This window comes from Alistipes sp., assembly GCF_048465635.1.
Taxonomy (GTDB): domain Bacteria; phylum Bacteroidota; class Bacteroidia; order Bacteroidales; family Rikenellaceae; genus Alistipes.
Genome location: NZ_DBFWLF010000011.1, coordinates 57672 through 106970 on the forward strand (window position 1 = coordinate 57672; position 49299 = coordinate 106970).

41 protein-coding genes, 3 tRNA genes and 1 rRNA gene (1 of these 45 cut by a window edge) are annotated in these 49299 nt (G+C 56.7%); 26 read left to right on the forward strand and 19 right to left on the reverse strand.

Going from position 1 to position 49299, the window contains the following annotated elements:
- On the forward strand, positions 1-569 hold the end of the coding sequence (locus ACMO9O_RS04695; protein WP_418982507.1) for an alpha/beta hydrolase. It extends 820 nt beyond the left edge of the window; the window shows 569 of its 1389 coding nt (coding positions 821-1389); the start codon falls outside the window, past its left edge; it ends in the stop codon at positions 567-569.
- Between the two features lie 59 nt (positions 570-628).
- Here the strand turns inward: ACMO9O_RS04695 and frr are convergent, their stop codons facing one another.
- The 4 genes from frr to ACMO9O_RS04715 all read right to left on the reverse strand — a co-directional run bounded on the left by frr (position 629) and on the right by ACMO9O_RS04715 (position 3793).
- Entirely contained in the window at positions 629-1186 is a 558-nt protein-coding gene (gene frr, locus ACMO9O_RS04700) for a ribosome recycling factor (protein WP_418982508.1), read from the reverse strand.
- 189 nt (positions 1187-1375) lie between these two features.
- The gene (locus tag ACMO9O_RS04705) at positions 1376-1939 is read right to left on the reverse strand and encodes a peroxiredoxin family protein (RefSeq protein WP_418982509.1); all 564 of its coding nucleotides are present in this window, start codon (positions 1937-1939) and stop codon (positions 1376-1378) included.
- A 179-nt stretch (positions 1940-2118) separates the two neighbouring features.
- The gene (pyrH, locus tag ACMO9O_RS04710; RefSeq protein WP_418982511.1) at positions 2119-2826 is read right to left on the reverse strand and encodes a UMP kinase; all 708 of its coding nucleotides are present in this window, start codon (positions 2824-2826) and stop codon (positions 2119-2121) included.
- Between the two features lie 49 nt (positions 2827-2875).
- Positions 2876-3793 carry an endonuclease/exonuclease/phosphatase family protein gene (locus ACMO9O_RS04715; RefSeq protein ID WP_418982513.1) on the reverse strand — a complete coding sequence of 306 codons (918 nt, stop codon included), beginning with the start codon at positions 3791-3793 and terminating at the stop codon, positions 2876-2878.
- 153 nt (positions 3794-3946) lie between these two features.
- On the opposite strand from ACMO9O_RS04715, the gene dxs reads away from it, so the two are divergent.
- A complete protein-coding gene (gene dxs, locus ACMO9O_RS04720; RefSeq protein ID WP_418982515.1) occupies positions 3947-5833 on the forward strand; it encodes a 1-deoxy-D-xylulose-5-phosphate synthase in 1887 nt (628 codons plus the stop codon).
- An 88-nt stretch (positions 5834-5921) separates the two neighbouring features.
- The gene (locus ACMO9O_RS04725; protein ID WP_418982516.1) at positions 5922-6437 is read left to right on the forward strand and encodes a lipocalin family protein; all 516 of its coding nucleotides are present in this window, start codon (positions 5922-5924) and stop codon (positions 6435-6437) included.
- An 86-nt stretch (positions 6438-6523) separates the two neighbouring features.
- On the opposite strand, the gene ACMO9O_RS04730 is transcribed toward ACMO9O_RS04725, so the two are convergent.
- A complete protein-coding gene (locus tag ACMO9O_RS04730) occupies positions 6524-7297 on the reverse strand; it encodes a radical SAM protein (protein WP_418982518.1) in 774 nt (257 codons plus the stop codon).
- A 136-nt stretch (positions 7298-7433) separates the two neighbouring features.
- Here ACMO9O_RS04730 and ACMO9O_RS04735 point away from each other — a divergent pair, with 136 nt between their 5' ends.
- The 16 genes from ACMO9O_RS04735 to ACMO9O_RS04810 all read left to right on the forward strand — a co-directional run bounded on the left by ACMO9O_RS04735 (position 7434) and on the right by ACMO9O_RS04810 (position 22576).
- Positions 7434-8615: a dicarboxylate/amino acid:cation symporter gene (locus ACMO9O_RS04735; RefSeq protein ID WP_418982520.1), complete on the forward strand. Its 1182-nt coding sequence runs from the start codon at positions 7434-7436 to the stop codon at positions 8613-8615.
- Positions 8616-8837: 222 nt separating this feature from the next.
- Positions 8838-10109, forward strand: a complete 1272-nt coding sequence (locus ACMO9O_RS04740) for an aminotransferase class I/II-fold pyridoxal phosphate-dependent enzyme (RefSeq protein WP_418982521.1) — start codon at positions 8838-8840, stop codon at positions 10107-10109.
- 229 nt (positions 10110-10338) lie between these two features.
- A tRNA-Gly gene (locus tag ACMO9O_RS04745) sits at positions 10339-10414 on the forward strand.
- Positions 10415-10590: 176 nt separating this feature from the next.
- The gene (locus ACMO9O_RS04750; RefSeq protein ID WP_418982522.1) at positions 10591-11793 is read left to right on the forward strand and encodes a phage integrase SAM-like domain-containing protein; all 1203 of its coding nucleotides are present in this window, start codon (positions 10591-10593) and stop codon (positions 11791-11793) included.
- A 70-nt stretch (positions 11794-11863) separates the two neighbouring features.
- Entirely contained in the window at positions 11864-12769 is a 906-nt protein-coding gene (locus tag ACMO9O_RS04755) for a type II restriction endonuclease (protein WP_418982524.1), read from the forward strand.
- Positions 12747-13613, forward strand: a complete 867-nt coding sequence (locus ACMO9O_RS04760) for a DNA adenine methylase (RefSeq protein WP_418982525.1) — start codon at positions 12747-12749, stop codon at positions 13611-13613. The genes ACMO9O_RS04755 and ACMO9O_RS04760 overlap by 23 nt, the downstream gene beginning before the upstream one ends.
- A gap of 584 nt (positions 13614-14197) precedes the next feature.
- Positions 14198-14386 (forward strand): hypothetical protein, encoded by a 189-nt coding sequence (locus ACMO9O_RS04765; protein WP_418982526.1) that lies wholly within the window; start codon positions 14198-14200, stop codon positions 14384-14386.
- Between the two features lie 6 nt (positions 14387-14392).
- Positions 14393-14641 (forward strand): hypothetical protein, encoded by a 249-nt coding sequence (locus ACMO9O_RS04770; RefSeq protein ID WP_418982527.1) that lies wholly within the window; start codon positions 14393-14395, stop codon positions 14639-14641.
- Positions 14642-14758: 117 nt separating this feature from the next.
- Positions 14759-15187, forward strand: coding sequence for a hypothetical protein (locus ACMO9O_RS04775; protein ID WP_418982528.1), 429 nt, complete (start codon positions 14759-14761; stop codon positions 15185-15187).
- An 835-nt stretch (positions 15188-16022) separates the two neighbouring features.
- Positions 16023-16409: a DUF6908 domain-containing protein gene (locus tag ACMO9O_RS04780; RefSeq protein ID WP_418982529.1), complete on the forward strand. Its 387-nt coding sequence runs from the start codon at positions 16023-16025 to the stop codon at positions 16407-16409.
- On the forward strand, positions 16406-16681 hold the full coding sequence (locus ACMO9O_RS04785; protein ID WP_418982530.1) for a hypothetical protein: 276 nt from the start codon (positions 16406-16408) through the stop codon (positions 16679-16681). Before ACMO9O_RS04780 ends, ACMO9O_RS04785 begins: the two co-directional genes overlap by 4 nt.
- A gap of 596 nt (positions 16682-17277) precedes the next feature.
- Positions 17278-17598: a hypothetical protein gene (locus ACMO9O_RS04790; protein ID WP_418982531.1), complete on the forward strand. Its 321-nt coding sequence runs from the start codon at positions 17278-17280 to the stop codon at positions 17596-17598.
- Between the two features lie 31 nt (positions 17599-17629).
- A complete protein-coding gene (locus ACMO9O_RS04795) occupies positions 17630-19678 on the forward strand; it encodes a PL29 family lyase N-terminal domain-containing protein (RefSeq protein WP_418982533.1) in 2049 nt (682 codons plus the stop codon).
- Between the two features lie 495 nt (positions 19679-20173).
- Entirely contained in the window at positions 20174-20464 is a 291-nt protein-coding gene (locus ACMO9O_RS04800; RefSeq protein WP_418982534.1) for a hypothetical protein, read from the forward strand.
- 334 nt (positions 20465-20798) lie between these two features.
- Positions 20799-20874, forward strand: a tRNA-Gly gene (locus ACMO9O_RS04805).
- A 1048-nt stretch (positions 20875-21922) separates the two neighbouring features.
- On the forward strand, positions 21923-22576 hold the full coding sequence (locus tag ACMO9O_RS04810) for a hypothetical protein (protein WP_418982535.1): 654 nt from the start codon (positions 21923-21925) through the stop codon (positions 22574-22576).
- Positions 22577-23145: 569 nt separating this feature from the next.
- On the opposite strand, the gene ACMO9O_RS04815 is transcribed toward ACMO9O_RS04810, so the two are convergent.
- Both ACMO9O_RS04815 and ACMO9O_RS04820 read right to left on the reverse strand, forming a co-directional pair.
- Positions 23146-25266, reverse strand: coding sequence for a glycoside hydrolase family 97 protein (locus ACMO9O_RS04815; RefSeq protein ID WP_418982536.1), 2121 nt, complete (start codon positions 25264-25266; stop codon positions 23146-23148).
- Positions 25263-30368: a GH92 family glycosyl hydrolase gene (locus tag ACMO9O_RS04820; RefSeq protein ID WP_418982537.1), complete on the reverse strand. Its 5106-nt coding sequence runs from the start codon at positions 30366-30368 to the stop codon at positions 25263-25265. Before ACMO9O_RS04820 ends, ACMO9O_RS04815 begins: the two co-directional genes overlap by 4 nt.
- Positions 30369-30422: 54 nt before the next feature.
- Here ACMO9O_RS04820 and ACMO9O_RS04825 point away from each other — a divergent pair, with 54 nt between their 5' ends.
- Positions 30423-30935 (forward strand): RNA polymerase sigma factor, encoded by a 513-nt coding sequence (locus ACMO9O_RS04825; RefSeq protein ID WP_418982538.1) that lies wholly within the window; start codon positions 30423-30425, stop codon positions 30933-30935.
- On the opposite strand, the gene ACMO9O_RS04830 is transcribed toward ACMO9O_RS04825, so the two are convergent.
- The 7 genes from ACMO9O_RS04830 to ACMO9O_RS04860 form a co-directional block, all read right to left on the reverse strand.
- A complete protein-coding gene (locus ACMO9O_RS04830; protein ID WP_418982539.1) occupies positions 30932-32194 on the reverse strand; it encodes a hypothetical protein in 1263 nt (420 codons plus the stop codon). The genes ACMO9O_RS04825 and ACMO9O_RS04830 overlap by 4 nt on opposite strands.
- Positions 32195-32202: 8 nt before the next feature.
- Positions 32203-33300: a DUF4998 domain-containing protein gene (locus ACMO9O_RS04835; RefSeq protein WP_418982541.1), complete on the reverse strand. Its 1098-nt coding sequence runs from the start codon at positions 33298-33300 to the stop codon at positions 32203-32205.
- Positions 33301-33319: 19 nt separating this feature from the next.
- Positions 33320-34783 carry a RagB/SusD family nutrient uptake outer membrane protein gene (locus ACMO9O_RS04840; protein ID WP_418982542.1) on the reverse strand — a complete coding sequence of 488 codons (1464 nt, stop codon included), beginning with the start codon at positions 34781-34783 and terminating at the stop codon, positions 33320-33322.
- A 21-nt stretch (positions 34784-34804) separates the two neighbouring features.
- The gene (locus ACMO9O_RS04845) at positions 34805-37975 is read right to left on the reverse strand and encodes a SusC/RagA family TonB-linked outer membrane protein (RefSeq protein WP_418982544.1); all 3171 of its coding nucleotides are present in this window, start codon (positions 37973-37975) and stop codon (positions 34805-34807) included.
- A 296-nt stretch (positions 37976-38271) separates the two neighbouring features.
- Positions 38272-39168, reverse strand: a complete 897-nt coding sequence (locus tag ACMO9O_RS04850; RefSeq protein ID WP_418982545.1) for a FecR family protein — start codon at positions 39166-39168, stop codon at positions 38272-38274.
- Between the two features lie 154 nt (positions 39169-39322).
- Positions 39323-39493: a DUF3008 family protein gene (locus ACMO9O_RS04855; protein ID WP_418982546.1), complete on the reverse strand. Its 171-nt coding sequence runs from the start codon at positions 39491-39493 to the stop codon at positions 39323-39325.
- Between the two features lie 113 nt (positions 39494-39606).
- Complete coding sequence (locus tag ACMO9O_RS04860) at positions 39607-40476, reverse strand: helix-turn-helix domain-containing protein (RefSeq protein ID WP_418982547.1); 870 nt, start codon at positions 40474-40476, stop codon at positions 39607-39609.
- 153 nt (positions 40477-40629) lie between these two features.
- Between ACMO9O_RS04860 and ACMO9O_RS04865 the strand changes: the two genes are divergently transcribed.
- A complete protein-coding gene (locus ACMO9O_RS04865; RefSeq protein WP_418982549.1) occupies positions 40630-42162 on the forward strand; it encodes an ATP-binding protein in 1533 nt (510 codons plus the stop codon).
- A gap of 18 nt (positions 42163-42180) precedes the next feature.
- Here the strand turns inward: ACMO9O_RS04865 and ACMO9O_RS04870 are convergent, their stop codons facing one another.
- A complete protein-coding gene (locus ACMO9O_RS04870) occupies positions 42181-42552 on the reverse strand; it encodes a winged helix-turn-helix transcriptional regulator (protein WP_418982551.1) in 372 nt (123 codons plus the stop codon).
- A gap of 225 nt (positions 42553-42777) precedes the next feature.
- Here ACMO9O_RS04870 and ACMO9O_RS04875 point away from each other — a divergent pair, with 225 nt between their 5' ends.
- On the forward strand, positions 42778-43227 hold the full coding sequence (locus tag ACMO9O_RS04875) for a cupin domain-containing protein (protein ID WP_418982552.1): 450 nt from the start codon (positions 42778-42780) through the stop codon (positions 43225-43227).
- A 324-nt stretch (positions 43228-43551) separates the two neighbouring features.
- Here the strand turns inward: ACMO9O_RS04875 and ACMO9O_RS04880 are convergent, their stop codons facing one another.
- Both ACMO9O_RS04880 and ACMO9O_RS04885 read right to left on the reverse strand, forming a co-directional pair.
- Complete coding sequence (locus ACMO9O_RS04880) at positions 43552-43848, reverse strand: HPF/RaiA family ribosome-associated protein (protein WP_418982553.1); 297 nt, start codon at positions 43846-43848, stop codon at positions 43552-43554.
- Positions 43849-43868: 20 nt separating this feature from the next.
- Positions 43869-44771, reverse strand: a complete 903-nt coding sequence (locus tag ACMO9O_RS04885) for a tyrosine-type recombinase/integrase (RefSeq protein ID WP_418982554.1) — start codon at positions 44769-44771, stop codon at positions 43869-43871.
- A 275-nt stretch (positions 44772-45046) separates the two neighbouring features.
- Between ACMO9O_RS04885 and ACMO9O_RS04890 the strand changes: the two genes are divergently transcribed.
- On the forward strand, positions 45047-45649 hold the full coding sequence (locus ACMO9O_RS04890; RefSeq protein ID WP_418982556.1) for a flavin reductase family protein: 603 nt from the start codon (positions 45047-45049) through the stop codon (positions 45647-45649).
- Between the two features lie 107 nt (positions 45650-45756).
- Here ACMO9O_RS04890 and ACMO9O_RS04895 read toward each other — a convergent pair.
- Both ACMO9O_RS04895 and ACMO9O_RS04900 read right to left on the reverse strand, forming a co-directional pair.
- A tRNA-Leu gene (locus ACMO9O_RS04895) sits at positions 45757-45838 on the reverse strand.
- Positions 45839-45906: 68 nt separating this feature from the next.
- On the reverse strand, positions 45907-46518 hold the full coding sequence (locus tag ACMO9O_RS04900; RefSeq protein ID WP_418982557.1) for a signal peptidase II: 612 nt from the start codon (positions 46516-46518) through the stop codon (positions 45907-45909).
- A gap of 133 nt (positions 46519-46651) precedes the next feature.
- Between ACMO9O_RS04900 and ACMO9O_RS04905 the strand changes: the two genes are divergently transcribed.
- From ACMO9O_RS04905 to ACMO9O_RS04915, 3 genes are all read left to right on the forward strand, one after another.
- Positions 46652-48682 (forward strand): S8 family serine peptidase, encoded by a 2031-nt coding sequence (locus tag ACMO9O_RS04905; protein ID WP_418982558.1) that lies wholly within the window; start codon positions 46652-46654, stop codon positions 48680-48682.
- A gap of 119 nt (positions 48683-48801) precedes the next feature.
- The gene (locus ACMO9O_RS04910; RefSeq protein WP_418982559.1) at positions 48802-49086 is read left to right on the forward strand and encodes a hypothetical protein; all 285 of its coding nucleotides are present in this window, start codon (positions 48802-48804) and stop codon (positions 49084-49086) included.
- Between the two features lie 101 nt (positions 49087-49187).
- Positions 49188-49299, forward strand: a 16S ribosomal RNA gene (locus ACMO9O_RS04915); the annotation flags it as partial.

The following is a 49299-nucleotide window of genomic DNA, read 5'->3' on the forward strand; positions in this document are numbered from 1 at the left end:
CGGGGGCGATGGTTCCGGGCTGGCGGGCGAGCCTGGCGCAGAATATGCGGGCGATGGAGTTGCAGGGAATGCCGGAGGAGCAGCGGATGCAGTGCCGTGAACTGCTCGAAGCGTGTTACCGGGTCGTGGCGGACCATACGCCCGAGGCGCTTGCCGCCGAACGCAAGACGCTCCGAAAGGCCCTTGCGGCCACGGAGGCGGGGGCGGCGCTGCCCGAACCCCTGCGCGACAAGCTGCTTGGCGTGGTGGATGCGGCGGCGGATTCGCCCTGGATCTATCGCTTTCTGACCCACGATCCAGCTTCGGAGATCGTCCGTGCGGGCGACCGGCCCGTGCTGGCGCTGAACGGAAGCCTCGACAGGCAGGTCGATGCCGCGGAGAACCTCGGGGCGGTGCGCCGGCTGTTGGGCGGTTCGGAGCGGCTGACGGTGAAGCGCTACGAGGGGTTGAACCACCTGTTCCAGCCCTGCACGACGGGGGATGTGGGCGAGTACGAACGGATCGAGGTGACCGTCGCGCCGGAGGTGCTGGACGACCTGGCGGCGTGGATCGAAAGCGTCGCGCAGTAATAACGACAGTCCCGGCCCGGAATCATCCGGGGCGGGACTGTTCGTAAAGCGTCCATCTGTCAGACGGTCATGATCTCCTTCTCCTTTTTGGCGAGCGCTTCGTCGAGCGACTTGGAGAATTTGTCCAGCAGTTTTTGCGTCCGGGTCTCGCCGTCCTTCGCCTCGTCCTCGGGCATGCCCTCCTTTTGCGCCTTCTTGAACGCTTCGACCGCGTCGCGGCGGGCGTTGCGCAGGCTGATGCGCCCCGTCTCGGCCTCCGAGCGCACCTGCTTGACCAGCTCCTTGCGGCGCTCCTCCGTCAGGGGCGGGATCGTCAGGCGGATGTGCTCGCCGTTGTTCGAGGGGGTAAGTCCGATGTTCGAGTCGATGATCGCTTTCTCGATCGGGCGCAGCATGTTCTTGTCCCAGGGTTGGATCAGAATGGTCTTGGCGTCGGGAACGGTGACGCTGGCGGCGCCCGATACGGGAACCTGCGAGCCGAAATAGTCGACCATCACACCGTTGAGCGCATTGGGCGACGCCTTGCCTGCGCGTACGTTGAGCAGCTCCTCCTCCAGATGGTCGAGGGCTTTCTGCATGCGGCGCGTGGCTTCGTTGAGAATCGTCGTGGTATCCATATTATTCAGAATGAGTGTTTATATGCGATTTTTACCGTTTAGTAACTCCGTCTGCCGTATTCGCCGCCTCGGGCGGCGTTTGCAAGTCTGCCCCCTCCCAAACCCCCGCTCCGGGGGACTTAGTGCCGCAGAGCGGCAAAATCGACGCTTACGACCGAAACGTGTTGTAACCCTAAGAGACCGGTGTGGCTATTCAGCGAGTTGTTTTTCGATAGCGCGGAGCAACGTGTCGAACTCCTCCTCGTCGTAGCCCACCGACGCGAGCACGACCTTGCCGTCGCGGTCGATCAGAAAGTTGCGCGGGATGAAATTCGAGGCGTAGCGGTCGTAGATGGTCTGTCCCGGGTCCAACCCCATTGGGAAAGTGTAGCCCGTCTTTTCGCGGAAAGCGGCCACGGTGGCGCGTTTCTCGCCGCGCGAGATGGGCAGGAAAACGAAGTCACGGCCCGCGAAGCGGTCGATGATCTCCTTCTGCACGCGCTTCAGCTCCTCGCGGCAGGGCGGACACCACGTCGCCCAGAAGTTGAGCAGCACGACCTTGCCGCGCAGCGACGAAAGGGTGATATGCTGCCCGTCGAACAGTTCGACCGTGAAATCGGGGGCCTCTTCACCGGCCTCGACCAGCGTCGTCTCCTCCTCCGTGGCGGAGGTGCTGCGCGATCCGCATGCGGGGAGCAGCAGAATCACGGCTCCGATCGCCACGATCAGCGCCAGCATCACCCAGAGTTGTTTGTTGCTCTTCTTTTTTGCCATCGTTCAATCTCTTATTTGTGCCGAACCCCCTTCGGAGCGGTTCGCTCCGGCCGCGTTCGGCGTTCCTGCGTCCGGCGTTCCTGCGTCCGGCGTTCCTGCATCCGACGTTCCTGTTTTCGGCGTTCCTGCGTCCGCTTTCCGGGGACGCTGCCGCGACGCGGCGCAACCGGGGCTGCGCCTTACTTTTTTACGAGCGTTCCGATCCGTTCCCCTGCAAGAACCTTACCCAGATTGCCGGGTGTGTCCATGTCGAAAACGATGATTTGCAAGCCGTTTTCGCGGCAGAGCGTGAAGGCCGTCAGGTCCATCACCTTCAGCCGGCGGTCGAGCACCTCCTCGAAGGAGATCTCGTCGAAGCGCACAGCCGCGGGGTCCTTCTCCGGATCGGCCGTATAGATGCCGTCCACCCGCGTCCCTTTGAGCAGCACGTCGGCCTCGATTTCGATGCCGCGCAGCGCCGAGGCCGAGTCGGTGGTGAAGTAGGGGTTGGACGTACCGCCGCCGATGATCACTACGTAACCCGCCTCGAGGTATTCGATGGCGCGCGCCTTGGAGTAGTACTCCCCGATAGGCTCCATGCGGATCGAGGTCAGCACTTTGGCCCGGACGCCGTTGTCCTCCAGCGCCGATTGCAGGGCCAGCGAGTTGATGATCGTGGCCAGCATTCCCATCTGGTCGCCCTTTACGCGGTCGAAGCCCTTTTTGGCGCCCGAAAGGCCGCGGAAGATGTTGCCGCCGCCGATGACGATGCCGATCTGCACGCCGCGCGCCGCCGCGTCGCGGATCTGGCAGGCATAGGACTGGAGCACCTCGGGCGAAAGGCCGTACTGCTGCGCTCCCTGGAGCGATTCTCCGCTCAGTTTGAGCAGTATTCTCTCGTATTTCATTCCGTTTATCCTGTTTTGCTAACGCGAAGATAAGGATTTTTTCGGAACATTACCGCCTTTGCAGCGAATCTTTCGCAGCGGCGGGTGCGTCGGAAACGGTTCCCGGCAGGCGGAAGGTGAACGCGACGGGGTAGTGGTCGGAGATGAAGGGTGCGCCGTAGTCGCCGCGCAGGGTTTCGAGCGCGGGCGCTGCCACCCCGCGGCAGAAGATATGGTCGATGACGATGGTCCCCGGGGCGGCTCCGAAGGCGTTGAACGTCCCCGAGCGGTCGGTCGGGTCGGCCACTTCGCGGCCCACTTCGAGCACCTCCTTCATGGGGTCGAAGATCGGATCGTCGATGCCCGAATTGAGGTCGCCGCCCACCACGACGGCCGCATCGGCGGGGATGCTGTCGCGGACGAAGCCGGCGATCTGCAGGGCCGAACGGCGGCGGGCCTCCTCACCCTGGTGGTCGAAGTGGGTGTTGAGGTAGTAGAACTCTCCGCCGGTGGCCTTCTCACGCAGCCGCGCCCAGGTGACTGTGCGGTTGCAGGCGGCGTCCCAGCCGCGGGAGACCTCGCCGGGCGTGTCGCTCAGCCAGAAGGTTCCCCACTCGACGGCCTCGAAGCGGTCGCTGCGGTAGAAGATCGCCATGATCTCGCCGCCCTCGCGCCCGTCGTCGCGGCCCACGCCGAGGCGGGTGTACTGCGGACAGTTCCGCTCGATGTAGCGGACCTGGTCGATCAGCCCCTCCTGGATGCCCACCACGCTGGGGGTCTCGCGCTCGAAGAGGTTCAGCGTCGCCTCGCGCCGCTTTTCCCAGCGGTCGGGACCGTCCTTTTCGGCCAGTCCGCTCTGGCGGATGTTGAACGATAGGAGGCGGACCTCGCCGTCGGGCAGGTCGTAGGCGATGTCGCGGGGCTGCGGCGCGCAGGCGGTCAGCGTCAGAAGTAGGCCGGCGGCCAGCGTCGATAGGGTGTTTTTCATGCTTGAAGCGGTTGGTTCGAACAAATATAGCGAATTTTTCCGAAATATCGGGCCTGCCGCCGCTGTTCCGAACGGATCGCTGCGCCGCGCATCCCGTCGAAACCCGCCGCAAAGGGTTCCGCGACGGCAAAAATTTATTATCTTTGTGCTGCCATGACTGGTACGGAGTACAAATACCTGCCGACGATCGACTCGCCGCGCGACCTCAAACGCCTCTCCGAGGCGCAGTTGCGCGATTACTGCGACGAGCTGCGCCGCTACATCGTTGACGAGTGCTCGGTCAACCCCGGCCACCTGGCTTCGAGCCTCGGGGCGGTGGAGCTGGCCGCGGCGCTGCACTACGTCTTCGACACCCCGGAGGACCGGATCGTCTGGGACGTAGGCCATCAGACCTACGCCCACAAGATCATCACGGGCCGGCGCGAAGCGTTCCGCACCAAGCGGCAGCTGGGCGGCATCAGCGGCTTCCCGCGCATGGCCGAGAGCGTCTACGACGCTTTCGGGGGCGGGCACGCCTCGGTGTCGATCTCCGCGGCGTTCGGCATGGCCAAGGCCGCCGAGCTGCGGGGTGAAAAACGGCAGGTGGTGGCCGTCATCGGCGACGGCTCGATGACCGGCGGACTGGCGTTCGAGGGGCTGAACAACGCCGGAGCGTCGAAGCGCACCAACCTGCTGGTTATCCTGAACGACAACAACATGGCCATCGACCAGGCCACGGGGGCGCTGAAAAACTACCTGCTGAAAATTTCCACCTCGGTCCATTACAACCGTTTCAAAAGGCGGCTGTGGCGGCTGCTTTCGCATACGCCGCTCGTGCTGCGCCTCTGCCAGAAGGCGGGCAACGCCGTTAAGCAGGGGTTGCTGAACAATTCGAACCTCTTCGAGAGCCTCAATTTCCGCTACTTCGGTCCCGTCGACGGCCACAACCTCAAGGACCTGGTGCGTACGCTGCGCGCCCTGCGCGACATCGAGGGGCCCAAGCTGCTGCACGTGATGACCGTCAAGGGCAAGGGCTACCTGCCCGCCGAGCACGACCAGTCGGTCTGGCACGCGCCGGGCCGCTTCAACCCCGATACGGGCGAGCGGATCGCTTCGGCGGCCCCTGCGGCGCGCTATCAGGACGTGTTCGGGCAGACGCTGCTCGATCTGGCGCGTCTGGATTCGCGCGTGGTCGGGGTCACTCCGGCCATGACGTCGGGCTGCTCGATGAATATCCTGATGCGGGAGATGCCCGACCGCTGCTTCGACGTGGGGATCGCCGAGGGACACGCCGTGACCTTCTCGGCCGGGCTGGCCGCCGCGGGCATGATCCCCTTCTGCAACATCTACTCCTCGTTCATGCAGCGCGCCTACGACAACGTGATCCATGACGTGGCCATCCAGGACCTCCCCGTGGTGCTATGTCTCGACCGCGGCGGCGTGGTGGGCGAGGACGGCACGACGCACCACGGCGTCTTCGACCTGGCGGCTTTCGCGGCCGTGCCGGGGCTGGTGATCGCCGCGCCGATGGACGAGCGCGAACTGCGCGACATGCTCTACACCGCCCTGCAATACGGCCACCCCTTTATGATCCGGTATCCGCGCGGCAGCGGCGAGGGGGCCGCCTGGCGCGGCGAGCCGTTCGAGGCGCTGCCCGTAGGACGCGGCCGCCGGCTGCGCGAGGGGCGCGACGTGGCGATCCTCTCGGTCGGTACGACGGGCAATGCCGCCGCAAGGGCCGCTGCGCAGGCCGCCGCCGCGGGGGTGAGCGTCGCCCACTACGACCTGCGCTTCGCCAAGCCGCTCGACGAAGAGCTGCTCGACAAGGTGGGCCGCACGTTCCGCCGCGTGGTGACCGTCGAGGACGGCTGTTTGCGCGGAGGGGTCGGCGAGGCGGTTGCGGCCTGGTTCAACCGCAGCGGTTACTGCGTCGCGGTCCGGACGCTGGGCATCGGCGATCGGTGGGTTCCGCACGGAACGCCCGCCCAGCTCAAGGCCCTGTGCGGCTACGACGAAGAGAGTATTCTGCAAGCCCTGACCGGGGTCCCGGCGGGGGAATAACTCCGTTTCTGTTCCGAAAAGATCGCGCCGCAGGCTGCTGCGGCACAAAATCTGCGTCATTGCCCGGAAAAAACAGGCAGTGAAGTTCATGTTGATATTGCTGGCGGTTCTGCTGCTGGCGCTGGGTGCGCTCTACGCCGCGGCGTCGGAGAAGATCGACCGTACGCCCGTGGGGTCGTTCGATCTGGGACGATATATGGGAACGTGGTATGAGATCGCCCGCTACGAGCATCGTTTCGAGCGGGGGCTGGAGGCCGTGGAGGCGTTCTATGCGCTGCGGCCCGACGGGAGGATCGACGTGGTGAACAGCGGCGAGGATTTCCACTCCGGCAAACGCCGCGTATCGCGCGGTAAGGCCGTTCCGGGAAGGATTCCGGGCCGGCTGCGGGTCTCGTTTTTCTGGTTTTTCTATACGGAGTACAACGTGCTGGAGTTGGGCGAGGAGTACGACTGGGCGCTGGTCGGGGGCCACACCTCCAAATACCTCTGGATTCTCTCGCGCACGCCGACACTGCCGGCCGTGACGCTCAACCGCATCCTCCACCGTGCCGTGCAGCGGGGATATACCACCGGGCGGCTCCATTACGTGGACCACGGGCGCTGAGGCGCTTCGGGACGCGGTGCGCTGCCGGACGGAGGGGATTCGGGCGGCCGGACACCGGGAACCGGGGTCGGGCCGCCGTCCAGTTTTCAGGCGACCGAACAGGGAATCCCGAGCGCTTCGACGCGGGCGGCGATGGCGAGCAGCTCGCCGCGCGGAACCTTTTCGAGCGTGGGGCACGGCGTATCACGGTCGAGCGAGTAGACCATCACCTGCCGGGGACGGATTTCGGCGACCAGTCCGAGCCACGCCGCGACCTCCTCTTCGGTGGTGTTGTCGATCGGCGCTCCGTTGCAGACGCCGCGCAGGAACATCGTCTGGAGGATCATCCGCCCGTTGAATGTCTTCATTTGCTCCACCACGCCGCGCACCGTGTAGGTCGGATTCTGCGGGTTGTTCATGCGGCGAACCGTCTCATCGAATGCCGAATCGAGCTTGAGAATGTTGTTGTCCGCGCGCAGCAGCGCCCGGCGCACCTCCTCGCGGTGGAGCTGCGTGGCGTTCGACAGGACGGAGATGCGGGCCGCGGGGCAGAGTGCGTCGCGCAGGGCGATCGTGTCGCCGATAATCGCTTCGAACTGTGGGTGGAGCGTCGGTTCGCCGTTGCCCGCAAAGGTGATGACATCGGGCGGCGTACCCGCGTCGACCATCCGCCGCAGGGTTTCGCCCAGGAGCCGCTGCACGTCTTCGCGCCGGTTGAAGCGGCGCGCGCCGGGGTGCTCGGCGTTCCAGCCGCACTCGCAGTAGATGCAGTCGAACGAGCAGAGTTTCGATTCGGTGGGCAGCAGGTTGACCCCGAGCGAGAGGCCCAGCCGCCGCGAGCGGACCGGACCGAAGATGATGTCGTGGTAGAGTGAAGTCATATTGCAAAATTAAGAATTAAGAATTAAGAATTAAGAATTGAGGACAGAAATTTCGGGTTTCGGTCTTTCCCGCGTGCTGGAGGCATGCGTATTCCCAAAATTATTTTTATCTTTAACCCTCGCAAATACTTCGCCCATGAAATTCCGATTCGGACTGCTGCCGCGCGTGTTGCTGGCCATCGCCCTGGGTGTCGCCTGCGGGTTCTTCCTGCCCGGATGGGCGACGCGCATCGCTCTGACATTCAATGCACTATTCGGACAGTTTCTGGAGTTTGTCATTCCGCTGCTGATTCTGGGGCTGGTGGCTCCGGGCATTGCCGATCTGGGGCGCAGCGCGGGCCGGCTGCTGGCGCTGACGGCGGCGCTGGCCTATGCCTTTACGCTCTTCTCCGGATTCGGGACCTACTTCGCCGGCCGGGCGCTCTTTCCGGCGCTGCTGAGCGGTTCCGAGGCGGCGCTGCCCGCGGGCGGTGAGACGCTCGGGGCCTACTTCACCGTGCAGATGCCGCCCGTGATGGGGGTGATGTCGGCGCTTGTGCTCGCTTTCGTGCTGGGACTGGGCATGGCCTACACGCAGAGCGTGCGGCTGAAGGAGGTGATGGACGAGTTCAAGCGGATTATCGAGCTGGTTATCGCGCGCGTCATCATTCCGCTGCTGCCTTTCTATATCTTCGGCATCTTCCTATCGATGACTCGCTCCGGGCAGGTAGCCGGGGTGCTGGGCGTCTTCGTAAAGCTGATATTGGTCATTTTCTGCATGACCGTCATACTGCTGCTCCTCCAATTTACGATTGCGGGTGTCGCGGCGCGGAAGAACCCGCTGCGCATGCTCCGCACGATGCTCACGGCCTACGTCACGGCGCTGGGGACGCAATCCTCGGCAGCGACGATTCCCGTGACGCTGGCTCAGACGGTCAAGTTGGGTGTCCGGCCCGAGCTGGCCTCGTTCGTGGTTCCGCTGTGCGCCACGATCCACCTCTCCGGTTCGATGATGAAGATCGTCGCCTGCGCGCTGGCCGTTTCGATGATCGCCGGGCTGGACCTCCCGACGGCGACTTTCGCGGGTTTCATCCTGCTGCTGGCCGTGACGATGGTCGCCGCGCCGGGCGTGCCGGGCGGAGCCATCATGGCCGCGCTGGGGCTGCTCGAATCGATGCTCGGCTTCGACGAGACGCTCGCGGGGCTGATGATCGCCACCTACATCGCCATGGATAGTTTCGGCACGGCGACCAATGTCACGGGCGACGGGGCCGTGGCGGTGATCGTCGATGCCGTCGACCGGCGCCGGAAGCGCCGCCAGCCTGCGGAACGGTCCTGATTCCCTTCCTATTCCAATCGCCTGCGTCAGCCGTACGACCGTCTGAAGCCGTTTTCCTGCGCGGCAGGGCGAACTATGTCGCGGCCTCTCCCAAAATAGGTATAAATGCTTATCTGCGTGGAATAAAAAACGGCTAATTTTGACCGTTAATTCGGTTTTATCGTTACTTTTGTGCGTCCGAAACGGAAAAACGGGAAACTAAACTTAAATCACACAGAGAATATGGTTGATATTTTTGCACGCCTCGAGAAAAACGCGGGCGGTCCCATCGGTCAGTACATGGCCTACGCCCACGGCTATTTCGCTTTCCCCAAGCTGGAAGGCGACCTCGGCCCTCACATGTATTTCCGGGGCAGGAAGATGCTCAACTGGAGTCTGAACAACTACCTCGGACTGGCCAACCACCCCGAGGTGCGCAAGGCCGATGCCGAGGGCGCAGCCAAATACGGCATGGCGGCCCCGATGGGCGCGCGCATGATGAGCGGTCAGACCATCTACCACGAACAGCTCGAGCGCGAACTGGCCGAGTTCGTCGGTAAGCAGGACGCATTCCTGCTCAACTTCGGCTATCAGGGCATGATCTCGATCATCGACTGCCTGCTGACCCCGCGCGACGTGGTGGTCTACGACGCCGAGGCACACGCCTGCATCATCGACGGCCTGCGCCTGCACAAGGGCAAGCGTTTCGTATTCGGCCACAACGACATGGAGTCGCTGCGCCTGCAGCTCCAGCACGCGACCGACCTGGCCGAGGAGCAGAACGGCGGCGTGCTGGTGATTACCGAGGGTGTGTTTGGCATGAAGGGCGACCTGGGCAAGCTGGATGAGATCGTGGCCCTGAAGAAGGATTTCCAGTTCCGCCTGTTGGTCGACGATGCTCACGGCTTCGGCACGATGGGCGAGGGCGGCCGCGGTACGGCGTCGCACTTCGGTGTGACGGACGGTGTGGACGTGCTGTTCAACACTTTCGCCAAGTCGATGGCCGGCATCGGGGCTTTCGTCTGCGGTCCCCGCTGGCTGATCAACCTCTTCCGATACAACATGCGCTCGCAGCTCTACGCCAAGTCGCTGCCCATGCCGATGGTCATGGGTGCGCTCAAGCGGCTGGAGCTGATCCGCAACCACCCCGAATTCCAACAGAAACTCTGGGAGAACGTGCGCGCACTCCAGAGCAGCCTGAAAGAGAACGGCTTCGAGATCGGTGTGACCAACTCGCCCGTGACGCCCGTCTTCCTCAAGGGCGGCATTCCCGAGGCGACGAACCTGGTGGTGGACCTGCGCGAGAACCACGGCATCTTCTGCTCGATGGTGGTTTATCCCGTCATTCCCAAGGGCGAGATCATCCTGCGCATCATCCCCACGGCGGCCCATACGTTGGAGGACGTGAAGGTGACCATCGAGGCGTTCAAGGCCGTGCGCGACAAGCTCGAAAGCGGCGTTTACGCGCAGATGCCTATCCCGGTGCGTGCCGACGAGGGCTTCCAGGTCCGCTAAACGACTGATATCATTCGAAAGCATTCCCGGAGCCGGTGGACGGTTCCGGGATTTTTTTCGGATTTTTCGGGGCGATTTCGTCCCGAAAAATTTTGCGGAATAAAAATTTCGGGCTATATTTGCACTCCCGAAACCAGGACGGCAGTCGCTTCGGAAGTGTCCGATGAGGCTTAGGGCAGAGTTCGGAGAGGTTGCTGAACTTGCCGCCGGATCGGTCGGGATGAATATTGCGGAAATAGCTCAGTTGGTAGAGCGCAACCTTGCCAAGGTTGAGGTCGCGGGTCCGAGTCCCGTTTTCCGCTCCAAGCAAAAGGCTGATAATCAAACGATTATCCGCTTTTTCATTTCTGCTGTCTGATGTTACAGAAGCCCTTTCTGTAACACAAAATGCCCTAAAATCGCCGTTTGTGATACAGAGTGTGATACAGAAAACCGTGTAACACACCTATCCCATTTGCGGCTTGCATAATCATTAAAGATTATGACAATCAACGTCGTATGTCGTAAAGACGCCATCAACAAAGAAAATCTTGCCCCTCTTGCCCTCGTATTCACCCACGACCGCCGTCGTAAATTCATTGGGCTGGGCATATCGGTCGCATTGAAGCATTGGAATTTCGAGAAACAATGCCCAACCGACAACTGTCCCGACGGAGCAGAGATACAGTTTCAGATAACTTCCAAAATACGTGAGTATGAAAAGAAAATCAAAAAGTTGGAGGTGCTGGAAATCCCTGTTACGTTCGATACGCTGTTTGAACAGAACGGCAAACGAATCAACTGCGCCGTTGGCGATTATTTCAAGCAAATCATCGAACGACTTGAAAAGGTCGAAAAGTACGGTTCGGCCAGCAAACACAAGGTAACGCTTGCTCTTATGTCGCAATTCCGCTCGGTCAATATGCGCTTTGACGAGTTGGATTTGACGTATTTAAGGGAGTTTGAAATCTTCCTGCGTCAAAGGGGTAATGTCAATAATAGCCTTGCGACCAAGTTCAGCGTACTGAAAGCGGTCTATAACAAGGCGGTTTCAGAGGGTGTATTCGTTCCTAAATCAAATCCTTTTCAACAGTTCAAAGTCGGTAGCCTATGGACGAACACCCGCAAACGGGCCATTACGAAAGATGACATCCACAGGCTGATCGAGTTGGATTTATCGGACAGGGACTTTTACACCCAGCTTGCCAAAGATATTTTCCTATTCTCGTATTTCATGGCAGGAATCAATTTCAAAGACATTGCACTGCTGACATACGGGGACATCGACAACGGCAGAATCTACTATGCAAGACGTAAAACAGGCAAGATGATGAATTGCTGTTTGACGAAACAGGCACAGGAGATTATCGACAAGTACCGCACCGACCAAGTGGAGGAAGATTATATTTTCCCAATCCTTAACCGTACTATCCACACGACCGAGAAGCAAATCTTGGAACGGGTGAAGAAGACGTTGAAACACATCAATAAACGCCTGCATGAATTGAGTGAGGAAATCGGTTTGCATACGCCCTTAACGACCTATGTAGCCCGCCATACTTACGCCACAGTCTTAAAACGGTCAGGTGTAAGCGTGGCATTGATTTCCGAATCTCTCGGTCATTCCGATTTATCCACCACACAGATTTACTTGGACAGTTTCGAGAACTCGCAAATAGATGCGGCTATGCAAAATTTACTTTAAATAAAAGAGACAGCTATTTCTAGCGCAGTCTCTTTTTTCATTATATTTGTCTATTATAAAAGCTACTCATATGACTGTTGATGAAAAAAACAAGTACAAATCAGAATTCAAATCCGCATTGGATGAATTAATAAATAAATTGCAACCAGCTATATCTGGAAAGGATGGGCAATGGAATATAAAGGGGTTTATTGACATATATAAAAATATATATACAATATCATCCGACACTAAAATTATTTCTAAAATCTTAGAAATACATATTTTCCCTGAGATTATAAAATTTGCAACAAATTATGGTTATTCTATCGTTTTAGCAGAAAAACAGAATTGGTACCCTGATTTAACATTTATACGAAAAGACAATCCCGATGTAAAATTTGCTGTCGATATAAAGACCACTTTCAGACGAAGCAGAACAACTGCGGGTTTTACATTAGGCAGCCATGGTAGTTACTTTATTAAAAGGCAAGGTACTAAAAATATTCAATTCCCATATTCATCTTATATGGGACACTATTGTTTAGGAATTATATACACAAGAATAGATTGTGATAATCTGAAAGACACCGAAATAATACACGTTAACGAATTAGAAGAAAAAGGAGATATTGCCGACCCAATAAATGACAGGCAAGTTATCAAAGTCGACAAACTCACATCAATAACTTCACAGATAAAGGACTTTGAATTTTTTGTAGCAGAAAAATGGAGAATTGCTTGCGATAGCCAAGGATCAGGCAATACAGCCAACATTGGATCTATAACAAATATTAATGACCTAAAAAATGGAAACGGAGTTTTTGCCAATTTAGGCGAAGAATGGTTTGATGAATATTGGATGAATTACGGTAAGGTTCATATTATTCGTGATGACAAATCCATCCCCGTAAGAAACATATGGGACTTTTTAGAATTCAAAAGTCGGAAAGATTTATTTGATAAAGTAGGAAATGGCGCCAAAAGAAAAAAATAAAATAATAGTCCCACCTCTTAAGAGTCAAGGCATTAAAACAAAATTAGTTCCATGGATAAAGTCAATCATACCGAATTTTACAGGGCAATGGATCGAACCATTTTTCGGGACAGGCGTAGTTGGATTCAATATTAAAAGTCAAAGAGCTATTTTAGCAGATACCAATCCCCACATTATTAAGTTTTATTCGGATCTGAAAAATGGAACAATTACACCGCAATTAATTAAAGAATATCTCATAACAGAGGGCCAAATGCTGCAAATAGCCAATAATAACGGTTACGAACATTATAATTTTGTAAAGGCGCGTTTTAATGAATCGTATCACTCATTAGACTTTTTATTTTTATCTCGTGCTGGATTCAACGGGATGATGCGATTTAATAAAAGTGGGAAATGGAATATACCTTTTTGTAAGAAACCTAATAGATTTTCCCCCGCCTACATTACTAAAATTACTAATCAAGCATCTGCTGTTAAAGAAATAATAACAGAGAGTTGGGATTTTAGAATTCAATCTTTTGAAGAAATTATACCATTAGCAACTGAAGACGACCTTATCTATTGTGATCCGCCCTATTACGGACGATCAACAGATTACTATAATGGCTGGAGTTTAGAAAATGAAGAGCGTTTATTTAATCTACTAAATAATACACCCGCAAAATTTATTTTATCAACTTGGCATCATAATGATTATAGAGAAAATGAAATGATTGAAAGGTTTTGGGGCAATTTTAAAATTGTGATGCAAGATCATTTTTACCATTCAGGAGGAAAAATAGAAAATAGGAAAGCTGTCGTAGAAGCTTTAGTTTGTAATTTTGATCTTCACAAGATTTGAAAAAAGGTCTATCTTATAGCCTCCTAAACCAAGTTTGTCCTCGTTACTCATCAAGATTTACCTCACTTTATAAAACTAACAGAACAAAATAGCATGCAAAATTGTTCTATTGGTTCACAAATTCATTGTTTTACAGACCTATTAGAACAAAATGCGATTCATCAACCAGAACAAGCTATGTGTACGGACGTGAACAGGCAGACTCGCTCGGCTTGCATTACTTTATTTTCCCGTGATAATATCTGTAAATAGTTGGCTAATCATTTGCATTTCGTAAAATATTTTACTATATTTGTAAAGCAATTCAGATAGCGAATTTCTCCCATACACAAATACGATTGTTAAAGGACGATAGGGGCAGCAGAAGATGCTGTCCTTATTCTTGGTCGATGGTCGCATATTTTTTGTGCAGGAAATGAAATTCCCTTATAAAAAGATATTTCACACACAGAAAAAATGCGGTGAAATCCGAATCAATAACCAATCGTATTTTTATGGAACCGAGAATTATTACCGCTCCAGCCACAGCTAAGTGAGTAGAGCAAATTCCAGAGTTAGAAAACCGCCTGCCCGAGAACTGCATTTTGGACAAGGGCATCACGGGTTGCGGTGCAACAACCCTCGCTATCGAGAACAACCGTTCGACTTTAATTGCCGCACCGACGGTCAATCTTATCAAGGACAAAATGCAGGGACACCCTGACCTGCTGGGTGTCTATGGTGATGTCAGCAACCAAGAGATTGCAGATTATCTGCAAACGCACGACCGCTGAAAGATCATGGCCACCTATGATGCCATACCCCGTGTGGTGGATGTGGCAGGAACCGAGATTTATAAAAAGGCATTCTTATTGGTGGATGAATACCACCGCCTGCTGTTCGATTATTCGTTTCGTCATTCAGCAATTGCTGGATTATTAGAACAAGCACCTTATTTTGCCAGCAAGACCTATCTTTCGGCAACGCCTATCGAACAGGAGTTTTTATTGGATGAATTACAGGTCTTGCCTCAAACAAAAATCATCTGACCGAACGCTGAACCGATGCAGGTGCGGTTGTGAGAAGAAACCAGCCCTTTAGCTGTTGTCGTTGCTTTATGCAGAAACTCCATAACGCAACAGGTCGATTTCAACCTGCACTTTTTTGTGAACAGCGTAACGTTCATCGGCAAGGTGATTCGTCATGCAAAACTGACATCCGACCAAGTAAAGATCGTTTGCTCAACGAGTGGGGAGAGTTACGACCGCAACAAGGAGAAGATAGACGGTTTCCCGATAAGTATGCCTAACGACCAGCCCTGCAAAATCAATTTCTATACCTCTACCTGCTTTGAGGGTTGCGATATTTTCGACAAGAGAGGGCGCACCTACATTGTGAGCGATGGGACGACCGCACACTCGATGTTGGATGTTGCGACCACGATACGCCAGATTGCAGGACGCATACGGGATACGCAATACAAAGAGATAACCCACATTTACTCCAAGTCCCGCTATGGACGTGATGTCAGCTATGCACAGTTCAAGGCATCCACGGAACAAGAAATGGATAAAGCGGAACGCTGGCTGCAATGATATGCCGCAGGGGACGAGGATTTGAAACCATCAACTTATACAGCTATGAACTATATAAACAGCAAAACACTGACCATAGACCGCAACCGTCTGAAACTGGATATGCTGAATTTCCGCAACTGACAGCAGATTTACACAGATAGTCGCAACCTTATTACGGAATACCAACGCAATGGAAACGAGATAACATCCACCGCCCAGCATGATATACGAATTGACAAACTGGAAACGAACGGCAAGGCCAAAATACCCTTTAAGGAGTTGTTTGAAAGATATACCGAGTTGAGGACTGCCAGCAATAAATTCTCGCTGGGGTGCTTTACAGAGGATTTAATTGTACGACGAAATCCGTTCGTAAGGGAGTGTTACGAGAATCTGGGAGCGGAACGGGTGCGTGAGTTGAATTACAACCAGACGCAAATACGACGCGAACTGCTCAAACAGGAGAACGTAGAATCGGCTTATAAAATCGTCCAACGAATCAAGAATGACTTGCCGCAACAAACCGCTATTCCTGCAAGAATAATCAAGGCAAAGTTGCAGCATATCTATGATGATTTAGAGATCAAGCAGACCGCAAAGGCAACCGACCTTGCCAAGTGGTTCGATATACAGCCCTGCTATCGAAATATCGACGGTAAGAATACGGCCTGCATCACGATTATAAGGTCGAGACTGATGCGTATAGATTAAAGGAAAGAGCAGGAATAATCCCTGCTTTGACAACACGCTGACTTGAAAACAGGCCAGCGTTTTTTTGTCTGTATACTTTACACAGGCAGATACATAAACAAAAGCCCCTCCCCCTGTCGAGAATGAAAAACAGATTGAACCAATGAAAACACTCGACAGAAAAGCAGCTGAAATCCTGCGTGGATTATTGGCCCTGCAAACAACGAAAGTCGATCGGTCGGGCGGAGCCTACATGCCAGTCCACATCGAAATCTTCGACCGCACCGAGCACTACATCCACATTTCGCTGGCCCACTATGGACGACAGAACGGGGATGCCATGCGCGACCCTGAAATGATTATCGCACTGCACAAGGAAAGCCAGCAATTCATTCCTTACTACTACCGAAATGATTACTTGGGTGTAGAGCAGTACAGCGTCAGATGGACGGACGAGGGCGTATTGCTGAACCGTCGATTGCAGGCCGACCACACCACCTTTGCGAACCAATGGCTTCGTAACATAGCCGCTCAACAGCATATCCTATGACCGCACAACGACTGGTTGAGAACTGCGTACTGACGAATCAAACCGCAGTCGTGGATGAAATGCTGAACAAGAACCTGCTTCCAGAAGAATACATCTATCCTTTTCTTGGCGACATCATGGAATGGTGGCTTATCGACAGCTGGCTGGCAGAACGTCTCAAACGAGAGGGAGAGGTTATCATCGAGGAATACGGTTGCTGTTGGTGGGGAAGGTTGGCAAGCGGACAGGCTATCTGTATGGACGACGTGATACAGAAGATTGCAGGAGAGTAAAGGACGGTCAGCAAATCCACATAACTAAGACTGCAATTTATAGATATTGAGATGATTGCGATTCAGTACGGAATCTGCAACCTTTAGTTTCCCCTTTTAAGTTGATGCTAAATCATAAACTATATGCAATTTATAATTGTATCTTTTGATTTTTGCAATTACGCTGGCTTACTTTCAGAATCTTCAATCCCAAAGTACGAATAACAAAGTTTTGATTCCATAAGCCCTGCTATTGGAAAGATGCTTTGTTTTCAAGAACTTTGCAACTACAATACCCCAAGAGTGTTGCGTATTGAGAAACATTTTCTAACTTTGTGGTGCTGTCCCGAATGGGCGGTAACATATTATTTAGTGAAAGTGTTTCGCTAATCCTTGTACCGAAATCTGACAGTTTCTACAAAGACGAGGATAACGACAACGCTCATCACCGTGTATAGGCATATATCATCTGATATATTCTATTCGGTGTGGGGTATTGTTTCTTATTCGTCTTTGGGTTTTGTCAGAACCTCGGTACAGATAACGAACAACTCCACACTTTCTTTTTGCATATAACCCACCGCAGTAGGAGTTGATACGGTATAATACAATCAATTATGGGGTGCTATTTTGTACTGGCTAAAAAAGATGATTGCAACATTTTACTTCTTGAAGATTTGTCAAGCCACAGACAAATGGAAGTTGAACAGGTCGACTCTGCAACTTTTATCAGAGATTCAAAAGAAAAATCACAGATTCTAAAAATACTACCACCTGATTTTTTCTTGTCGCCTTTCACAAATGGTAAAATACCGTATGTATTTGATGGTGAACAAATATTATTTAACATTTTAGCAGTAATGCAACCTTTCACTTTGGATTCTAAAATAACTCCTCATAGTATTGTAGGACTTTCTGAATGGCAATTGCTCAAATGAATATTTAAACTAATAATAAAATAATCATATCATGAAAATACTACTATCCTTATTGATGAGTGGTTTGTTGCTAATGGGTTGTAGCGACAAATATGATGACAGCGCATTGCGCAATGGTCTGAATGACCTCGAAAATCGGGTGGTTAAATTGGAGGAACTCTGCAAGCAGATGAACACCAACATTTCATCGTTGCAGTCCATCGTTACAGCATTACAGAAAAACGATTATGTTATAGGGGTAACACCCATCATGCAGGGCGGGAAAGAGGTCGGCTACACTATAACTTTTAGCCAAAGCAATCCTATTACCATCTATCACGGAAAAGACGGACAAGAAGGTGAGAATGGAACAAATGGTAAAGATGGCGAAACACCCACTATCGGTGTCAAACAAGATGCTGATGGCGTCTATTATTGGACACTCAATGGCGACTGGCTGACTGATGAGCACGGCGACAAGATCAAGGCCGAGGGGGCAGACGGTAAAGACGGTTCGGATGGAGAAGATGGCGCAGACGGTACGAATGGAAACGATGGGATTACACCCCAGTTCAAAATCGAGAATGATTATTGGTTTATTTCCTACGATAACGGAACAAATTGGACGCAATTAGGTAAAGCGACTGGCGAGGACGGCATAGATGGAGAAGATGGTGTTGGTGGAGATTCCATGTTTTCGGGCGTGGATTATAAAACAAGCACCGACTACGTAATCTTTACATTGGCTGATGGTACGGAGATCAAACTGCCTACATGGTCTGCTTTTGAAGCCTTACAGCGTCTTTGCAACGAAACGAACACCAACTTTTCAGCATTACAGGCAATTGTTACGGCACTTCAAAACAACGATTATATCACAAGTGTAGACCCGCTGACCGAGAACGGCAAGGTGGTAGGCTATACGATTAAGTTTGCCAAGAGTAACCCGATTGTGATTTACAACGGCAAGGACGGTGCGGATGGTGTCGATGGAAACACTCCCGTTGTCGGTGTGAAGAAAGACACAGACGGCATCTATTATTGGACGCTGGACAGTGAATTTATCGTTGTGGACGGACAGAAAATCAAGGCACAGGGGACAGACGGTAGCGACGGTTCGGATGGAACAGACGGTGTTACGCCTAAACTCGAAATTCGAGAGGGCTATTGGTGGATTTCCTATGACAATGGAGCCAATTGGACGCAGTTAGGCAAGGCCACAGGGGAAGATGGAGCAGATGGCAAAGACGGTGATAGCATCAAAATCACGCAAGACGAGAACAATGTTTATTTTGAGTTGGCAGATGGAACGGTTATAATGATTTCAAAAAATGAAGAAATAATAAGTCCCGCAGGTACAATTCATTTCGAAGATAAGTATATACAGGCAATTTGTCTGCGTCAATGGGATATTAACAACGACGGCAATCTATCTGTTGAAGAGGCTGAAAATATAACAACTCTTAATCAGCAGTTTAATTTGCCATATTATATTAAAGTATATAATGAAGAATATTTATTCTATGGAAATGATATATTAATATCATTTAAAGAATTAGCATATTTTACAGAGGTTACCACTATTGGAGGTACAGAATTTGCAAATTGTAAAAATTTATGTTCTATTATATTACCAGAAAAATTACTGATAATTGACAATGGAATAGCAGTAACTCACCGTGATAGCGGCGGCGGTGGTTTAACTGCTTTGACAAGATGGATTTGGGGAGCCTTTTCAAATACCCCTTTAACCAACATAGTTATTCCCGATAATGTAACAATTATTGGTCGTTATGCATTTTATAGATGTAATAATCTTAAAACTATAACGATAGGGAAATCAGTACAAAATATTGGTGGTTATGCGTTTGCTCATACGAATTTGCAAACAATAGTATGTAAGGCGCAAATTCCGCCGACACTTTTATCTAATGCTATATCTGAAAATGTTACAAGCAGCATTGCCGATGTTAAAGACACGTTTAAAGGACTTGATAAGTCTATGATAAAACTTTATGTTCCGATGTCTGCTGTTGATACTTATAAAGCAAACAGTGATTGGAGTGGATTTAATATAATAGGAATTGATTTTCAAGAATGATACATTATGGAAGTTAAGAAAGACAAGCAGTTATTGATATTGATTCTATTAAAGAGGGCTTTGCAGCCGTCTTCTATTAGTAGAAAATGTCGATGTTTAATATCACATTTTTATAAACCTATTGCAACCAGTTCTTTTTATACCATAAGAACTGGGATTTAAATAGGAGCGATTAATGTAGCGATTCTTTTATGGACAAACTTTGGCATAATGGTTAATTATTAGACATAGCCCAAGTTTGTCCTTTTTATATTACTTGCATTTCTCATAAATTTAAGCTATATTTACATCATAATCAAAGATTTAATAACCATATAAATTACAGCTAAAATGAAGAGAAAAACACCAAGAATTGAATGAAAGGTAGGCATGGAAACAAAAGAGGGCATGGAATTATCCTATGTCGCCAAGTCCGTAAGTTACGACGATGATTGTGCAATGTCGCTTATCGTTGCACGCAAAAAAGATACTCCCACACCATTAGAATTTTGATACATGTTTGCTTTGGATATAGACCCAGCACAACAAGTATCCATGACTTTCCAGAAACGAGGACGCGGGCTTACAGGCATGTCTTTTCTGGTGAATCCAGCAATTGAAATCCCAGCGATAGCCTTTCCCAATATCGTTACCTTTACAGAATCTACTGAAACCATGAATATGCTTCAGGTGCATATCGACAGCGATACGGTCGTATTCGATTATACGACAAGAGAGGGTAAACCGAGTACTTTCAAATTCCCGCTGGCTGGATTTAACGAGAAATATTTGGAACAGTTCATATAGCAACAAAAGCAACACAACATTCTTAAAAGGAGAGAGCAGGGGAGAGGAAAGAAATTTCCTCTTTTTTTGTGCCGAGGTTGGGGTCGGTTGATGAATAATTAAAGAAATGAACGCAGGTAATATTTTAATAGCCAAAAATATAAATGCTTATGAACGACACAAGTTAAATGCTTTATGTAGCACAAGGAGTAAAATTCTATCTAACAAATTAAGAATCTGTTAATTACAAACAATTTGCAAGCAAGAAAATGTGATACAGAGTGTGTTACAGACCGATATTCAGAGGATAAAACAGCTATTTTAACACTTGCAAAGTATTGATTATTTGCGATTTGCGGAAATAGCTCAGTTGGTAGAGCGCAACCTTGCCAAGGTTGAGGTCGCGGGTCCGAGTCCCGTTTTCCGCTCCAAAATAGACGAATAAATCCTTACGACAAGCTAATCAGCGAGTTTGTGAGGATTTTTCATTTATAGCGGTTAACGAATAGTTTACTAATCTTCTGCACTGTGTTGCGGCGGTCTGCGCTGTGAAAGAACTCAATGAACAAATATACGAAAAATACGAATAGAATTAGTACTATCCTTGTTTTTCCAATTCACTCAACCGCATGACGATGGATGTTTGGTTGCGTCCCATTTTTTCAGCGATATATCTGATGCTTTTTCCCTCTAGTTAAGCATCAGCAAGAATTGGTCGGCTTTGTGTGTCCATTGCTTGTTAGCATTTAAGGACTCGTCCAAGAAAATGTAGGGAAACGGGCATCATGGCGTACGCTCGCCTTGATTTATTGGGCTTGTAAAATAAAATATATATCTTTGATAAACTACTAATTAATCAATTTGATATGCAATACATTGAGAAAGTCGAGATTTCTAAATTTAGATCATTAGGGGATAATAATATGATTACGTGAGGGAAAATTAATATTTTCTCTGGAAGCAATGACAGCGGGAAATCTAATGTAATAAAACGCTCTTCATTTATTTTTTAACGACCGAACTGACATTTTTACAGGATTCAATCCTGAAAATGACTTCAACAAATGGTTCAAAGATAGGAATGCAAGAGGCCAACGTAATGTAACTATTAAAGTCCATGTAGCAAAAGGAGCATATAAAGATCCCCAGGGATCAATAAAGGGTTTATTGCTGAAAAAGTCTTTGGCATTGATGGCTCTATTCACGATTCTGCTTCTTATAAGCGTGCTGACTCTGTTATTCGTAACCAAATTTCATTCATTTATATTCCTGCAATCCGTGATATAGATTTCAGAAAATATATTCAGCACCAATTATTAGAAATTACAAATAGCGGCAATGGTCAACTTGGGGATATTTTCAGACAGCTGAAAGAAGAGTTAAATTTGACATTTACTGATTTTGAATTGTCGATACTACAAAAAATAATCGAACAATAACCTCATAACTGATATTGAAAAATATATTGGGAAGGCAAACTTGTTTGAGCAACCAGATAATCACACAAAGTTCCTATTCCAAGATTTATGGGATGTAAATTATCAAAGGTTTGCAAATTCGTTAGGTTATATTTTAAGAAAGAGTAAAGACTATGCGGAATTAGAAAGCAACTATCTCGCTGTTTCTGAGATGGTTGCAAAAAGCAAGTTAGAGATAGCTACACAACAAGCAGAATTAGATAGGCTAAGAGCCACACAAAAAGATCTTTACCCAGAAAATATTTTTATATGTGAGGATAAAGATGCACCCCAAATATGGAGACATTTATTCAGTGAATTTGAAATTAATGCTGAAATTATTATCATGCCATCCAAGGGGTGTTGCAATAACAATGTGGAAATAATCTACTCGCATAAGATAACAGAAAGAGAAGGATATAATCCTAAAATATTCAGACAATTTGATAGGGATGGTTATTTGCCGGATCAAATTAACTTTATAGAGAATAATATTTGTAGGAAATTCCCTAAAATTCAACATTATAAAGTCGCTTTCTTGCCTGTCAATGAACTCGAAAATTTTGCAATTCTATCAAGTAATTTATTTTCAAATGAATTAATTAAGAGAAATGAAGCCAAATTGTCGGAAAAATATAAAATTCCAAAAATGACGAAGAAACAAAAGAACTTCTGAATAAATTATTTTTAAATAGGGAAAGTGCGATGAGAAATGGGGCTAAGCAAGACCCTATGAAATACTTGCCTGGAAAAGATTTGTTTAAATTAGTCAATAGGTTCAATCCAGAAGCTCATCTACATCAATTACAACGTGCCAATTCCCCCGTCGAGCTTAGTCATTACCTCCAACAAAAAAAGGATTTCTTTGCTTAATCAAATACGCTGAATAAGTTCTGTAACGTTCCTTTTTTCGTTGTTCATAGGCATAATGATTCCTGGTTTCCAAATAAAGACTCCCGACCGTTAAGCCGTGAACTTGGATCTGTTATTTATGCAGAACAAAGGAAATATGCCGTATTTTTTCGTCCTCTGCTTATTCTTAGGATACGATGCAATTAATATTTGTATTGAATATTAGCAACTCAACAAATGGTTGCTGATTTTTCTTAGGGCAGAAAAAAGGCTAAAGTGGCTAAAGGGGGCAATTATCGGTTCTGGCTCTCCATAGATGTTACATTAACTTCCCCTTTGAAAGTATCTTCCCTCCTGCATCTAGCGATGCAAACAATGACATTCAAATAATTTTTACCGTGGTGCGATCCTGACCGCGCAGCCGCCCGCTTCGACGCAGCGCAGGTGTAGCACGGTGGAGGCGTCGACCTCGAGCGTCCGGATCCGGTAGCTCTGGGGATTCGTGCGGCAGTCTGCATCGGGCGCGTCGCCGTAGACGGTCGCGGTGTAGGGGCGGTCCGGGTCGAGAAAGTCGAGCGGAATCACCGCCTCGTGGGCTTCGTCGCCCGCGATGCTGCCGACATACCAGATGTCCGAATTCTTCGCCCGGCGCGCCACAGTGATGTATTTGGCCGGTTCGGCCTCGATATAGAAGCTCCGGTCCCATGCCACGGCCACCTGTTCGATGAAGCGGAAAGCATCGGGGAACCGCTCGTAGGTTTCGGGCAGGTCGCATGCCATCTGCAGCGGCGACGGCATGGTGACATAGAGCGCCAGCTGGTTGGCGATTGTGCAGTCGGCATGCGAGCGGTTGCGGGGGTTGTGCTGCGCCATCTCCATCTCGAAAATTCCGGGCGTGTAGTCCATCGCACCGCCTGCAAGGCGTGTGAAAGGGAGAATAGCGGTGTGGTGGGTCCGGATGCCGCCGAATGCGTGGTACTCGCTGCCGCGCGCCGATTCGTTGGCCAGCAGGTTGGGCCACGTGCGGCACAGTCCCGTCGGCCGCACGGCTTCGTGGGCGTTGACCGCAATGCGGTAACGGGCGGCGGTTTGGACGGCATGGAGGTAGTGGTCGACCATCCACTGTCCGTAATGGTACTCTCCGCGCGGGAGGATACGCCCCACATAGCCGCTCTTGACCGTGCGGTAGCCGTGCGCGGTCATGAAGCGATAGGCCGTGTCGAGCAGCCGTTCGTAGTTGCGCACGGACGCCGAGGTTTCGTGGTGCATGATAAGTTCCAGCCCCTTCTCCCGGGCATGGGCCGTGACGGCTTCGAGGTCGAAATCGGGGTAGGGTGTCACGAAGTCGAAGACCCGCTCCTTCCAGCGGTTCTCCCAATCCTCCCAACCCGCGTTCCACCCCTCGATCAGCAGCGCGTCGAATCCGTGCGCTGCCGCGAAGTCGATGTAACGCAGGCAGTTGTCCGTGGTCGCTCCGTGCCGGCCGTGCGGCGCGGCCGTCCGGTAGTTGGTCTGCCCGAGCCGGACCGAGGCGAAGTCGGAGGTGTACGACCAGGTGCTTTTGCCCGTAATCATCTCCCACCAGACCCCCATGTACTTGAGCGGCCGGATCCACGAGGTGTCCTCGATTGCGCAGGGCTCGTTCAGATTGAGCGTCAGGCGGCTGCGGAGCAGATCGCGGGCGTCGCGGCTCACCGTGACCGTCCGCCACGGGGTGTGGCAGGGGGTCTGCATGTAGGCTTTGTTGCCGATCGCATCGGGCGTGAGATGGGTGCGCAGACGGTTGCCGCCCACCGCTTCGAGGTGCATGCAGGAGTAGCCGACCAGCGCCGCCTCGTGCAGCAGGATGTAGAGCCCCTCGTCCGATTTCATCAAGAGGGCGGTTTGCACGCGGTTCCGCTCCCGCTGCACGATCCGCTTGCCGCCCACCGCGCGGTCGAAGAGGGTGGGAATTTCGGAGAGCCGCGACACGGTGTAGTCGAACTCCTGCGTGTCGTAGTCGCAGGGAATCCAGTAGGCGGTGTGGTCGCCCGTCAGGGCAAATTCGGTCAGCTCGTCGCGCACGATGAAGTATTGGAGACGGGGTTGATCCGCAAATTCGTAGCGGAATCCCAACCCGTCGTCGAAGAGGCGGAAGCGTACCGTCATCCGGCGGCCGGAGGTGTGCGAGAGGGTGACCGCCAGTTCGTTGTAATGGTTGCGGATCGTGCGTTCCTCGCCCCACACCGGCTGCCACCGTTCGTCGAGCGAATCGTAGCGGACGGCGGCGATCGTAAAGTCGCGCGTCAGCGTTTCGTCCGGCGTCTGCGGACGGTCGGGGAGCGTGGCGATGCGGAAACCCAGCCGGCCCGGAAGCAGCACGGGCTGCCCTTCGAGGTCGAGCCGGTAGGTCGCCTCGCCCGCCGGTGTGAGTCCAAATTGCAGGTGCAGCCGCCGGTCGGGAGAGCGAAGCTCCTGCGCCGGAGTGCGGCCGAAAAGCGCCGAAAACAAGAGGATCAGAAGTACCCGTTTCATGGTTTCAGTTCGATTTCGATCGTTCGGTGCGTCCGTTCGGCGAATCGTTCTGCGGTAATCCGGGGCTGTGCGAGCTGCTCGCCGTCCAGCCGGATTGAGGCGATCGTCGTGCCGCGGCCCCGAACTTCGATGTCGAAGCGGACGCCCTGGTAGTTCAGGTCGTTGACCCGCAGCCGTCCGACGCCCTCGGGCAGGAACGGCTCGAAGCGGATCGTGTCGGCTTCCGGCCGGATGCCGAGCAGGCCGTCGTAGACCATGCTTAGGTAGGCCGTGGCCGACCAGACCTGCTTCGAGCACGAGCGCCAGTGCATGTCGGGCGTCGCGGGGTTGAGCATCTGGTAGCCGCCGTCGGGTTGTCCGGTGCGGGGGTTGTAGATTTCGCGGAAATCGCCGTTGCCCTTGTCTTTGTCGAGCGCCAGGTGGGTCAGGGCGTACAGTTCGTGCAGGAAGCGCTCCCAATTGTCCGTCGCCCGCGCCGCTCGGGCGTAGAATCCCATGGCCATCGGCCAGACGAGGTTGTTGTGCCGGCCGGGATGCTCGGGCGAGAAGTTCGCAAAGTCGGGACAGATCGTCGGGATGCCGTGGGGCGATACGACGGCCTGTCCGATCAGCTCGCGGGCCGCATCGCCCGCAACGACGCCGAAGAGCACCGCGAACGAGATCCCCAGCGCTTCCTGATAGTCGTGCCGTTTGCCCGAGTGGTCGATCAGGTAGGCCAGCCGCCCGGTCGCGGGGCCGCGGAAATGACGCAATATGTTCTCCCGGAGCCGTTCTGCCTGGTCGTCGAACGCTGCCGCATCCAGCCCCAGTGCCTGCGCCATTTCGCTCAGGGCGCGGTAAGCGCCGCAGTAGAGAGAGTTGGTGCTCAGCGTTTTGATACGCCATGCGTTGGGGTGGTCGAGCACGTAGCTCGAAATAACCGTCGGATCGTACACCTCCACGGGATAGCCCGAAATGCCGTCGTTGAAGACCGACGCGCCCGTAAACAGTCCCGTTGCGGGATCGAACGCCTGTTTCTCCAGCCCGCGCAGCGTGTTGACGCCGCAGCGGTAGGCTTCGGCGAGGAACGTGCGGTCGCCCGTCAGGCGGTAGTGGTTCGCGGCGGCGACGATCCACAGCGCCCGGTCCCAGTATTGGTGGCCGGCCGTGTCCCGGCCGACGGTGACGCTCCAGAGCGAGCGTTCGGCCGTCGCGGGCCGCAGCATGCTCACGCCGTTCCACGCATTGATCGAGATGTCGCGCGTCCACTCCCCGCCGTAGTCGGCCCCGGCCGCGAGGATGCTGCCGCGGATGTTCTCGTCGACCGTCTCGACGGCAAGGTCGTAGGCTTTGGCAAGGCGCGGGTTGTCGCACCCGATGCGTGCGTGGAGGCGCTGTCCGCGCGCTTCGAGTGCGGTGCGGAGGGCGGGGTAGTCTACCTCCTGCACGGCGACGCCCTCGTCGATGGCGTGGCAGGCGGCCACGGCGGCGGACTGGCCGAGGATCATGAAGACCGGCTCCATGCGGATCGAGCCGTAGGCGATGTGGCTGCACGAGGCGCAGACGGGAACCAGCAGGTTCGTGCACTCCTCGCGGCGGGGCGTGATTGCGCCGTAGGCGATTCCGTAGCCGGGGGTTTCGATGCCGATGTCGCCCTCGTTCTGCACCGAGCCGTCGGGGGCGACGTAGCGCTGGACGTTGTGGGAGTCCATGGGGTAGGAGCCCATGCCCACCGGGTTCGGAGCGCTCCGCTGCCCGAGCAGGTCGTGTTCGGTCATCACGTAGGCGCCCGCCATGCGGCGCGCTTCGCGGATGTAAATCTGATGGGGCCAGTGGCCGTTGTCCCGAAATTCGTCGGCGGCAAGCCCCCAGCGGTTCGCCCGCTCGCGGATTTCGGCCGGAACGCGCGGGTCGTGGCAGACGAACCACAGCAACCCTTTCTGGTAGGTTTCGTGTTCGCGCAGGATCGCCCGCCGCTCCGCGTAGCCGGCGTCGGGATAGCGGTAGTTCATGCCGATGTTGTCGGTGCTGAAGGGACCGTGGTTGTTGGTGTCGCTCTTGCGGTTGGGCAGGTGGTCTACATTCTGCCACCATTCGCGCCAGCCGGTGTCGAAGATGCGCAGCAGCAACTCGTACTGCGATGCGTCGTACCCCTCCGGGCGGGTGAAGGGGACGCGGTTCTCCGGAAGGTCGGTCAGGCACATGCGGTAGCAGTAGGCCTGAATCTTCCGGTCGCCCGCCCCCTTCTCTCCCGGAGGCGTCGCCGCGATGCGCGGCAGCAGGCCGCTTGCCGGATCGCCCGGAACGAGGTAGGGGTCGATCGGCTTCGGGAGCAGCCGGAAGTGGTGGCGGTGGTGGCAGATGCCCGTCTGCACGCCGTTGCAGCACTCGCCGTAGGTCGCGGCGCTCTCGCGCCCGATGCGGTAGCCGACCCCCGCGGCGGCCATCAGGTCGCCTTCGTAGGTGGCGTCGATGAAGACCTTGCCCGCGAAGCGTTTGCCCGAGAGGGTGCGGATCGAGCGGATGGTCCCCCGGTCGGTGGCGACCCCGTGTTCGCGGTCGAGCCATTCGTCGCGGAAGACGCGGACCCGGTGTTCGGAGATCAGCTCCTCGAAGACCTGCTCGGCGGCGTGCGGCTCGAAGACCCACATCGTGCTGTCGGCGTCCAGGATGGCTGCGGTCTGCTGTCCCCGGTTGCCGAAGGCGCTGCGGGGCTGCCGGTTCCACGCCCCGGGCCGGTTGTAGTAGCGCCAGATGCGGTGGTAGAACTCGCGGGATAGGCCCCCGATGGCGGCCGTGTTCCCCGAATCGGTGTAGCCCAGTCCGCCGGAGGACATGCCGCCCAAGTGACGGTCGGGAGAAACGACGATCACCGACTTGCCCGAGCGGGCGACCTCGACGGCCGCTGTGACCGCCGCGGAGGTTCCCCCGTAGACGATGACATCGGCGTACTGTTCGGTATCGCTGCGGTAGTCGCACGGTCGGTCGGTCATCGTGTAGACCAGCTCGCCGCCCTGCATCAGCTGCGCATGGGTGATCTCCCGGCCGGTGACCGGCTCGCCGTTCAGCGTGATGCGCGCCACGTAGCGGTTACGGGCCGAAAGTCCTTTCGCGCGGATGCGGAGCGTGTTCCCGTTCTTCAGGTGCAGGGTCATCGCGCCGATCTGCGGCGCGCCGAAGACGTAGGAGCCGCCGCAGGGGTCGACCGGGTAGAAGCCCATGCAGGCGAAGAGATACCACGCCGACATCTGACCGCAATCCTCGTTGCCGCACAAGCCGTCGGGACGGTCGTTGTACCGCGTGTCGACGATCTGACGGATCAGCTCCTGCCCGCGCCACGGCCGGTTCGTCCAGGAATAGAGGTAGGCGACGTGGTGGCTCGGCTCGTTGCCGTGGGCGTACTGCCCGATATGCCCGGTCACGTCGGCCACGAAGCCGTGCCGCGCGTCGGTGTCGATGGTGAAGAGCGAATCGAGGCGTGCAGCGAAAGGCTCCTCGCCGCCCATCGCCGCCACCAACCCCGGCACGTCGTGCTGCACGTGCCACGTATATTGCCAGGCGTTCCCCTCGGTGTAGTCTCCGGCGTCGGTGTCGGGCCGGTGGCCGATGCGGAGCGGATCGAAGGGGGTGCGCCACTGTCCGGCGCTGTCCCTGCCGCGCATCAGGCCCGTCGCTGGGTCGAAGAGGTTGCGCCAGTAGGAGGAGCGCCGCAGGAAGTGCGCCTCCGCCTTCCGGTCGCCCATGCGGGCGGCCAGCAGGGCCGCGCAGTAGTCGTCATAAGTCGATTCGAGGGTGCGCGACACCGCTTCGCGCGGCAGCAGGTTGCAGGGGTAGTAGCCGTAGCGGTCGTAGAGCGCCCAGTCGGATTTGGGGTGGCTGGTGGTGAGCGATCGGCGGACGGCCCGGTAGGCCCTGCACGTGTCGATGCCCGGAATCCCTTTCAGGCAGGCGTCGACGATGACCGGAACGGCGTGGTTGGCGACCATGCAGTACGTCTCCGCGCCCCAGAGCGGCCAGACGGGCAGATAACCCTGCCGTTCGTCCTGCGCAAGTAGCGAGGTGACGAAGCGGCTGAAGCGGTCGGGTTCGAGCAGCGTGTAGAGCGGGTGCGCCGCCCGGTAGGTGTCCCACAGCGAGAAGGTGGAGTAGAGCGGTTCTTGGCCCGCGTCGGAGATCATGTTGGGTTGCAGGTAGAGGTGGTACATCGCCGTGTAGAAGGTGCGTTTCTGCGCCTTCGACCCGTCGATCTCCACCGTGCCCAGCAGCTTCCGCCAGGCGGCGTAGGCGGCGCTGCGCACCGCGGCGAAGTCCCAGCCGGGGACCTCGGTCTCCATATTGGCCGCGGCGCTCCGAACGTCTGTGCGCGACAGGGCGATCTTGATCTGCAGGGGCCGCCCGTTTTCGGCGAAGCCAAGCACCCAGCGGGGCGCTCGCTCCCGAGGGTCATCCGGCGCAAGTACGCGCCGTTCGGTGAAGGGACGGTCGAAGCGGATGCGGAAAGCATAACTGCGCCCGACCCACCCCTTGCAGCGGATCGTACCCATAATCTCGCAATCGCTCTCCACCCGCAGGTCGCAGGCTTCGATGCGCTCCGGAAGCCGTTCCCGGTCGGTTACAAGCCCCGACTGGAAGTCGACGAGCAGCCATTGCGCCTCTCCGGCCGGGTAGGCGTAGCGGTGGAAGGCCACGTGCTCCGTGGCGGTCATCTCGCAGGCGATGCCCGACGAGAGCCTGACCGCATAGTAGCCCGGTTCGGCCCGCTCCGAACCCTTGTCCATTCCGCAGGCGCGCTGCGCGGGGTCGGTGGTCGGAAGCAGCCGCAGGTCGCCCAGATCGGGGACCCCCGTACCGCTCAGCCGCGTTTGGGAGAAGCCGCAGAGGAGCGTGTCACGGTATTGGTAGCCGGCCGTGTAGGCCCAGTCGAAGCTGCCCGTCTCCGGGCCGGCCTGAATCATGCCGAAGGGGGCGCTGGCGCAGGGATGGGTGTGTCCGGTCCCGTCGGTCCCGACGAGGGGATCGACCCAGCGGGCGTTGTCCTCCGAGGCGCGGACGCTGCTCGGAGCGGACAGCGACCCTCCGATCCAGAGAATGAGGAGCGCCGGAAGGAGTTTTTTGCAAGTCATATCGGTTTGTGTTTAAAAAATAGTAAATTTGGACTAAGAAACTGCGTTCGCAACATGTCCGACCCCAAGACCGACTCCGAAGCCGTCACCGCGCTGCGCGCGCTCATGGAGCGCCACACCGATAATCTCTACCTGTTCGTTTACGGGATCGTCCGCAACCGCGAGGTCGCGGAGGAGATCGTCAGCGAGGTGTTCTGTCGGGTCTGGAACCGCCGGCAGCGCATGAAGGAGGTCCGCAACGCCCCCGCTTTTCTGTTCGTCGTGGCGCGCAACCTCTCCGTCAGCTACCTGCGCAGGGCGCAGCGGATGCGCTTCGCGCGCATCGACCGGCTCGAGGAGTTCTCGCTCGAATTAGCGGACGCGGCCGACGAAGCGCCGGAGGGGCGCGAAAAGGCGCTTGCGGACGCCCTTTCGCGTCTTCCGGCCAAGTGCAAGATGGCGTTCCTGCTGGCGAAGGTCGACGGGCTGAAATACCGGGAGATCGCCCGGATCATGCACGTTGCGGAATCGACCGTCAAGAACCACGTTGCCTACGCGATCCGCCGGTTGCAGGAGTTGCTCGGTTAAAGGGAGTATTGTTCGATGAAGCGGGCATACTCGTACAACTGCGCCAGGTTGGGGTCGTTGCTGTATAAATTGTACTCGAATGCCCACATGATGCCCATCAGGTTGTAGCGCTGCATGCGCTTGAAGCAGATCTGCATCATGTAGTAGTTGTCGTTGCCGTCGTTCTCCGCCCAGACCCGCGGTCGGACGGGGTTCTGCTCGGCACACCACGCCTCGAAGTGAACCGGGCTCCAGTACCGGGGATCGGAGCCGTTGTCGTCGACGATGCTCGCGGTCATCGGGTAGGGGTAGTTCGAGTTCAGGCAGGTGTTGTAGACCACCACCTTCGGGTCCCGTATGGCCGCGATGAAGCGGGCATGATCGTAACCTTTCTGCAGCTGTCCGTACTTCTCGGCGAACGACAATCCGTCCAGATCGCCCGCGACCGCCTCGTCGATCTGTCCCGGCCGCACGCCCCAGTCGGCATAGAGGGCGTTGATGTAGCCATCGTAGTGGCGGCGCAGGGCGGCGATCTGGAAATCCTGGAAATTGCGCAGCGATTCGAGATACCACTCGATGAACCGGCGCGCTTTCTCGTTGTTCTCGCTTGGCTGACCGGGCATCCATTCCGGCACGGGGTTCGGCTCGATGCCCTCGGGCAGCAGCTCGGGAACCTGCCCCAGCGCGATCGGGTCGTATCCCCAGTAGCAGTTGTTGCGCCCGTTGTAGGAGCGTTCAGGGTAGTGCAGCTCGGCATAGTAGCTCCAACCGATACGGATGGCGAAGAAGGTCGAGGGGTCGAACGCCTGGAAGACCCGGCCGACGTAGGCGGCCATTTTCTCGCGGACGTTGCGGTTGAAAACCCCGTTGAGCGTGTTCAGTCCGCTGGTCTGAGTCACCACGTAGGCGTCGCCGTACTGGTTGACGTGGCGGCAGTACGCCAGCTCGGTCGCCCAACGGGGCGGATAGTGGATGCCGAAATCAAGGACGATCCGCATGCCGGCGGACTGGAATTGCTCGATCTGGGCGCGAATCTGCTCGACATAGGCCGTGTTGATGACCCCCTCCGAGGGTTCGAACTCCTCCCAGCGGAGGGTGAGCGAGGCGCAGCCGATGCCCACGGCGGCCTGCCCGGCGGCCTTGTCGGGGTTGCTCATCAGTGTGCCGAAAAGGTAGTCTCCCTTGCGGATGCCGTCGTTGTCCGCCTCCTTTTCACAGGCGCAGCATGCGATGCCGGCGACCAGCAGAAGGACGCATGCGAGGTATGATTGGTGTTTCATGGCATTGGTCAGATTAGTGCGAAAACCTGGATTTCATAAAGCCGCAGTTTGTCCGTCCAGTTGCCGTCGGGGATGTAGAGACGGACTTTAGAGGTTGCGACGGATTGCGGGAAGGAGCATTTGTGCAGGGCGTCGAGTGCATCGGCCTGGGCGTCGAGCGTCACCCATTCGCCCCCGACCTCGGCCTGAAATTCGTAGGCCGGCGTCTTGGTTCCGACATTGGCTCCGTTGGTTCCCATGGAGAGCTGGTAGGAGTTGATCGCGCAGACCTCGCCCAGGTCGATCTGCAGCCAGTGTTCGCCCGCGGCGACGTTGTTGACCCAGCGCGAGGCGTCGACCAGGTCGATCCCGTCCACAGCCTTGTCGGCGGTGAAGCTCATGAACCAGTCGCTGCACGTCGCCTTCTTGCCCTGCGCGACGTTGACGTTGGCGTAGCCCGCGATCTTGTGAGGCGCTGCCTTCAGGCGGTCGAGCGCCTCCGGCTCGGGGAGGTAGACCGAACGGTACGTGGCCAGTTCGAGCAGGTCGGCTTCGATGCGCACCGGCTCCGCGAGTTCGTCGTTGGCGAAAGTGCGTACCTGCGCCACGCCCTCGTTGTCGGTGTAGGCAATTTCGATGCCCACCTCCCGCTCGTCGACCGGATCGCCGAAGGCGACGGTCATGGCCGACGTGCCTTCGGTCACCACCTCGGCCGGGCGGTTGGCAAGCTGTTGGATGTAGTTGTCGCCGTAGACGTTCATCCGGACGAAGCAGATTTCGGAGCGCTCCTGCCCCGCGCCGAACGAAACGGCCTTGAGGCGGTAGTTCCCCTCGTCGATCGGGTAGGAAGTGCCTTCGCCGATGGCGACGCTCAGCTCGGCGTCGGGGTCGACGGTCGGGGTGTCGATCCACACCGTATCGGTATTCGAGGGGAACCAGTAGAGGGCGACCCGCCGGGTCAGGGGGTCGGAGAGGCGCAGCCGGATTTCGGCGCGCAGGTAGCCGCCCCGCGCGCCGAGCGCATCGGCTTTGGCGATCGGGCAGCTGGGCATATCGTCCTTGTCGTCGGCGCAGCGGGTTGCGAGCAGCGCCGATGCGAGGAGCACGGGAAATAGCAGTCGTTTCATGTTCATCGGATGTCTGAGGTTAGTAACCCGGATTCTGGTCTTTGTAGTCGATCATCGGATTGTTCTGGATTTCGGCGAGGGGAATCGGCCACAGGAGCCGCTCGTCGATGTAGTTCTTGCCGATGGCGGCGAACGCCTCCTTGATCTTGCCGGTGCGCTTGAGGTCCCACCAGCGGCGGCGTTCGAGCAGAAATTCGTAGGCGCGCTCCCGCAGGACGACGTCGCGGAACTCCGCGAAGGACATGCCTGCGGGGCAGTCGATCTTACTGGGAGCCGCGGCGGGGTAGCCGTAGGCGCGCCGCCGGACCTGGTTGAGCCGCTCGAGCGCCTGCGGCGAGGGGGAGCCTTCCGCCATGCAGGCCGCTTCGGCATACATCAGCAGCGCCTCGGCATAGCGGTAGACGGGAACGGTGTTGATCGCCGTGCCCTCCTTGGTAGTGATGAACTTCTTGAAGAGCACCGGATTGACCGTATTGTCGACCCACTCGCCCTGCTCGTTCTGGTATTGCTTGTAGAGGTTGAACGACTTGCGCAGATCGCGGTCGTCCCAGCTGTCGCCAATGATCGAAGCGCCCTTGGTGTTAGGCAGCCAGGCGTAAACCCCCTCCGATCCGCTGTAATTGTAGGGCGGTGTGGCGGGCGCATGGAGGTAGAAGGTGATCTCGGCGCGCTTGGTGATGGAGTGGTGGATGGAGAAGATGTCCTCGACGCTCGAATCGTCGTTGTAGAGGTTGTAGAAGTCCGATTCGACCTCCACCGGGACCAGGGCGAACTTGTTTGCGGCGATGATCTGCAAGCACTTGTCGGCGCACTCGCCCCACCGCTCCTGGGCGAGCAGCAGCTGGGCGTAGAGCATCTTGGCCGCCCACCGGCTCGCCTGGCCCGTGTTGCGGCCTACGTCGTCCGGCAGGTCGTTCTCGGCGATGAGCAGGTCCTCCTCGATCTGCCGGCAGACTTCGGCGACAGGCGCGCGCGGAGCCGCCAGCGTGCTCTCGTCGACGATCTCGTGCAGGCGGAGCGGCACGTCTCCCCAAGCCCGGACGAGGTTGAAGTAGGACATGGCGCGCAGGAAGCGGGCCTCGGCGAGGATGCGCCGTTTCAGGGCGTCGGAGATGTCCATGGGCGTCACGTTGTCCAGCACGGCGTTCGAGCGGTTGATGCACTTGTAGAAGCTCTCCCAGCACTGGCCGCAGCGGTCGATGCTCATCTGGTTGAGCAGCATGTCGACCGAAGAGATGGGAGCCTGCGTGCCGCGGCCGGTGAGGTAATCGGCGTGCAGCTCCTCCATCAGGTAGTAGGTGATGCCGAAGTAGTCGGAGCCGATGGCGCTGTATGCGCCCGTGATGGCCGCCTGGGCGTCGGCTTCGGTGCGGTAGTAGTTGTTCTTGGTGACGATATTGCGCGGCGTTTCCGTGAGCCACCCTTCGCACGAGGCGAGCAGCGAGGCCGTCAGAAGAAGCGCGCAGGGAATGATTCGTTTCATCGTAAAGCGTTTTAGGTACGGCTAAAATTGGAGGCGCAGACCGGCCGTGTAGGTGCGCGAAAGGGGATAGGCGCTTCCGTCGATGCCGATCATCAGGCGGCTCGAAATAACGTCGCTGTCGCTGCCGCGCGTGTTGACATCGGGGTCCAGACCGGGATAGTCCGTGACGGTGAAGAGGTTGGTGGCCGTGAAGTAGATCGCGGCCCCCTTGAACCAGCGCATGCCGAGTTTTTTGGTGGGCAGCGTGTAGGTCAGGGTCAGCTGTTTGAGGCGGAAGTAGCTGCCGTCTTTGACGAAGCGGTCGGAGGAGTTGAAGTTGGTGTCCTTCGACAGTTTGGGGTATTTGGCGTCCGGATCGGGATTCTCCCGGGTCCAATACTTTCCGTAGAGGTCGGCGAACTGATTGGTTCCCTTCTGGAAGGAGTTGAGGTGCGAACCGGCCGTCTCCCAGTAGACCTCGTTGCCGTAGGAGCCTTCGAAAAAGAGGTTGAGCGTGAAGTTGCGGTAGCTTAGGTCGCTCGTGATCCCGTAGACGAAGTCGGGATAGGGGCTGCCGAGGATCACCCGGTCCGAGGGGTTGAGCACGCCGTCCTCGTTGACATCCTTGTAGCGGATGAATCCGGCCGGGTCCAATCCCTCCTCGATATATCCGTAGAAGACCCCGAGCGGCTCGCCCTCGCGGGCGATGTTGGTGGCCGAAAAGAGGGCGCTGCCGCCGATGATGTCGCTGTGGTTGGCCAGTTTGAGCACCTTGTTCTCGTTGTGCGAGATGTTGCCGCCGATGCTCCAGCGCACTTTCTGCGTGCGGACGGGTTCGGCCCAGAGGCTGAACTCGACGCCGTTGTTCTGAATCTCGCCTACGTTCTTGAGCGTGGTGCGGTGGCCCGTTGACCAGGGCAGGGGCGACGAGGCCAGCAGGTCGTAGGTGTGCTTGCGGTAGTAGTCCAGCGTCAGCGAGAGGCGGTTGCGCCACAACGAAACGTCCAGCCCGAGGTCGAACTGTGCGGTCGTCTCCCATTTGAGGCTCTTGTTGGCGATCGCCGAGGAGGCGTAACCCACCGCGTCCTTGTGGTCGCCGTAGATGTAGCGCACCGACGAGAGGCGGTCGAGCGTCTGGTAGGGAGCCAGCGCCGTGTTGCCCGTCAGTCCGTAGCTCAGACGCAGTTTAAGGTTGTCGACCGTCTGCTGGTCGCGCATGAAAGGCTCCTCGGAGATTCGCCACGCCAGCGCGCCCGAGGGGAAGAAGCCCCACTTGTTGTCCTCGCCGAAGCGCGACGAACCGTCGGCACGGAAGCTCAGCGTCACCAGATAGCGGCTGCGGAACGAGTAGTTGATGCGCCCGAGGAACGACGCCAGCACCCAGTCGCTGTACGCCGAACTGGGCGGATCGACGTTCTCGGCGCTGCCCAGGTTGTAGTTCTCGGTAATGTTGCCCGTGAACTTGCTCACGGAGATCGTGTGCCGGCGGTCGCGGCTGTTCTGGTAGGTGAAGCCCGCCACGAAGCCGATCGTGTGGTCGTCGTGGAAGGTGTGCGTGAAGTGGAGCGTGTTTTCGTTGAGGAACGAGGTGCGCGAGTAGGACTCTTCGGAGGCGCTGCCGAAGTCGTTTTCGTAGATGATCGGGGTGTACTGCTCGTTCAGGTAGTTCTCGTATTCCAGTCCGAAGGAGCTTTTGAGGCTCAGCCCTGGCAGCAGCCTGAATTCGAGCGCCAGGTTGCCCAGCACCGAGTTGCGCTGCGTCGTGTTCTTGTTTTGCAGGAAGATCAGCGGGTTGGTGATGTCGGGCGAGGTGAAGGCGTAGCGCGTGTGAATCTGGTTGATCTGCCCGTTCTCGTCGTAGGGGGTGAGGGTGGGCGCTGCGGCCATCGCCCCCGAGAAGAGGTTGTTGCCCAGCGCGCCGTTGTCGACGTTCTGAATATCCTTCTGCCGGCGCGAGAGGTAGGTGTTGAAGCTTAGGTTGAGCCAGCTCTTGATCTCGCTGTCGAGGTTGACGCGTGCCGAGCCGCGCTGGACGCCCGTGCCGCGCAGGATGCCCTCCTGCGCGAAGTAGTTGCCCGAGACCATGTAGCGCATCTTGGGCGTCGAACCCGAGAAGCTGACCGTGTGGTCCTGCACGGCGGCGGTGCGGAAGATCAGGTCCTGCCAGTCCGTTCCGGGATTGCGGACGATGTCCAGGTCGAAGTAGGGCAGCTTCCCGTCGTTGCGGAGCCACTCGTTGGCCACCTCGGCGTATTGCTGCGCATCGAGCATCTTGTAGCGTTTGGCCTCGGTCTGAACCCCGTACATGGTGTTGAGCGAAACGGTCATTTCGCCCCCTTTCTCCCCCTGCTTGGTCGTGATGAGCACCACGCCGTTGGCTCCGCGCGAACCGTAGATGGCCGTGGCGGAGGCGTCCTTGAGAATGTCGATCGACGCGATGTCGGCCGGGTTGAGGAAGTCGATGCCGCCCGTGAGCGCGAAGCCGTCGACCACGTAGAGCGGCGAGTTGCTGGCGATCATCGAGTTGCCGCCGCGGATGTTGATCTCCACGCGGCTGCCGGGGCTGCTCGAATTGGTTACGACGCGCACGCCGGCCACGCGCCCCTTGAGCGCCTGTTCGAGGTTGTAGGAGGTATTGTTCTCCAGCACGTCGGGGCGCAGCGAGGCGACCGAACCTGTCAGGTCGCTCTTCTTCGACACGCCGTAGCCGATCACCACCACTTCGTCCAGCCCGAGCGCCGCTTCGCGCATCACCGCGTCGATGCTGTTCCGGCCTCCGACCGCCTCGGTGTGATCCTCCAGTCCGAGGAACGAGAAGCGCAGCACGGCCTCTTTCGGCACGTCGGCCAGCACGTAAGTGCCGTCCGAGAGGGTGGTGGTTCCGCGTACGGTTCCCTCGATGCGGACCATGCAGCCGGCGATCGGCTCGCCCGCGTCATTCCGGACGCAGCCCGTGACGCTGTGCCCCGACGGTGCGGGAGCCGGCTTGGGCGCTTCGGTGAGAATGACAAGACCATTGTCGGTAATTTCGTAGCGGAAACCGGCCTTGGCAGCCAGCGCGGTCATCACCTGCGCGAGCGTGCCCGACGCCGTAAGCGTGATGTCGCGCCGGGCCTCGATGAGGCGGTCCTTGTAGAAGAATTTGCAGCCGCTCTGCCGGGCGATCTCGTCCAGCACGACCTGGAGGGTCGCATGACGTACTTTAATTTGCACCCGCCCTGCAGGCGCTGCGTCGTCTGCGGAGGCTATGCGCGGCGTGAAGAGTACGAATAGCGTCAATAATAGGGAAATGATCCGTTTTTTCGGGTGAAAAACGGTATTATCCCGAGATTTTTTCATAGTTTTGTGAAATGATTGTGCAACAAATGCTTCCTCGGATGCAGACCTGCATCCGGAGCTTGACCTGAGGTGTTTTTTGAACAATCTACGCTCGGGAAATGTTCGCGCATTTCCCGATTTTTGTTCGTTCGGGCGGGGTTACTTCATAGGCACGGGGTTTAAGGTTCGCTTCATCGCCGGATCGTGACGCGGTCGTTCTCGATCCGGTAGGTATAGTGCAGGATGGTTTGCAGGCGTTGCAGCGCTTCGGTGAGCGACTCGCTGTCAAATTCGCCGGTCAGGCGCTCTTCCGAAAGGCGGGTGTCCGCGATCTCGATCGTAACGCCGTAGCGGCGCTCCATGCGGCGGGCGATCGCGCGGAAAGGCTCCGAACGGAAGATGAGGCGGCCCGAGCGCCATGCAAGCTCGCTCTCCGTGTCGGGGCAGGAGCTGATTTCGAAGCGGCTCCCCGCCGTGCTGCGGTCGAGTACGGCGCGCTCGCCGGGACGGAGCAGCGCCTCGGCCTCACCCGACCGGAGCTGCACGGAGCCTTCGACCAGGGTGACGCGGGCGATCGCTTCGTCGGCATAGGAGTGGACGTTGAACCGGGTCCCGAGTACCGTCACCTCGAAATTCGCCGCCTTCACCCGGAAGGGCGAATGTCGGTCTTCGGTCACCTCAAAATAGGCTTCGCCCGAGAGCTGCACCGTGCGGTGCTGCCGGTCGAAATCGGTCGGGTAGCTCAGTTCGCTGCCGGCGTTGAGCCAAACCTCGGTTCCGTCGGGAAGCGTAAGGTTGGTGCGGGCACCCGACGGGGTGCGGATGCTCACCCTTGCGGACGCATCCGAAAGAGCGGGGTGCGATGCCCGGTAGAGCGATCCGGCAGCGATCAGCGCCAGCACGATCATGGCGGCGTACTGCAGCACGGGACGCAGCGTCAGGCGCCGTCCGGCCGCGATCTTCCGCATCGTGCGCGCTTCGATGCGCGCGCGGGTTCCTGCAGGGGCGGCGATCCGCTCCCAGAGACGCCGGATCTCTTCGGGCGCTTCCTCGCGGGGTATTCGTTCGGCGGGGTGGTGTCGTCTCATCTTTTGCACGTCTTCACTCTTAAAGACGCACCGGGGGCCGAGCGGTCTAAAAAATTTGTGAAAAAATGCGGAAAGGGCGCCGATACCGCGCAAAAAGGGCGCTCCGCGGCATCGTCTAATACCACGGAGCGCCCTTTCGAATCGTGCAGAGATGCTATTTGCTCTTCTTTTCGGAGCGGGGCTTCTTGGCCATCTCGGCCAGTTCGCTTTCGGTCATGCTCTCCGCGACGTGTTTGATCTCGTCGCTGGGGTGTTTGTTCTCACCCCGTTTGTAGGCCAGGGCCGCGCCCATCAGCCTGCGCTGTTTTTCGCTTTTTGCTGGCATAGTCTCTCGTTTTTTGGGAGAAACCATCAAATCCTGCGCCAACGCGCACGGCGAAGCGCCGCCCGGCAGGGGCGGATCGGGGAGAGTACCGCGGAAAGTGCGCGCCGGAGCGGTCAGAAGAAGAAACTTTCCCGGTATTCGGAGGGAGACATGCCGGTGTAGCGGCGGAAAAAGCGGCTCATGGTCGCGGGGTCGGGAAACCGGGTGCGTGCGGCGATTGACTTGATGTCCAGTGCGGAGTCGCGCAGCAGCGACTTGATCTCGATGAGCGTATAGTAGACGATCCAGTCGCGGGCCGACTGTCCGCTCAGGCTGCGGACCAGGTTGGTGAGCGATTTGGGGGAGATGCCGAGCTTCCGGGCGTAGAAGGCCACGTCGCGGTCGGGCGAATGCTCCTCGACGATGTGCTGGATGAACCGGAAGGCCAGCTCTTCCTTGTGCGAATAGCGCGTCTTCTGTGCCAGCGGATCGTCGATGTAGACCATGAAGACGGTCCAGTAGTAGATCCTCAGGAACTGGACGAGTGTCTCCCGGCGGCAGGTCGGCGAGGCCTGGCCGTACCAATGGGTCAGCAGGTCGCAGTAGGCGAGGAAGCGGTCGATGTTCCGCTCGTCCGGCTCCGAGGCGATGTGGCGGCTCATGTAGAAGAAGAAGCCGGGCCGCAGCCGCCACAGTCCGCTCAGAATATCCATGAAAAAAGGCTGCGAGAGGGTAAAGTAGGTGATGCGGAAATCGTCGCTCACCTCCCGCACCGAGGCCAGCTGCCAGGGCAGCAGGGTGACGATCATGCCCGGCGTGATGCGGAACCGGGTTTCGAGCACCTGGATGGTGATGTGCCCCGACCGGCAGACGCCGCCGATCCCGGTTTTCAGGTAGGTCGGACAGGGCGTCACGGGAAAGGCGGCCGGGTCGTCCGAAATGCGAAATTCGGCGTCGCAGGGCCATCCGTGCGCTGCTGCGGCTATTTCCGGGCGGTTGCTCATCGGGGCGGATTCTACGCGGGCAAAAGTAGCCATTTCTATCCCCAAAAATCGGACCCGATTTCCTTATCAGCAGGCAATAATAGCCCGTCCGGCTCTTTTCGCAGGATTAAGGATTACCTTTGCAAGAAAACGTAATCAGCATTCGATCCATCCATGCGAGCAGCAAACGACCCGAACTGCGTGAATCCCGATCCGTCCGACCGGAAAGGTGCGTGCCGTTGCCCGGGGGCGGGCTACTACTCCGACCTGATGCTGGAGGCCATGCAGACCGGCGCGATCTTCTTCGACTGCGACGGGATAATTTACCGGACCAATACGCTGGCCCGGCAGGATCTGCGCGTCGCGGACGATCCGGCGGGAGTCGGGATCGCCGACCTACTGTCGGTTTTCTGCAACGGGGACGACCTGCTGCCCGGACTGCTTCGGGCGCTGGAGGAGCCGGAAAATGCGCAGGTCAAACTGCCTGCCGGTACGATCATGCGCTGCCTTGCGTCCAACGCGCAGTTCTTCGTCAGCGGCTGCATCACGCGGCTCGAATGCGGCCGCAGGTTGCTCTCGTTCCGCAACATCATGGACGAGATCACGCGCGAACGCATCCTGAGCATGGTGCTGGCGCGGACCAAGATTTTTCCGTGGTTTTACGATCTGGATCAGGACCGGATGCTCATCGATGCGCACTGGTTCTCCTACCTGGGTATTCCGGCCGGGGACGGCACGATTACGCAGGAGCAGTTCTTCGCCCGCGTGCACCCCGACGAGCGGGAGATGCTGGCCGAAGCGCTTCGTGTGCAGCTTACCAGCCAGGAGGTTCAGGACACCTTTTCCTACCGGCTGCTGCGTGGGGACGGCACGTGGGAGTGGTTCTCCGAGCAGTCGATGTACCTCGGCCGAACCGAGGACGGGTCGCCCTACCGTGTGGTGGGGGTGTGTCAGAGCATTCAGGAGCACAAGACCACCGAGGAGACCCTGCGCCTGGCGCGCGACAAGGCGCAGGAGAGCGAACGGCTCAAATCGGCTTTTCTGGCCAACATGAGCCACGAAATCCGCACGCCGCTGAACGCCATCGTGGGCTTCTCGAACCTGCTGATCGGGGGCGAGGTAGACCCCCGCGACGAGGAGGTGCGCGAGTATTCGGCGCTCATCAGCCGCAACTGCGACTACCTGATTACGCTGGTCACCGACATACTGGACCTGTCGCGCATGGAGTCCGGTTCGATGAATTACTGCGTCGGCTCCCACTCGATGAACCGGCTTCTGCGGGATATTTACGACAAATTCGCGGAGCGGATGCCCGAAGGGGTGCAGATCCGCCTGCGCCTTCCGAAGGGCGACCTGCGGGCCGAGACCGACGACATCCGGTTGCGGCAGGTGATGGAGAACCTGGTGGGCAACGCCGTCAAGTTCACCCGCAAGGGGCATATCGAGCTGGGGTGCAGCCGCGATGCGCGCAGCGGCGCTGTCCGGCTGTTCGTGGCCGATACCGGGCTGGGTATCCCCCGGGACGAGCGGGAGCGGATTTTCGACCGCTTCTACAAGATCGACGCATTCAAGCAGGGGGCCGGACTGGGGCTTTCGGTCTGCAAAACCATCGTCGAGGGGATGGGCGGCCGCATCGACGTCGCCTCGCGGCCCGGACGGGGTTCGCGCTTCACGGTCACCCTCCCTGCGTCGGCGTCCGAGGCGTAAGGCCGACCGGCGGGGGCGTTATTTCGACCGTCGTTCGAACTCCCGGCGGTGGCTGAGGATGGTCTGCATGTGGTTCTGCGCCCAGGCGGTCAGCGAGTCGATCAGCGGCACGAGCGAGCGCCCGGTCTCCGTCAGGCGGTATTCGACCCGCGGCGGGACGACCGGATAGACCTTGCGCGCAACCAGTCCGTCGGCTTCCAGCGTGCGGAGCGTCCCAGACAGGACGCGCGAGGAGATGTCGGGGATTTCGCGGCCGAGCTGGCCGTAACGCATCACGCCGTGTTCGGCGAGGATGTGGATCACCAACAGGGACCACTTGTTGCCCAGACGGGCGATGACGTTGCGGATCGGACAGGTTTCGAGGATCGAGGGATGCGTTTCTTGCTGCATGCGACTGAGTGTTTGGGAGCGTATCTGTTCGGACAAAGTTACGCAAAATAATTTGAATTTTTTCGCCGCCGCAAAGCGCTCGCCGCCAGCAAAAGCGAGCGCAAGGTTACTATGTGGCCAAAAGGTAAGCGCTTGCATTTCAGCTTTCCGTGACGTATATTTGTGCTGCGCAGGAGCGGTGCGATGATGGTGTCGGCTCTGCGAAACCTCAAAATCAGTCATGCGATGAAACGGATCGAAAAAGTGGCCGCGGCGGAGAATTTCTCGGCGGTGAGTGTGGGTAAACTGGATGAACTGGGCGACTACCTGCTGGAGTTGGGTCCCGACGTGAAGATTCCCGGCAAGGTGTTCGGCGGCGCGGCCGTGGGGGCCACGGGCGGCGAATTCTCCTTCCAGCTCTTCCGGCCGGGTACGGAGACCGGATTCCTCCATACGCACAAAAACCATGAGGAGCTCTACTTCTTCCTTGCCGGCAAGGGGGAGTTCCAGGTCGACGGAAAGGTGTTTCCGATCGGGGAGGGGAGCGTGGTCCGGGTGGCTCCGGCGGGGAAGCGCTCCGTGCGCAACAACGGCGACCGACCGCTGGTGATGCTCTGCGTGCAGTACCGGGGCGGTACGTTCACGGCGGAGGATGCGGCGGACGGGGTGATCCTGAACGAACCCGTGCGCTGGTAGTAAAGCCGAGCGGCGGCTCCTCGGGCTGCGTCGTCCTGCGGCCCGATGCGGGGTGGCTCTACGGGCTGTTTCGTTTTGCGGTCCGATGCGGGGCAGAGACGCCCGGGGTGTCGTAGGGGGCTTTCGTTCGTTGCGCGCCGTACGGCTCCATGCGGTCGCGGAGCGGGGCCGGTCTTCTCTCCGGCCGTTTCGTTCCGCTGCACGGATCGTCCCTGCAGTCGGATGCGGACGGCGAATGGTAGCACCTTCCCGCAAACTTACCATGAAACACCCCGGAACTCTTCACGGGAGTTCCGGGGTGTTTTTCGTCTCCCATGAATGGGGTTACTTTTCCGTTTTGGCCTTGAACTTGTCGATCTGGCGCTTCAGCGCGTCGATGGCCTCGTCGACCGACTCCTCGAACGCCTTCGACTGGTGGCACGCTACCAGGTCCTCGCCCGGCATGTGGAGCGTAATGGTCGCTATCTTGTTCCCCTTTTCGTGGTCCTTGTCGAGCCGCAGAATGACTTCGGCTCCGGTCGCGCGCTCCGCAATACGGTCCAACTTGGCCATCTTGGCATTCACGAATTCGATCAGCCGGATGTCGGCATCGAATTTCACGGATTGAATCTGTACGTTCATAGCCTAACTTTTTTAGGTAGTTACTTCCCTCCCTTTCCGCGGGGATGGGCTTTCGCGTATATCTCCCTCAGGTGGGTGATACTGTTGTGCGTATAAATCTGCGTGGAGCGCAGCGAGGCGTGTCCCAGCAGCTCCTGAATCTCCCGCATGTCGGCGCCGCCGTTCAAGAGGTGCGTGGCGAACGTGTGCCGCAGCACGTGGGGGCTTTTCTTGCCTTTTACCCCGGAGCGGTCCAACAGTCGGAGCACCGTGCGGTAGACCGCGGTCCGGGAGATGCGCGCTCCTTGCTCTGTTAAAAATAGAGCTTTTTCCGGGGAATTGCAAATATTTTGCCTGTCAATTAGGTCGAGGTAACGGATAATTTTTTCGCGCACGAACTCCATGACCGGAACCTGACGCACCTTGTCGCCCTTGCCCCGGACGCGCAGCGCCGTGAAGTCGGCCGCAAAGTCCGTGCGGTCGATGGCGATCAGTTCGGCCAGCCGCAGCCCGCAGGTGTATAACAGCAGGATCATCAGTGCGTTGCGCTCCGTCTCGAAATCGAGGCTCTCCGTTTCGCACTCGTCCACGATCCCGGTCATCCGCATCTCGGGGACGAACGCCGGCAGGCGGCGCGACGTGCGCAGCGAGCGGATCGGCAGCATGATGTCCTTCCGGAGCGCTCCTGTCTGCAGCAGCCAGCGGAAGAGGGTTCTGAGCGACGACAGCTCGCGGTTCATCGAAGCGGGGGTGACCTTGTCGCACTCCATCCGGTGGATGATCCAGGTGCGGATCTCCTCCGTGGTGACGCTGGCAGGGTCGAACCGGGCGTCGTCCGTGCCGCGCCACGCCAGAAACCGCTCCACGTCGCGGCGGTAGTTGCGGACGGTCAGCGGCGAGTAGCGTCGCTCGGCTTCGAGGTATGCGATGAAGCGGGAAAGCATGGAACAAAGATACGGAAAGTCGAGCGCAGAAGCAAACGCAGTTTGGTTCTGCCGAGACGGAGTATCTAAGGCGAAGCCAAAGTGACGGAAAGTCGAGCGCAGAAGTAAACGCAGTTCGGTTCTGCCGAGACGGAGTATCTAAGGCGGAGCCAAAGTGACGGAAAGTCGAGCGCAGAAGCAAACGCAGTTTGGTTCTGCCGAGACGGAGTATCTACGGCGAAGCCAAAGCAATCCCCGAGCGAGCCGAATTTCCGGAAAAAAGCTACCTTTGTGGTATGAATAACGATCATTCGCTCAAAGAGAGCTGGAAACCGGGGACGCTCCTCTATCCGCTGCCCGCGGTGCTGGTCAGCTGCGGCGCGACCGAAGAGGAGTACAACCTGCTGACGGTGGCGTGGACGGGGACGGTCTGCACCGCGCCTCCCATGTGCTACGTCTCTATCCGCCCTGAGCGGCATTCCTACGCAATTATCCGTCGCACGGGCGAGTTCGTCATCAACCTCACCACGCGCGAGCTGGCCCGCGCGACCGACTGGTGCGGGGTTCGCTCGGGCCGCGACTGCGACAAGTTCCGCGAGGCGGGCCTTACGCCGCTTCCGGCCGAACGGGTCGCGGCGCCGATCGTTGCGGAATCGCCCGTGAACATCGAGTGCCGCGTGAAGCAGGTCATCCCGCTCGGTTCCCACGATCTGTTTCTGGCGGAAGTGGTCAACGTGCAGGTCGACGCCGCGCTGATCGACCCCGCCACCGGGCGCTTCTGCCTGGAGCGCGCCTGCCCGATCGTCTATTCCCACGGCGAATATTTCGCCCTGGGCGAAGCCATTGGCCACTTCGGCTGGTCGGTGCGCAGGCGCAAGACCCTGCGCCGGAAGCGGTAGGACGGACGGGTCGGCCGCGAACAGTCCGCCGCAAAACGGCGGCTGCGATCGTTCGGTCACGGAAAAAGCAAAACCCCGCTGAACTTGCGTTCAACGGGGTTCCTCAGTGCCCAGGACAGGAATCGAACCTGCACGCCTTGCGGCACACGCACCTGAAACGTGCGCGTCTACCTATTCCGCCACCTGGGCATTTCGGAATTGCGGTGTGCAAAAGTAACACTTTTTTCGCATTCGCCAACTATTTTTTCGAAAAAAATCTATTTCGAGAAGTATTTATATTGGAAAACAAGCAGATAGACTACCGCTACGGAGATGTAGGCGTCGGCCAGGTTGAAGATCGCTCCGAAGAAGTAGTTGTTGCTGTCGACCAGAAAGCGCAAGAAGTGCGGCACGCCGTTCCACTGGAAGAGCGGAAAGTAGAACATGTCCACCACTTTACCCATCATGAATCCGGCGTAGTGGCCGCCGAACTGGGCGACCGCCAACGGAGTCGACTGCGAGAAAATCAGCCCGTAAAAAGCGCTGTCGAGAATGTTTCCCAGCGCGCCGGCCATGATGAGCGCCAGCCCGACGAACACCCCTTTGGGCGTCTTCCTGTTGCGGTGCAGGTTGCGGATTAGCCAGATCAGACCGGCCACCATGGCGATGCGGAACACCCCCAGCAGCAACTTGCCCCAGTCGAAGCCGCCGGGCGTGTAGATGTGCATGCCGAACGCCGCGCCGTTGTTCTCGATGAAGCGCAGCTGGAACCAGTCGGCGAAGACGACGATCGACTCGTCGAGGGTCATGTGGGTCTTGACCCATATTTTGAGCGCCTGGTCGGCCACGAGCAGGATCAGCACGAGCAGCGTTATATGCTTGTATTTCATTTAACCGGGATTAATCTGCGGCAAAAATAGTAAAAAATTCGGTTCCGGAACGGGCGTGTTATAAAATTGTCCCGGCGGAACGAACGGGTTTCGAAAAAAAATCCTATCTTTGAAGAATCTAACGGATAAAAATATGAAACGATTTTTACTCGCACTTTGCCTGCTCGCGTCGTTCGCCTGTACGAAAGACCCGATCGATTCTTCCGGCGACGATTCCGCCGCGGAGGGAGCACGTCTGGTCGGAAATCCCTCGATAGCGGCTCCGGGCACGCTCGCCATCAAACTCACCCCAGAGGCAGCCGCTGCGGTTTTGGCCGGGCAGACCCGTTCCGAAGGGGTTGCGACCCGATCGGGAATCGGGGGGATCGACGCCGTGCTGGACGGCGTGGGTGCGACGCGCTTCGAGCGCCTGTGGGCCTACGACCCAGTCTGGGAGGAGCGATATGCGACGACGGGGATCAACCTCTGGTATACGGTCTATTTCGATCCTGCGGTGGACGTAGCCAAGGTGGGGCGCGAGCTTGCCGTGCATCCCGAAATCGAGGCCATCCAGTTCCCGATCAACCCCAAATACCGCCGCGTGATGCGGGAAGGTCCCGTGCGCCCCTATTTCGTCGAGAACGATCCGGCGCACAACGTGGCCACCCGGGCCTCCGCCGCGATGAACGACCCCTACCTCAGCCAGCAATGGCATTACGACAATCCGGGGACCGGGTCCAAGTCCAAAGCCGGTGCGGACATCAACCTGACCGACGCGTGGAGCCTCTGCACGGGCAATTCTGGCGTGATCGTCGCCGTGATCGACGAACCGATCTATACGGAGCACCCCGATCTGAAAGACAATATGTGGGTCAACACGGACAATCCGTCCAAGAACGGCCTGCACGGGTATAATTTCTGGAACCAGTCGGCCGATCTGGACTGGAAGTCCTACGACTATGATCCGAACTACGGTTACGAATATGCCGACCACGGTTCGCACGTAGCCGGCGTGATCGCCGCAGTGAACAACAACGGGATCGGGGTAGGTGGCATTGCCGGCGGCCGGAACGGGAACGGAGTCAAGCTCATGTCGTGTCAGATCATGGGATACAGTTCGAAGAATGTCGACCAGAGTTACGCCGATTCGAAGGCTTTCGAATACGCCTTGAAGCACGGGGCCGTGATCGCCCAGAACAGTTGGGGCTGGGGTCTCGACGAAGATACGACGCCGAGCGATCTCGAAGCGGAGTGGAACTATGGATACAGCAATGTAAACGCTCTGAAAACGGCCATCAACACTTTTGTCCGCTATGCCGGGACGGAAGATCCGGCCTCTCCGATCGAGGGCGGGCTGGTGATTTTTGCCGCGGGCAACGACGGAGACGTCTGGCAGGACGCCAAGATGTATCCCTCCGCCTATGCGCCGGTCATCGCCGTTGGCTCGATGGACTGGGGATTCCTGCCGGCCTACTACACCGACTACGGTTCGTGGGTGGACATCACCGCTCCGGGCGGCGACCAGTCTTTGGGGAATAGTGCCGGGGTTCTCAGCACCATCCTCTGCGACAATTCGATCAGTTACCAGGATGGGCGCAAGACGAGCGCCTCTTACGGCTACGGTTATATGCAGGGAACTTCGATGGCCTGCCCCCACGTTTCGGGCGTGGCTGCTCTCGGCTTGGCCTATGCCAGACAGATCGGGAAAAAGTTCACGGCCGATGAATATACGTCGCTGCTGCTCAGCTCCGTCTATGGAATCGACCAGTATTTCTCCGGAACGAAGTACTCTTACGACTATAACAACAAGCGGATCACGCTGCAAATGTCCAACTACAAAAATAAGATGGGCGGTGGCTGCGTCGACGCACTCAAACTGTTGCTCAATATCAAAGGCACGCCTGCGATTTATGTGAAGAAGGGCGTGGCGACCACGGTGGATTTCGCGGACTATTTCGGCGGTGCGAACAGCAAAGTCGCCATGAACTCGGCCACGTCGAGCGATCTTTCGAACGTCGGCCTTACGTCGCTGCCGGCCTTTAACGGGACGAAGCTCACGCTTACCTGTACCAAAGCGGGTTTGGCGATGGTGACGGTCAAGGCCCGTGCGGGCGACATAACCGTGACGCGCGAGTTCGCCCTCGTTTCGCGCGAGGGCATGGCTGAAAACGGCGGCTGGCTCTGATCCTTGCCCGACGGGTGTGCGGTTCGCGCAAGCCGCCGACGTCCTCTCTGCGATTCGGATCGCGGCTCTTCCTGAGGGTGGGCCGCGATTTTTTTAGGCCATGCGTATAATATATATAGGTGAGGGTGCGTTTTGTGCAAAAAATAGCGGATTCGGCAAAAAAAGATGCGGAAATATTTGCAGGTTCCGAAAAAGTCGCTACCTTTGCATCCGCGTTTGAGAAAAACGGTTGTTCTTACGAAGTGTGGAAGTTTACAATAAAGGAGCTTAAAGCCTTTTGTGAACACGATTTTTTCCGAAAACGCAAAGTTCTTGAAAAAAGATTTGCAGGATTGAAAAAGATGAATTATCTTTGCAGTCCTTTCGCACCACAAAATGCGAATTTTTTCAACAAGGTTCTTTGAATTACTGGTTATATTTGAGAGAATAAGAAATGTAGTATTTATCTGTCAATTTCCTTTCAAGGAAAACGAATAGTCAGGACTCTAACAATACATTATTTTATACAATGGAGAGTTTGATCCTGGCTCAGGATGAACGCTAGCGGCAGGCTTAACACATGCAAGTCGAGGGGCAGCACGAAGTAGCAATACTTTGGTGGCGACCGGCGCACGGGT

Coding starts and splice junctions, on each gene's coding strand:
- frr (WP_418982508.1), bottom strand. CDS start 1,186: ATGGATACCACGACGATTCTCAACGAAGCCACGCGCCGCATGCAGAAA.
- ACMO9O_RS04705 (WP_418982509.1), bottom strand. CDS start 1,939: ATGGCAAAAAAGAAGAGCAACAAACAACTCTGGGTGATGCTGGCGCTG.
- pyrH (WP_418982511.1), bottom strand. CDS start 2,826: ATGAAATACGAGAGAATACTGCTCAAACTGAGCGGAGAATCGCTCCAG.
- ACMO9O_RS04715 (WP_418982513.1), bottom strand. CDS start 3,793: ATGAAAAACACCCTATCGACGCTGGCCGCCGGCCTACTTCTGACGCTG.
- dxs (WP_418982515.1), top strand. CDS start 3,947: ATGACTGGTACGGAGTACAAATACCTGCCGACGATCGACTCGCCGCGC.
- ACMO9O_RS04725 (WP_418982516.1), top strand. CDS start 5,922: ATGTTGATATTGCTGGCGGTTCTGCTGCTGGCGCTGGGTGCGCTCTAC.
- ACMO9O_RS04730 (WP_418982518.1), bottom strand. CDS start 7,297: ATGACTTCACTCTACCACGACATCATCTTCGGTCCGGTCCGCTCGCGG.
- ACMO9O_RS04735 (WP_418982520.1), top strand. CDS start 7,434: ATGAAATTCCGATTCGGACTGCTGCCGCGCGTGTTGCTGGCCATCGCC.
- ACMO9O_RS04740 (WP_418982521.1), top strand. CDS start 8,838: ATGGTTGATATTTTTGCACGCCTCGAGAAAAACGCGGGCGGTCCCATC.
- ACMO9O_RS04750 (WP_418982522.1), top strand. CDS start 10,591: ATGACAATCAACGTCGTATGTCGTAAAGACGCCATCAACAAAGAAAAT.
- ACMO9O_RS04755 (WP_418982524.1), top strand. CDS start 11,864: ATGACTGTTGATGAAAAAAACAAGTACAAATCAGAATTCAAATCCGCA.
- ACMO9O_RS04760 (WP_418982525.1), top strand. CDS start 12,747: ATGGCGCCAAAAGAAAAAAATAAAATAATAGTCCCACCTCTTAAGAGT.
- ACMO9O_RS04770 (WP_418982527.1), top strand. CDS start 14,393: ATGGCCACCTATGATGCCATACCCCGTGTGGTGGATGTGGCAGGAACC.
- ACMO9O_RS04780 (WP_418982529.1), top strand. CDS start 16,023: ATGAAAACACTCGACAGAAAAGCAGCTGAAATCCTGCGTGGATTATTG.
- ACMO9O_RS04785 (WP_418982530.1), top strand. CDS start 16,406: ATGACCGCACAACGACTGGTTGAGAACTGCGTACTGACGAATCAAACC.
- ACMO9O_RS04790 (WP_418982531.1), top strand. CDS start 17,278: ATGGGGTGCTATTTTGTACTGGCTAAAAAAGATGATTGCAACATTTTA.
- ACMO9O_RS04795 (WP_418982533.1), top strand. CDS start 17,630: ATGAAAATACTACTATCCTTATTGATGAGTGGTTTGTTGCTAATGGGT.
- ACMO9O_RS04800 (WP_418982534.1), top strand. CDS start 20,174: ATGTTTGCTTTGGATATAGACCCAGCACAACAAGTATCCATGACTTTC.
- ACMO9O_RS04815 (WP_418982536.1), bottom strand. CDS start 25,266: ATGAAACGGGTACTTCTGATCCTCTTGTTTTCGGCGCTTTTCGGCCGC.
- ACMO9O_RS04820 (WP_418982537.1), bottom strand. CDS start 30,368: ATGACTTGCAAAAAACTCCTTCCGGCGCTCCTCATTCTCTGGATCGGA.
- ACMO9O_RS04825 (WP_418982538.1), top strand. CDS start 30,423: ATGTCCGACCCCAAGACCGACTCCGAAGCCGTCACCGCGCTGCGCGCG.
- ACMO9O_RS04830 (WP_418982539.1), bottom strand. CDS start 32,194: ATGAAACACCAATCATACCTCGCATGCGTCCTTCTGCTGGTCGCCGGC.
- ACMO9O_RS04835 (WP_418982541.1), bottom strand. CDS start 33,300: ATGAAACGACTGCTATTTCCCGTGCTCCTCGCATCGGCGCTGCTCGCA.
- ACMO9O_RS04840 (WP_418982542.1), bottom strand. CDS start 34,783: ATGAAACGAATCATTCCCTGCGCGCTTCTTCTGACGGCCTCGCTGCTC.
- ACMO9O_RS04850 (WP_418982545.1), bottom strand. CDS start 39,168: ATGAGACGACACCACCCCGCCGAACGAATACCCCGCGAGGAAGCGCCC.
- ACMO9O_RS04855 (WP_418982546.1), bottom strand. CDS start 39,493: ATGCCAGCAAAAAGCGAAAAACAGCGCAGGCTGATGGGCGCGGCCCTG.
- ACMO9O_RS04860 (WP_418982547.1), bottom strand. CDS start 40,476: ATGAGCAACCGCCCGGAAATAGCCGCAGCAGCGCACGGATGGCCCTGC.
- ACMO9O_RS04865 (WP_418982549.1), top strand. CDS start 40,630: ATGCGAGCAGCAAACGACCCGAACTGCGTGAATCCCGATCCGTCCGAC.
- ACMO9O_RS04870 (WP_418982551.1), bottom strand. CDS start 42,552: ATGCAGCAAGAAACGCATCCCTCGATCCTCGAAACCTGTCCGATCCGC.
- ACMO9O_RS04875 (WP_418982552.1), top strand. CDS start 42,778: ATGAAACGGATCGAAAAAGTGGCCGCGGCGGAGAATTTCTCGGCGGTG.
- ACMO9O_RS04880 (WP_418982553.1), bottom strand. CDS start 43,848: ATGAACGTACAGATTCAATCCGTGAAATTCGATGCCGACATCCGGCTG.
- ACMO9O_RS04885 (WP_418982554.1), bottom strand. CDS start 44,771: ATGCTTTCCCGCTTCATCGCATACCTCGAAGCCGAGCGACGCTACTCG.
- ACMO9O_RS04890 (WP_418982556.1), top strand. CDS start 45,047: ATGAATAACGATCATTCGCTCAAAGAGAGCTGGAAACCGGGGACGCTC.
- ACMO9O_RS04900 (WP_418982557.1), bottom strand. CDS start 46,518: ATGAAATACAAGCATATAACGCTGCTCGTGCTGATCCTGCTCGTGGCC.
- ACMO9O_RS04905 (WP_418982558.1), top strand. CDS start 46,652: ATGAAACGATTTTTACTCGCACTTTGCCTGCTCGCGTCGTTCGCCTGT.